The sequence below is a fragment of the Caballeronia eucalypticola genome, from assembly GCF_047608185.1.
Lineage (GTDB): Bacteria > Pseudomonadota > Gammaproteobacteria > Burkholderiales > Burkholderiaceae > Caballeronia.
In genome coordinates, this window is record NZ_JBLKRU010000044.1 from 1 (window position 1) to 56,498 (window position 56,498).

55 protein-coding genes (1 of these 55 running past the window's edge) are annotated in these 56,498 nt (G+C 58.9%); 24 read left to right on the plus strand and 31 right to left on the minus strand.

Annotated elements, in window-relative coordinates; translation table 11 throughout:
- Positions 1–32: 32 nt before the first annotated feature.
- Positions 33–1,055 carry an IS30 family transposase gene (locus ACMX25_RS32545; protein ID WP_414948293.1) on the plus strand — a complete coding sequence of 341 codons (1,023 nt, stop codon included), beginning with the start codon at positions 33–35 and terminating at the stop codon, positions 1,053–1,055.
- 294 nt (positions 1,056–1,349) lie between these two features.
- Here ACMX25_RS32545 and ACMX25_RS32550 read toward each other — a convergent pair whose 3' ends face one another.
- From ACMX25_RS32550 to ACMX25_RS32560, 3 genes are all read right to left on the minus strand, one after another.
- On the minus strand, positions 1,350–1,475 hold the full coding sequence (locus tag ACMX25_RS32550) for a hypothetical protein (protein ID WP_414954017.1): 126 nt from the start codon (positions 1,473–1,475) through the stop codon (positions 1,350–1,352).
- Between the two features lie 11 nt (positions 1,476–1,486).
- Positions 1,487–1,657 (minus strand): hypothetical protein, encoded by a 171-nt coding sequence (locus tag ACMX25_RS32555; protein WP_414954018.1) that lies wholly within the window; start codon positions 1,655–1,657, stop codon positions 1,487–1,489.
- Between the two features lie 156 nt (positions 1,658–1,813).
- A complete protein-coding gene (locus tag ACMX25_RS32560; protein WP_414954019.1) occupies positions 1,814–4,102 on the minus strand; it encodes an NADP-dependent malic enzyme in 2,289 nt (762 codons plus the stop codon).
- Positions 4,103–4,562: 460 nt separating this feature from the next.
- Between ACMX25_RS32560 and ACMX25_RS32565 the strand changes: the two genes are divergently transcribed.
- Positions 4,563–5,249: an orotate phosphoribosyltransferase gene (locus tag ACMX25_RS32565; RefSeq protein WP_414954020.1), complete on the plus strand. Its 687-nt coding sequence runs from the start codon at positions 4,563–4,565 to the stop codon at positions 5,247–5,249.
- Positions 5,250–5,336: 87 nt separating this feature from the next.
- Here ACMX25_RS32565 and ACMX25_RS32570 read toward each other — a convergent pair whose 3' ends face one another.
- The gene (locus tag ACMX25_RS32570; protein WP_414954021.1) at positions 5,337–6,041 is read right to left on the minus strand and encodes a response regulator; all 705 of its coding nucleotides are present in this window, start codon (positions 6,039–6,041) and stop codon (positions 5,337–5,339) included.
- A 346-nt stretch (positions 6,042–6,387) separates the two neighbouring features.
- On the opposite strand from ACMX25_RS32570, the gene ACMX25_RS32575 reads away from it, so the two are divergent.
- The 6 genes from ACMX25_RS32575 to ACMX25_RS32600 all read left to right on the plus strand — a co-directional run bounded on the left by ACMX25_RS32575 (position 6,388) and on the right by ACMX25_RS32600 (position 12,983).
- On the plus strand, positions 6,388–6,966 hold the full coding sequence (locus tag ACMX25_RS32575; protein ID WP_414954022.1) for a YbhB/YbcL family Raf kinase inhibitor-like protein: 579 nt from the start codon (positions 6,388–6,390) through the stop codon (positions 6,964–6,966).
- A gap of 160 nt (positions 6,967–7,126) precedes the next feature.
- Positions 7,127–7,693, plus strand: coding sequence for a flavodoxin family protein (locus ACMX25_RS32580; protein ID WP_414954023.1), 567 nt, complete (start codon positions 7,127–7,129; stop codon positions 7,691–7,693).
- A 148-nt stretch (positions 7,694–7,841) separates the two neighbouring features.
- Entirely contained in the window at positions 7,842–8,795 is a 954-nt protein-coding gene (gene argC / locus ACMX25_RS32585; protein WP_414954024.1) for an N-acetyl-gamma-glutamyl-phosphate reductase, read from the plus strand.
- 462 nt (positions 8,796–9,257) lie between these two features.
- Positions 9,258–10,709 carry a DUF2957 domain-containing protein gene (locus ACMX25_RS32590; protein ID WP_414954025.1) on the plus strand — a complete coding sequence of 484 codons (1,452 nt, stop codon included), beginning with the start codon at positions 9,258–9,260 and terminating at the stop codon, positions 10,707–10,709.
- A gap of 87 nt (positions 10,710–10,796) precedes the next feature.
- Positions 10,797–12,044: a DUF2957 domain-containing protein gene (locus tag ACMX25_RS32595; protein WP_414954026.1), complete on the plus strand. Its 1,248-nt coding sequence runs from the start codon at positions 10,797–10,799 to the stop codon at positions 12,042–12,044.
- Positions 12,045–12,146: 102 nt separating this feature from the next.
- Complete coding sequence (locus ACMX25_RS32600; protein ID WP_414954027.1) at positions 12,147–12,983, plus strand: OmpW/AlkL family protein; 837 nt, start codon at positions 12,147–12,149, stop codon at positions 12,981–12,983.
- Positions 12,984–13,166: 183 nt separating this feature from the next.
- Here ACMX25_RS32600 and ACMX25_RS32605 read toward each other — a convergent pair whose 3' ends face one another.
- The 3 genes from ACMX25_RS32605 to ACMX25_RS32615 form a co-directional block, all read right to left on the minus strand.
- Positions 13,167–13,532, minus strand: a complete 366-nt coding sequence (locus tag ACMX25_RS32605) for a response regulator (RefSeq protein ID WP_414954028.1) — start codon at positions 13,530–13,532, stop codon at positions 13,167–13,169.
- Positions 13,533–13,542: 10 nt separating this feature from the next.
- Positions 13,543–13,995 (minus strand): hypothetical protein, encoded by a 453-nt coding sequence (locus ACMX25_RS32610; RefSeq protein WP_414954029.1) that lies wholly within the window; start codon positions 13,993–13,995, stop codon positions 13,543–13,545.
- A 350-nt stretch (positions 13,996–14,345) separates the two neighbouring features.
- Positions 14,346–15,224, minus strand: a complete 879-nt coding sequence (locus ACMX25_RS32615; RefSeq protein WP_414954030.1) for an NAD(P)-dependent oxidoreductase — start codon at positions 15,222–15,224, stop codon at positions 14,346–14,348.
- A 158-nt stretch (positions 15,225–15,382) separates the two neighbouring features.
- Between ACMX25_RS32615 and ACMX25_RS32620 the strand changes: the two genes are divergently transcribed.
- Together ACMX25_RS32620 and ACMX25_RS32625 are read left to right on the plus strand one after the other, a co-directional pair.
- The gene (locus ACMX25_RS32620) at positions 15,383–16,162 is read left to right on the plus strand and encodes a Mut7-C RNAse domain-containing protein (protein WP_414954065.1); all 780 of its coding nucleotides are present in this window, start codon (positions 15,383–15,385) and stop codon (positions 16,160–16,162) included.
- A gap of 91 nt (positions 16,163–16,253) precedes the next feature.
- Positions 16,254–16,538, plus strand: coding sequence for a hypothetical protein (locus ACMX25_RS32625; protein ID WP_414954031.1), 285 nt, complete (start codon positions 16,254–16,256; stop codon positions 16,536–16,538).
- 125 nt (positions 16,539–16,663) lie between these two features.
- Here ACMX25_RS32625 and ACMX25_RS32630 read toward each other — a convergent pair whose 3' ends face one another.
- The 4 genes from ACMX25_RS32630 to ACMX25_RS32645 all read right to left on the minus strand — a co-directional run bounded on the left by ACMX25_RS32630 (position 16,664) and on the right by ACMX25_RS32645 (position 19,890).
- Entirely contained in the window at positions 16,664–16,975 is a 312-nt protein-coding gene (locus ACMX25_RS32630; RefSeq protein ID WP_414954032.1) for a cupin domain-containing protein, read from the minus strand.
- Positions 16,976–17,152: 177 nt separating this feature from the next.
- The gene (locus tag ACMX25_RS32635) at positions 17,153–17,464 is read right to left on the minus strand and encodes a high-potential iron-sulfur protein (protein WP_414954033.1); all 312 of its coding nucleotides are present in this window, start codon (positions 17,462–17,464) and stop codon (positions 17,153–17,155) included.
- Between the two features lie 147 nt (positions 17,465–17,611).
- Positions 17,612–18,712: an NAD(P)/FAD-dependent oxidoreductase gene (locus tag ACMX25_RS32640; RefSeq protein WP_414954034.1), complete on the minus strand. Its 1,101-nt coding sequence runs from the start codon at positions 18,710–18,712 to the stop codon at positions 17,612–17,614.
- 200 nt (positions 18,713–18,912) lie between these two features.
- Positions 18,913–19,890 (minus strand): AAA family ATPase, encoded by a 978-nt coding sequence (locus tag ACMX25_RS32645; RefSeq protein ID WP_414954035.1) that lies wholly within the window; start codon positions 19,888–19,890, stop codon positions 18,913–18,915.
- 361 nt (positions 19,891–20,251) lie between these two features.
- On the opposite strand from ACMX25_RS32645, the gene ACMX25_RS32650 reads away from it, so the two are divergent.
- Complete coding sequence (locus ACMX25_RS32650; RefSeq protein ID WP_414954036.1) at positions 20,252–20,755, plus strand: hypothetical protein; 504 nt, start codon at positions 20,252–20,254, stop codon at positions 20,753–20,755.
- A gap of 55 nt (positions 20,756–20,810) precedes the next feature.
- Positions 20,811–21,617 carry an endonuclease/exonuclease/phosphatase family protein gene (locus ACMX25_RS32655; protein ID WP_158937667.1) on the plus strand — a complete coding sequence of 269 codons (807 nt, stop codon included), beginning with the start codon at positions 20,811–20,813 and terminating at the stop codon, positions 21,615–21,617.
- Positions 21,618–21,626: 9 nt separating this feature from the next.
- Here ACMX25_RS32655 and ACMX25_RS32660 read toward each other — a convergent pair whose 3' ends face one another.
- From ACMX25_RS32660 to ACMX25_RS32670, 3 genes are all read right to left on the minus strand, one after another.
- Complete coding sequence (locus ACMX25_RS32660; protein ID WP_414954037.1) at positions 21,627–22,040, minus strand: response regulator; 414 nt, start codon at positions 22,038–22,040, stop codon at positions 21,627–21,629.
- Positions 22,041–22,143: 103 nt separating this feature from the next.
- A complete protein-coding gene (locus ACMX25_RS32665) occupies positions 22,144–23,079 on the minus strand; it encodes an aldose 1-epimerase (protein WP_414954066.1) in 936 nt (311 codons plus the stop codon).
- Between the two features lie 98 nt (positions 23,080–23,177).
- Positions 23,178–23,981: a phytanoyl-CoA dioxygenase family protein gene (locus ACMX25_RS32670; RefSeq protein ID WP_414954038.1), complete on the minus strand. Its 804-nt coding sequence runs from the start codon at positions 23,979–23,981 to the stop codon at positions 23,178–23,180.
- Positions 23,982–24,294: 313 nt separating this feature from the next.
- Between ACMX25_RS32670 and ACMX25_RS32675 the strand changes: the two genes are divergently transcribed.
- The 6 genes from ACMX25_RS32675 to ACMX25_RS32700 all read left to right on the plus strand — a co-directional run bounded on the left by ACMX25_RS32675 (position 24,295) and on the right by ACMX25_RS32700 (position 30,878).
- On the plus strand, positions 24,295–25,353 hold the full coding sequence (locus ACMX25_RS32675) for a LacI family DNA-binding transcriptional regulator (protein ID WP_414954067.1): 1,059 nt from the start codon (positions 24,295–24,297) through the stop codon (positions 25,351–25,353).
- A 123-nt stretch (positions 25,354–25,476) separates the two neighbouring features.
- Positions 25,477–26,490 (plus strand): ABC transporter substrate-binding protein, encoded by a 1,014-nt coding sequence (locus ACMX25_RS32680; protein WP_299718975.1) that lies wholly within the window; start codon positions 25,477–25,479, stop codon positions 26,488–26,490.
- Between the two features lie 167 nt (positions 26,491–26,657).
- On the plus strand, positions 26,658–28,241 hold the full coding sequence (locus tag ACMX25_RS32685) for a sugar ABC transporter ATP-binding protein (protein ID WP_414954039.1): 1,584 nt from the start codon (positions 26,658–26,660) through the stop codon (positions 28,239–28,241).
- On the plus strand, positions 28,238–29,224 hold the full coding sequence (locus ACMX25_RS32690) for an ABC transporter permease (protein ID WP_414954040.1): 987 nt from the start codon (positions 28,238–28,240) through the stop codon (positions 29,222–29,224). Before ACMX25_RS32685 ends, ACMX25_RS32690 begins: the two co-directional genes overlap by 4 nt.
- A 12-nt stretch (positions 29,225–29,236) precedes the next feature.
- Positions 29,237–30,193: an ABC transporter permease gene (locus ACMX25_RS32695; RefSeq protein ID WP_414954041.1), complete on the plus strand. Its 957-nt coding sequence runs from the start codon at positions 29,237–29,239 to the stop codon at positions 30,191–30,193.
- A 79-nt stretch (positions 30,194–30,272) separates the two neighbouring features.
- Entirely contained in the window at positions 30,273–30,878 is a 606-nt protein-coding gene (locus ACMX25_RS32700) for an alpha-ketoglutarate-dependent dioxygenase AlkB family protein (RefSeq protein ID WP_414954042.1), read from the plus strand.
- A 6-nt stretch (positions 30,879–30,884) separates the two neighbouring features.
- On the opposite strand, the gene ACMX25_RS32705 is transcribed toward ACMX25_RS32700, so the two are convergent.
- Positions 30,885–31,256 (minus strand): RidA family protein, encoded by a 372-nt coding sequence (locus ACMX25_RS32705; protein WP_414954068.1) that lies wholly within the window; start codon positions 31,254–31,256, stop codon positions 30,885–30,887.
- A 213-nt stretch (positions 31,257–31,469) separates the two neighbouring features.
- On the opposite strand from ACMX25_RS32705, the gene ACMX25_RS32710 reads away from it, so the two are divergent.
- Entirely contained in the window at positions 31,470–32,702 is a 1,233-nt protein-coding gene (locus ACMX25_RS32710) for a DUF2252 domain-containing protein (protein WP_414954043.1), read from the plus strand.
- 180 nt (positions 32,703–32,882) lie between these two features.
- Here ACMX25_RS32710 and ACMX25_RS32715 read toward each other — a convergent pair whose 3' ends face one another.
- The 7 genes from ACMX25_RS32715 to ACMX25_RS32745 form a co-directional block, all read right to left on the minus strand.
- Complete coding sequence (locus ACMX25_RS32715) at positions 32,883–33,098, minus strand: hypothetical protein (RefSeq protein ID WP_414954044.1); 216 nt, start codon at positions 33,096–33,098, stop codon at positions 32,883–32,885.
- Positions 33,099–33,214: 116 nt separating this feature from the next.
- A complete protein-coding gene (gene ggt / locus ACMX25_RS32720) occupies positions 33,215–34,852 on the minus strand; it encodes a gamma-glutamyltransferase (protein ID WP_414954045.1) in 1,638 nt (545 codons plus the stop codon).
- Between the two features lie 43 nt (positions 34,853–34,895).
- Positions 34,896–35,771 carry an ABC transporter permease gene (locus ACMX25_RS32725; protein ID WP_414954046.1) on the minus strand — a complete coding sequence of 292 codons (876 nt, stop codon included), beginning with the start codon at positions 35,769–35,771 and terminating at the stop codon, positions 34,896–34,898.
- Positions 35,771–36,715, minus strand: coding sequence for an ABC transporter permease (locus ACMX25_RS32730; RefSeq protein WP_414954047.1), 945 nt, complete (start codon positions 36,713–36,715; stop codon positions 35,771–35,773). Before ACMX25_RS32730 ends, ACMX25_RS32725 begins: the two co-directional genes overlap by 1 nt.
- Positions 36,716–36,721: 6 nt before the next feature.
- Positions 36,722–38,233 (minus strand): ABC transporter substrate-binding protein, encoded by a 1,512-nt coding sequence (locus ACMX25_RS32735; RefSeq protein ID WP_414954048.1) that lies wholly within the window; start codon positions 38,231–38,233, stop codon positions 36,722–36,724.
- Between the two features lie 20 nt (positions 38,234–38,253).
- The gene (locus tag ACMX25_RS32740; RefSeq protein WP_414954049.1) at positions 38,254–39,351 is read right to left on the minus strand and encodes an ABC transporter ATP-binding protein; all 1,098 of its coding nucleotides are present in this window, start codon (positions 39,349–39,351) and stop codon (positions 38,254–38,256) included.
- Positions 39,348–40,397 carry an ABC transporter ATP-binding protein gene (locus tag ACMX25_RS32745; protein ID WP_414954069.1) on the minus strand — a complete coding sequence of 350 codons (1,050 nt, stop codon included), beginning with the start codon at positions 40,395–40,397 and terminating at the stop codon, positions 39,348–39,350. The genes ACMX25_RS32740 and ACMX25_RS32745 overlap by 4 nt, the downstream gene beginning before the upstream one ends.
- A gap of 171 nt (positions 40,398–40,568) precedes the next feature.
- Between ACMX25_RS32745 and ACMX25_RS32750 the strand changes: the two genes are divergently transcribed.
- Positions 40,569–41,432, plus strand: a complete 864-nt coding sequence (locus tag ACMX25_RS32750; RefSeq protein WP_414954050.1) for a LysR substrate-binding domain-containing protein — start codon at positions 40,569–40,571, stop codon at positions 41,430–41,432.
- Between the two features lie 181 nt (positions 41,433–41,613).
- Positions 41,614–41,889: a hypothetical protein gene (locus ACMX25_RS32755; RefSeq protein WP_414954051.1), complete on the plus strand. Its 276-nt coding sequence runs from the start codon at positions 41,614–41,616 to the stop codon at positions 41,887–41,889.
- A 374-nt stretch (positions 41,890–42,263) separates the two neighbouring features.
- Here the strand turns inward: ACMX25_RS32755 and ACMX25_RS32760 are convergent, their stop codons facing one another.
- The 6 genes from ACMX25_RS32760 to ACMX25_RS32785 all read right to left on the minus strand — a co-directional run bounded on the left by ACMX25_RS32760 (position 42,264) and on the right by ACMX25_RS32785 (position 48,949).
- Positions 42,264–42,623 carry an L-rhamnose mutarotase gene (locus tag ACMX25_RS32760; protein WP_414954052.1) on the minus strand — a complete coding sequence of 120 codons (360 nt, stop codon included), beginning with the start codon at positions 42,621–42,623 and terminating at the stop codon, positions 42,264–42,266.
- 3 nt (positions 42,624–42,626) lie between these two features.
- Positions 42,627–43,745, minus strand: a complete 1,119-nt coding sequence (locus ACMX25_RS32765) for a mandelate racemase/muconate lactonizing enzyme family protein (protein ID WP_414954053.1) — start codon at positions 43,743–43,745, stop codon at positions 42,627–42,629.
- 917 nt (positions 43,746–44,662) lie between these two features.
- Positions 44,663–45,514, minus strand: a complete 852-nt coding sequence (locus ACMX25_RS32770) for a carbohydrate ABC transporter permease (protein ID WP_414954070.1) — start codon at positions 45,512–45,514, stop codon at positions 44,663–44,665.
- Positions 45,515–45,527: 13 nt separating this feature from the next.
- Positions 45,528–46,382, minus strand: a complete 855-nt coding sequence (locus ACMX25_RS32775; RefSeq protein WP_366144590.1) for a carbohydrate ABC transporter permease — start codon at positions 46,380–46,382, stop codon at positions 45,528–45,530.
- Between the two features lie 99 nt (positions 46,383–46,481).
- Complete coding sequence (locus tag ACMX25_RS32780) at positions 46,482–47,816, minus strand: ABC transporter substrate-binding protein (RefSeq protein ID WP_414954054.1); 1,335 nt, start codon at positions 47,814–47,816, stop codon at positions 46,482–46,484.
- Between the two features lie 68 nt (positions 47,817–47,884).
- The gene (locus tag ACMX25_RS32785; protein ID WP_414954055.1) at positions 47,885–48,949 is read right to left on the minus strand and encodes an ABC transporter ATP-binding protein; all 1,065 of its coding nucleotides are present in this window, start codon (positions 48,947–48,949) and stop codon (positions 47,885–47,887) included.
- A gap of 303 nt (positions 48,950–49,252) precedes the next feature.
- Here ACMX25_RS32785 and ACMX25_RS32790 point away from each other — a divergent pair, with 303 nt between their 5' ends.
- Entirely contained in the window at positions 49,253–50,044 is a 792-nt protein-coding gene (locus ACMX25_RS32790; protein ID WP_414954056.1) for an IclR family transcriptional regulator, read from the plus strand.
- Positions 50,045–50,536: 492 nt separating this feature from the next.
- On the opposite strand, the gene ACMX25_RS32795 is transcribed toward ACMX25_RS32790, so the two are convergent.
- From ACMX25_RS32795 to ACMX25_RS32805, 3 genes are all read right to left on the minus strand, one after another.
- Positions 50,537–51,538: a VTT domain-containing protein gene (locus ACMX25_RS32795; RefSeq protein ID WP_414954057.1), complete on the minus strand. Its 1,002-nt coding sequence runs from the start codon at positions 51,536–51,538 to the stop codon at positions 50,537–50,539.
- A 59-nt stretch (positions 51,539–51,597) separates the two neighbouring features.
- Positions 51,598–53,607, minus strand: a complete 2,010-nt coding sequence (locus tag ACMX25_RS32800; RefSeq protein ID WP_414954058.1) for a bifunctional DedA family/phosphatase PAP2 family protein — start codon at positions 53,605–53,607, stop codon at positions 51,598–51,600.
- Positions 53,608–53,898: 291 nt separating this feature from the next.
- The gene (locus tag ACMX25_RS32805) at positions 53,899–54,510 is read right to left on the minus strand and encodes a J domain-containing protein (RefSeq protein WP_414954059.1); all 612 of its coding nucleotides are present in this window, start codon (positions 54,508–54,510) and stop codon (positions 53,899–53,901) included.
- 110 nt (positions 54,511–54,620) lie between these two features.
- On the opposite strand from ACMX25_RS32805, the gene ACMX25_RS32810 reads away from it, so the two are divergent.
- A complete protein-coding gene (locus ACMX25_RS32810; RefSeq protein WP_414954060.1) occupies positions 54,621–55,148 on the plus strand; it encodes a DUF2934 domain-containing protein in 528 nt (175 codons plus the stop codon).
- 749 nt (positions 55,149–55,897) lie between these two features.
- Positions 55,898–56,498: the 5' portion of an H-NS histone family protein gene (locus tag ACMX25_RS32815; protein ID WP_414954061.1), read on the plus strand. The gene runs 53 nt beyond the window's last position; 601 of the gene's 654 nt are visible here — the first part of the coding sequence; the start codon lies at positions 55,898–55,900; its stop codon lies off the right edge, out of view.

Below are 56,498 nucleotides of genomic sequence, written 5' to 3' on the forward strand. Positions count from 1 at the left end.
AAGCGCAACACCAAAGCGTATAAGGTGTTGTAATGCATAAAGCAAATCAGTACGAGCAGTTGCAAGCTGAGGAACGTTTGGAGATTGCGAGCCTACGTCAACGGGGTTCTAGTATTCGGGCCATGGCCCGAATACTCGGGCGCTCGGCCTCTACCCTTAGCCGCGAACTCAGGCGCAATAGTTCTGTGCTTGGTTATGTCCCAGCAGCGGCGCACGCACTCAGTTCGGCCCGACGATCCAACAGTGCGGTCGCGCCCAAACTCGGGCCTCACAGCGCTTGCTGGAGGGTCGTCCTCACGCTGCTGGAGTGGCGTTGGTCGCCTCAGCAAATCTCTGGAGTCCTCAAGCGTATGTTCCCAAACGATCCGACTTTGCAGGTCTCGCACGAAACGATTTACACCACTATCTACGCCCACCCAGGCGGCGAACTACGGCGTCAACTCATTGCTTGTTTGCGTCGTGCTCATCGCGCCCGTATGTCGCGGACACGGGGTAGTGATCGCCGCTGGCAAATTCCAAATATGGTCAGCATTCACGTGCGCCCACCTGAAATAGAGGATCGCGTGATGCCCGGGCACTGGGAGGGCGACTTCATTAAAGGCGAAGGCAATCGCTCTTCAGTGGGCGTGTTGGTGGAGAGAACCAGCCGTCTAGTGCTGCTGGCTAAGATGGACGATGCCACAGCCGAATCTGCACTGGCTGGCTTCTCCGCCAAGCTCAACTCGATCCCCGAGCACTTGCGTCACAGCTTCACTTACGACCAGGGGCGTGAACTCTCACGGCATCAAGAACTTGCCGCTCAAACAGGCGTGAATGTCTATTTTTGCGATCCACACAGCCCGTGGCAGCGAGGAACTTGTGAAAATACCAACGGCCTGTTGCGCGAGTACTTGCCCAAAGGCACCGACCTTTCCGTCCATAGTCAGGCCGACCTCGACGTCATTGCAGACAGCTTGAACAACCGCCCTCGTGCTACGCATGCGTTTCATTCACCCTTCGAGGTATTTGCCGCGACACTAAAAGCAGCGGATCTCGCAACGTCATCTAAACATTAGACCAGTTGTTGCACTTCGACTTGAGACCGCCCAGAAAGGCTTTATTGATGACGCCGTGAATATGAAAGATCAACGTCTGGGCGGACAATCGTCGGCACCTCGAAACGCGCCAGCAGGAATGACGAGAAAAGGAGAGACATCGGCGTGGCGTACATGCGAACGTTCGCCTAACGTACCCGTGGTGAATTAGCGCGCTGAGCAGCCATTGATTGTTGGTGAAACGGTTTGCACAAGTAAAAAAGGCGATCCGAACATCCGGATCGCCTTTCCTTGTTGATTGCAACCTGCTCAAACTCAGAACGCGTAGCCCGCCTGAGCGCGCGCGCCCGTATCGCCATGCGGCGTCAACGACAACGCGCCATCACGCGACCTATACGTTGCGCCCGCACCGACAGCGCCATAGCCCTTGTAGTTCGCCATGCCGACAGCCACTAAGGTCTTGCCGGTTGGCCCGGCGAGAGGCTTGGCATGGCCATTGCCGATGCAACCCCGCCGAACGCGTTTCGTTGCGACGCCGACATGCTCTGGCCCACTTCGTTATGCAAATCGTTGACCTGATTCAGGTTGGCTGCGTCCGTGCCGCTCGTCCATCTCTTTAACATTCAGTCAGCGCTAACACCATATTTGCGCTAGATAACGCGCGAGCACACGTAACGCGCACTCCCAAAAGAAAGCGGCAACCGCTGCCCCCGGTCGCCGCTTCACCGCTTCTCAATCAGCCGGCTCTAATAGTAAGGACGACCGATAAACCCATTTCATCACACGTTGTTGCTGGCCGCCTTCACCCGCGCATTCGCTGACGCCACCGCCGTCATATTGATGATCCGTCGCACGGTCGCGGCCGGCGTGAGAATGTGCACAGGCTTGTCCGCGCCGAGCAGGAACGGCCCGACCGTCACGCCTTCGCCGCTCACCATCTTGAGCAAGTTATACGTGATGTTCGCCGCTTCCACGTTCGGCATGATCAGCAGATTGGCCTCGCCCGTCAGCGTCGACGCCGGCATCGCGGCCTTGCGAACAACTTCCGACAGCGCCGCGTCGCCGTGCATCTCCCCATCGACTTCCAGATCCGGCGCACGCTCGGCGATCAGCTTTCGCGCTCCCGCCATGCGCTTCGATGAAGCCGTCGGCACGCTGCCGAAGTTCGAGTTCGACAGCAACGCGACCTTCGGTGCAATCCCGAACTTCTCGATTTCACGCGCCGCCAGAATCGTCATATCGGCGAGTTGCGTGGGCGTTGGAACCTCGTTGACGTAGGTATCGCTGATGAAGAGATTGCGCCCCTGCAGCATCAGCAAATTCATCGCAGCGAAATTCTCCACCCCTTCCGCCTTGCCCAAAACCTGCTCGATAAATTTGAGATGGTCGTGATACGTGTCGATCATGCCGCAGATCATGCCGTCGGCATCGCCGAGACGGACCAGGATTGCGCCAATCAACGTGTTGAACTTGCGCAGCGCGGCCTTCGCGTTGTCCGGCGTCACGCCTTCGCGTGCAGCGATGTTGTGATACTCCTGCCAGCACTTCTGGTAACGAGGATCGTCTTCCGGATTCACTATCTCGAAATCGATCCCGGGCTTGAGCTTCGAGCCCATCTTCTGCAGACGCATTTCCACCACCGCTGGCCGCCCGATGATGATCGGCTTCGCGATCTTCTCCAGCAGCACGAATTGCGCGGCACGCAGCACACGTTCGTCTTCACCTTCGGCGAACACAATGCGCGCCGGTGCCGACTTGGCCGCCGCGAACACCGGCCGCATCACCATGCCCGTGCGATAAACCGTTGTGCCCAGCTCTTCGCGGTACGCGTCCATGTCGTGAATCGGCCGTGTCGCCACGCCTGAATCCATCGCGGCTTGAGCAACGGCCGGCGCGATCTTGATGATCAGCCGCGGATCAAACGGCTTCGGAATCAAGTAGTCCGGGCCGAATTCAAGCGAATGGCCTTCGTAGGCTTTCGCGACTTCATCGCCTTGATCGGTCTCTTCGGCCAGCTCCGCGATTGCGCGAACGCACGCGAGTTTCATCTCTTCGGTGATCGTAGTCGCACCCACATCCAGCGCGCCGCGGAAGATGAACGGGAAGCACAGCACATTGTTGACCTGGTTCGGATAGTCCGAACGGCCAGTGGCAATGATCGCATCCGGGCGCACCTTCTTCGCTTCTTCCGGGCGGATTTCCGGTTCCGGATTGGCGAGCGCAAGGATCAGCGGCTGCGTGCCCATGACCTTGACCATTTCCGGCTTGAGCACACCGGCGCTCGAGCAGCCGAGGAAAACGTCGGCTTTGTCGATGGCATCCGCGAGTGTGCGGTCGCTCGTATTCGCGGCGTACCGTTCCTTCGATGGATCCAGATTGCCGCGTCCTTCGTAGATCACGCCTTTCGAATCGCAGACCAGGATGTTGGATTTGTTAAGCCCGAGGTGGACGAGCAAATCGAGACACGCGATAGCCGCCGCGCCCGCGCCCGAACACACGAGCTTCACTTCGTCGAGCTTCTTGCCGACCACTTTCAGGCCGTTGAGAATCGCCGCTGATGCAATGATCGCCGTGCCGTGCTGATCGTCGTGGAAGACAGGAATCTTCATGCGCTCACGCAGCTTCTTCTCGATGTAGAAGCATTCCGGCGCCTTGATGTCTTCGAGATTAATGCCGCCAAGCGTGGGTTCGAGCATGGCGATGGCATCGACGAGCTTGTCCGGATCGGTCTCCGCGAGCTCGATATCGAATACGTCGATACCCGCAAACTTCTTGAAGAGGCAGCCCTTGCCTTCCATCACGGGCTTGGCGGCCAGTGGCCCAATATTGCCGAGCCCAAGCACGGCCGTTCCGTTCGTCACCACGCCGACCAGATTGCCGCGCGAGGTGTACTTCTGGGCGTCGAGCGGGTCGTCGAAGATCGCCATGCAGGCTGCGGCCACGCCGGGCGAGTAAGCCAACGACAAATCCAGCTGGTTGGACAAGGGCTTGGTCGGCGTGACCGAGATCTTGCCGGGCTTCGGGTACTGGTGATATGCGAGGGCGCTGAGCTTCAGTTGTTCGTCCATGATTAGCCTGAGACGTTTAGGGAAAGAGTTGAAAAATGGGCAAAAAATGGGCGAAGCGCAGGGCCTGGGACACTGCGCGGTGGCGAGGCGCATTGAGACCAAGCGCGTGTGCACCGACAGCGAAACACCTGGCCGTGGCATTTTTCGGGGATAAATAGTGTACACCGCGCGTTAAAATTGACGCACAGCACCATTTGCGACAGAAACAGCGCGTAAGCGGCCAAAGTGGATGCACGGATTGTTCGGTAAATCCTGAATTCACAAGACGGGGTTTGTCGGGTGTAGTGTTTCTTCCGTGTCTTATGGGTCGAGTAAAATTCTGGCCTACGCGTGCATCGAACACAGTCCATCTTTGCCCGACCGGACGCTTCCGCTGCGCCAGGCGCCTTTGGCCGCCGCCGCTTGATCGCCTGCTAAAAACGGGCGTCGAGCGTCAACTCGTCAATCCAAGGATTCGCCCATGACAGGCTTCGACCGCCAGACGATCTCCGACACCACCGCCAAGATGCTGCTCGAAGTCCAGGCCGTGCATTTCAACGCGGACAAACCGTACATTTTCACGTCGGGATGGGCGAGCCCGGTTTATATCGACTGCCGCAAGCTGATCTCGTATCCACGCGTTCGCCGCGGCCTGATGGAGATGGCCGAGACGACGATCCTGCGCGACATCGGCTATGAGCAGATTGATGCAATCGCAGGCGGCGAGACGGCCGGCATCCCGTTCGCCGCGTGGCTGTCCGACCGGCTGATGGTGCCCATGCAATATGTGCGCAAGAAGCCAAAGGGTTTCGGCCGGAACGCGCAAATTGAAGGGTTGCTGACTGAAGGCCAGCGCGTACTGCTGGTGGAAGACCTGACCACCGACAGCCGCAGCAAGATCAATTTCATCAACGCGCTGCGCACGGCTGGCGCGAAGGTGAATCACTGCTTTGTGCTGTTTCACTACAACATCTTCAAGGAAAGCGTCTCGGTGCTGAAAGATATCGACGTGGAACTGCACGCGCTCGCCACATGGTGGGACGTGTTGCGCGTCGCGAAGGAAGCGGGCTATTTTGAGACGAAGACGCTGGATGAAGTCGAGAAATTCCTGCATGCGCCGGCGCAATGGTCGGCAGCGCACGGCGGCGTAACGGCGTCACCGCAATAATCGCCCGATTGTGAATATCCGTGCATTAAAAAAAGCCGCGCGTCTTTATTAACGAGCGGCTTCCTTATGAAACGTAATTAACGACTATTACGTATTAATTGGAATGACATCATCCAAATTTCCATCGCCTACATAAGCCGACAGATTCAATAATACATTACTTTGAGCATATTGAAACAATTCAGAATCACGCTCAATTCCCAGCTTGCGCATCGCGGTATTCTTTTGCGTACTGATCGTTTTAATACTGCGCTTCAACTGCGCGGCAATTTCAGTAATTGTCATGCCGGACACAAATAAACGGACAATTTCCAGTTCCCGTTTCGACAACACCACGTCACGCTGCTGGCCACTGGCCGACAAGCCCATGCTGTCCAGCGCGAGGCGCACCGACGGGCCAATGTAGTCTTGTCCACGCATCACATGAACGATGGCCAGTCCGATGTGGCTCAAATCGTCTGACTTATTGATGACCGCCGTCGCACCTACCTCACGCAAGCGTTTCAGGAGCGCGGGATTTTCCAGCATGGTCAGCACGACAATGCGCACGGTCGGAAACTGACGCCCGATATAACCCAGCAACGGCATTCCGTCACCATATTGGCCGCCCGGCATGGCAAGGTCCGACACGACCACGTCGCAAGGTGATTTTTGCAGAAGCTGAATCAATTCCGTCGATTGGCGCGCTTGCCCGATCACTTCGATCTCGGGAAACTTCAATAGCGCCTGAGCGGCGCCAAACAGAATGACAGGATGGTCATCGGCAATAATGACTTTTATGCGTTGACCCATTATTTACCCCTCGCTCGTAAATGAACAAATCCATCACGCATTATAAGAAATTTACCCCCCACTCATTACATTTGGCCCTTCAACCGGGAGAGCGAAACTTCGGCAAACCCGAAGTCATGGTGTTGACCCTTGCTGAGTCTTGTTTTTAACATTTGAAAAATTTTGTCCATTCCCGGGATGTTAAACTTGAATCCAGCTCTAAGCCAATATCTGAGACAAAATACATCGTTACAGTGGGTGAAACGCCAGATCTGGCCGCGCCCGTGACCGGAGAATTTGCACCATGCGCTTGGGGATCGGGCTTGTGGTTTGTGCTATGTGCCGCGCTGTTGATTGGCGTGTCGTCATGTTGGGAATATCTTGCCGCGCGCTGCTTCTCCCGGTTTTCTGCGCCGCGATAGTATCAAATGCGCCGCGTGCAGTCGCTGAAGTTAACGGTGCAGCCCCTTTCACGTTGACAAGTACCGACTTCCGTCCGAACCAGCAAGTCCCGCTTGCGCTCGTCTTCGACCAGAGCGACTGCAAAGGCGGCAACCGTTCCCCGCAGTTGTCGTGGCACGGTGCGCCTGCAGCCACGCAAAGTTTCGCGATCACCGTCTTCGACCCGGACGCGCCCGGCCGCGGCTGGTGGCACTGGGCCGTCGCGGGCATTCCCGCGAACGTCTCGCAGTTGCCGTCTAATGCGAGCGCTTCGGGCGTCTTGCGCAAAATGGGCGCGGTGGAATCCCGCAATGACTTCGATATCGACGGATATGCAGGTCCTTGCCCGCCGCCGGGCAAACCACATCGCTACATCATCACGGTCTACGCGCTCAACAGCAGCGACTTGCGCCTGCGCCAGAGCAGCCCCTCGCTCATGTTCGAGCACGAAATCCGCACGACGACCATCGCCAGCGCACAACTCATCGTCACCTACGGGCGATGAACGGCGTTGATGGTGCGTCGGCAGGTCCAATTTGGCTTTGCTAGACTGGCCGCTGAACGAACACCGGCGTCGTTTTTCAGCTGGCTAAATTAGCTCGAAGACGCCTGGTTCTGGTTGTTCCTGCGCAACCCGCGGCTTTGTGTCGCAAACGGGGAATGAAATGCCAAAAATCGTTATCGTTTATCACAGCGGCTACGGCCATACGAAAAAGGCCGCCGAAGCCGTGCTGGCCGGCACGATCGACGCCGGCGCGGACGCGAAACTGCTTGCCGTCGGCGATCTGGACGACGCCGGCTGGGCCGAACTCGACGCCGCGGACGCCATCATCTTCGGTGCGCCCACGTACATGGGCGGTCCGTCAGCCGACTTCAAGAAATTCGCCGATGCCAGCTCCAAACCGTGGTTCGCGCAATCGTGGAAGGACAAGATCGCGGCCGGATTCACCAACTCGGCGACCATGAATGGCGACAAGCACTCGACCATTGCCTACTTGATCACCCTCGCGATGCAGCACAGCATGATCTGGGCTGGCACGGGCATGATGCCGTCGAATACGAAGGCGGCCACGCGCAACGACCTGAACTTTATTGGTGGTTTTTCGGGCTTGCTGACGCAATCTCCGGCGGACGCGTCGCCTGACGAAGCCCCGCCGCCCGGCGATCTGGAGACGGCGAAGGTGTTCGGTGCAAGGATCGCGGCCGTGACAGCGCGCTGGAACGCGAAGTAATTTTTTGGCGGCATTGCAACGTTTTTCAGGCCGATCGGCAGATGTGCCCGGCAATGCCATCGTGTTGTCGCGGAAGCGCATTAAAATGTCGTTTTGACCGCGTTCCGGCTGTAAGACGCCGGGGCGCGACCGACCCAGCGAGATCGAGATGACCACGAAAGTATTTGTCGACGGACAGGAAGGCACCACCGGCCTGAAGATTTTTGAATATCTGTCGGAGCGCCGTGACGTCGAGGTGTTGCGTATCGAGGAAGCGCGGCGCAAGGACGTGGAGGAGCGCCGGCGGCTGATCAATGCATCGGACGTTACGTTCCTGTGCCTGCCGGACGTCGCGTCGCGCGAATCGGTTTCGTTGGTGAACGCGGACAATCACCGCACCGTGGTCATTGACGCCAGCACGGCGTTCCGCACGCATGACGACTGGGCGTACGGTCTGCCGGAACTCATGCCGGCGCAACGTGAGCGTCTGCGCACGGCGAAGCGCATTGCTGTGCCGGGTTGCCACGCATCGGCGTTCCTGCTGGCAATGAAGCCGTTGGTAGCCGGTGGTCTTGTTTCCGCCGATTTCGCCGCGCACGCGTATTCCATCACCGGTTACAGCGGTGGCGGCAAGAAGATGATCGCGGACTATGAAGCAGGCGGGAATGCGAAGCTGGACAGCCCGCGGCCTTACGCGCTGGGTCTTGCCCACAAGCATCTGCCGGAAATGGCCGTGCGCTCGGGGCTGAAGCACGCGCCGGTGTTCACGCCTATTGTGGGCAACTTTTTGAAGGGCCTCGCCGTCACCACGTACTTCTCGCCCAAGCAACTGTCGCGCGCCGCCAAGCCGCAAGACGTGCAAGCGTTGTTTGCCGAGTACTACGCGAACGAACCGTTCGTGCGCGTGCTGCCGTTCAATGCAGACAGCAATCTCGACGACGGTTTTTTCGACGTCCAGGCTTGCAACGACACCAACCGCGTCGAGTTGTTCGTGTTCGGCAATGAAGAGCGATTCGTCACCGTTGCCCGACTGGATAACCTGGGCAAAGGGGCGTCCGGCGCAGCGATCCAGTGCATGAACCTTGCGATCGGTGCCGATGAAGAAGCCGGGCTCGCGCGCTAAGCAGCGTATCGATTGCAGCAAGAGTTGAGCGCGCCGAGCGCTCAACCTAACTAAAAGCCGGTTTCCGCCGCTGCGCGAAACCGGCTTTTTCACGTCTGCATTTTCCCCTTCCGATTCAGCGCCCCGGCCTGATTTTCACCCCCCAAATCCCCGCGCAGGTCAAACAGAACTTCCGTCGCGTTTTCCATAGGGATTATCCTAATTTATTTACGAACGTTCGTTCGTAGATGATTACGCGTTTTCGCGCTTAAACCTTCTTCGTTTTGCATCGTATCGAAATAAATTTTCTCCAATTCACTTTACGGTAAAAATTTTGTTTCAATGCGCCGCCATCGCCTTGTCAGTCAAGGCTTGGCCGAAAGCACGCTGTTTGAATCGACAATTTAGATGTTTCAGTCGGTTGACACACGAAAAGGCGGACGCGAAATTACACGCGCAAAACTAGATAAGGGAGACAGCGGTATGTCGTATGCCATTTCGAAAGGACTCGCGCTCGCTCTTGCGACCGCGCCGTTGTTTGTTGCGTGCGGTGGCGGTAACGCCGACAACCCGGGTCCGATCAACACGCCGCAATGTTCCGGCGCGAGTTGTGGCACGCAAGGCGCGCCGGGTGTGGGCGCAGGCGCCGCACCGTTGTGTCCGGCTAACGCGGATATTGTCTCAAGCACATATCTGGGCGGCGCGGGCAGCGGCGAGATCGTGAGCCTGAACATCGACGCCGTGAACATGAAGTACACGCTGAAGTGGCTCGAATCGCCCATTCCGCTCGTCACCGGTACCGTTAATCCGACTCGGAAAGGCACGACGATCGCAGGCGCCGTGGTGCATCCGCCCGCAGGCACGCTGCCCACGGCTGAGCAAACGCGATGCGCGTTCGTGCTGACACCGGGCGGCGGTCAGGCGTCCGATGGATCGATCTACACCACGGCCGCTGCATTCAACCAGGCGAATCCGCCGACGATTTTTATCGGCCAGGGTGTGGCAGGCGGTGGCATTCCGGGCGCGACCGTCCAATACAACGGCGCGACGCTGACCGCCGACGGCGTCCATGCGATCCCCGGTTTCCCACAGTTGTTCCCGGTGCCGAACCGTCACTTCGACTTCTATCCGTTCATCGGTTTTTCGACGGTGAGCACGAACGTCGCGGATCTGAAGGGCACGTATAACGCGCTGCTGTACCACACGGTTCCATCGAATAACTACTCGACCACGACCACGCAAGCGCAAGAATCCTTCGATGCCGCCGGCAACTGCACGGTGCCCGTGCCGGCATCGAATACGTCTTGCCAGACGACCGGCGGTGCGTGGACGGCGAACGCGGGCGGCGCGTACTTCAGCAGCGCGCTCGCCCCGCAAGTGCAGGGCAAACGTTCGACGCCCGTGTTGCCGCTCGTCGGCACGCTCACGTTCCCGGCCGTGGCGAACGCAAACATGGTGATCGGCAAGATCAACGGCGCGATCGTGCCGGTCGTCGTGCGCTCGGGTCAGGTCTTCGTACCCTCGCCGCTCACGCCGCTGAATACATCGGCGGCACAAGTCGACGATGAATCCGGCATCGCTATGCTCGCTCCGAATACGGCGCTCACGTCGGGCGCGTTCGATGGCGGTTATGTCGGCGCGGATTCGAACTTCAAGTACACGGCGACGCTGCTGCAAGGTCCGGTCGGCTCGTTTATCAATCCATCGACACAAGCGACCGAGACCGGTTTCGGCATGAGCTACGCGCAGCAATTGCCCGGCTTGATCGGCGTGCAGGACCAGAACGGCGGCCAGGGTGCGCTGATCTCCGCAGGCGGGTTGTACGGCGTCTTCATTGCCGGCAGCACGGTGAACGGCGGCCTGACTTCCACGTCCGCTAATGCCGATACGCCGGCGAGCCCGTACTTCGGTATCGGTGCGTTGCTCAGCAAATAAGCACTGCCGGGTACAAGCACGCAAGACCAGGGTAGCCGGCATGCGCCGGCTACCAACGAACGAACAAATGTCGATGGAGACAGCAGTATGAAATGGAGAACTTTTGCGTTGGGTGCGATGGGTGCGGCAGTCGCCGGCGTCACGCCGTTGCTTGGCGGTTGCGGCGGCGGCAGCGATGCGCCTCAGGCGCCGGTCGTCCGGTTGTGCCCGGCATCGCTTGACTACATGACCACCTTCACGGGCGGCGGCGGCAGCGGCGAACTCATCAAGCTGCAACTCGACACGACGAAACTCACGTGGCAAGTGACCTACGTGGAATCTCCGATACCCGCCGTCACCGGCACGGTCTCCCCGACTCGCGCCGGCACGTCTCAAAACGGCACGCTGACGATGGAAACCGGCCTGCCCACGCAAAAGCTCAATCAATGCGCGTACCAGTTGAACGGCGCGACGCTCGATCCAACGCGTCCCGCGCGCATCTTCGTGGGCGAAGGCGTCGCGGGCGGCACAATTCCGGGCAAGGAACTGCAGTTCGGCGGCATTCTAGGTCAAGGCGTGGTGCCTGACCGGACATTCCCGTATTACCCGTTCATTGGCTTCTCGACGCTCGAGACGAATCTCGCCAATGTCGCCGGGACCTACAACCAACTCGGCTATCACGAGATTCCGTCGCAAAACTACGCGCGCCTTTCCGTCGATTCAAAGATCACGATCAATGCCGACGGCACCTGGCAAGAGTGCGACAACACGGGCGTGAATACCGGCAAATGCCAGCAGGCCGGATCGAACTTCGCGCCATCGCCGGATGGCAGCGGTGCGTTCGTCACCAGCAACTTCCTTGGGCAAGGCAAGCCGACACTCGCCGCCGGTCCGCTTGGCAAGGGCTACATGATCGTGGGCAAGCTGCGTGGCCAGAACGTGCCGATCCTCGTGCGCACCGGTACGGCGAACGCGACGATCACCACGGGCATTCCGCCGTTCGCCGACGACGAGTCGGGCATCTCGATGATGTCGCCGCAAACCAGCGTGGCGTCGGGATCGGTGAATGGCGAATACGTCGGCGTGGATAACGCCTTCGATTACCGCACGACCGCGCTTGCTGGCGCACAAGCCACCTTGATCGATCCGTTCCAGCCATCGCAGGTCGCTTTGTCGCGTGCGCTGAACCTGGATTACACGGAAGCCGTTCAGGGATTGGTGACATCGACGGTAGTGGGTGCATCGACTGGCACGACACCGACCGGCAAGTTCATCTTCTCCGGCGGCGTGTTCGGCTACCTCGACCAGAGCGACCCGACGACACCGTATTTCACCATCGGCTCATTTGTGCAGTAACCGTCCTGCAGCCCATCAAGAACGGCTGCATGCGAACAACGCGCGATTTTTCACGAAGACGCGCCGCGTTCGCATGACGGCCTGTAACCGAAGAGAGACGAAATGAAAAAGCTTTTGGCTGCGGGAAAACCGTTGGCGGTTGCAATAGCGGCGTGTGTATCGATGTCGGCCCATGCGCAAAGCGCCGGCGATAACGTCGTGGGACTCGGCTGGTTCCACGTCATGCCGCAGGATTCGAGCGACGAGCTGACCACGCATGTGGCGCCCACGCCGATCAATACGCCGCTGCGCTTGCCGTCGCAATTCACGTCGGCGGGGACGAGTTTATCGACGAAAAGCGCCGATACGTTCGGCCTCGTCTTCACGCACTTTTTCACCGATCACATTGCGACCACGTTCGTGGGCGGCGTGCCGCCCGAGTTCGAACTCGATGGTCACGGCACGATTCAACCGCCCGGGCCCGCGGGCGCGCTTGGCAACCAGAATCTCGATGAGACCAATCCGATCGTGAAAAGCGTGCGGCAATGGAGCCCGGCGCTGATTTTCCAGTACTACTTCAATTCGCCGACTTCCGCGTTCCGGCCGTTCGCGGGCCTGGGCGTGTCGTATAACTTCTTCACGAACATCAAGCTCACCAATGGTTTCGTGAACTCGACGCAGAATAATCTTGGCGCGGTGCTGGCGGCGGGCGCGGGCAAGCCGGGACCGACCTCGGTGTCGGCGAAGGCATCGTCGTCGTGGCAGCCGGTGTTCAATCTTGGCGCGACCTATAACTTCGACAAACACTGGGGTTTGATCGCTTCGCTGACCTACATTCCGTTGAAGACGACGTCGTCGCTGATTATCAAGGCGGCCGATGGGACCGAACTGGCTACGACGAAGTCAAAGCTCAACGCCAATCCGCTGATTACGTTCCTGGCGGTGTCGTATCGGTTTTGAAGGCGCGCAGGGCTGAAAAGGGCTAAAAAAGGATAAAAAAAAGCCCGCCTAAGATGGGCGGGCTGAATCCATATCAGTGGAGACATGGAGGAGACAACCCCACTGTACCAAAACTATTGGTGCAGCGCAACATCCTCTTGCCGATCCACGTCAATTTGTTGCGGATGTACAACGTCTACGAAGCTACGGCTGCGTCATCGAAAGAATGAAACCCAATTGGTCGATGGAGACCGGCTTGACCAGATGGATATCGAAACCGGCTTCCTGCGTCATGGCGTGATGCTGCGGCTGGCCCCAGCCGGTCAGCGCAACCAGCAACATGGCCGGGCCTTCGGGTAACGCCCGCAAGGCACGCGCGGCGGAAAGACCATCCATTGGCGACATGCCCAGATCCAAAATCACGACATCCGGTGCGAACTGCCGCGCCACATCGAGTGCCTGAGTGCCGCATGAAGCCTGCGCCACTTGATGCCCCAACCCCGTCAGCAGATTGGCCAGACAGCTCAGGGCGTCATCGTCGTCATCGGCTATGAGAACACGCTTGGTCACGACTGCCCCCTCATTTGCCCGACACCGCGAGCGTCAACTTTCCTGCACCAGCCGTTTTTGCAGTGATCTGCGTGCGCTGCCCCCGCGCCCCGATATAAAAATGCTGCCGGCCCAGCGAGTTTTGATCGTGCGTCGCGTCCGGCAAGCACGCAGCTATATCCGCGGCGACACCCTGTAAAGCGTCGGCCGCCGATCCGGCGTTCGCGCCTTTCGTCCACGAGCATGAATATGCGCCGGCTTTCACCGCGCACTGCGCGTCCTGGCCGTAAGGCAATGCAACTGCTTTGCCGTCGTCGGGTCGCAAGGAAGTGAAACCATCGGGCGCAGCCGCCACGATGCGCTTGAGTGCATCGCAGGGATTGGGGGTGTCGTCGGCGAGAGCGATCCCGGGCGTACTCAAGCAAGCCAAGCCAAGGCCCGCCGATGCCGCCACGTACATGAGACCCCGAAGAGTGCTTTTCATAGTGGGCGCTGTCCTGTCTCCGCTTCGTCTTTTTATAAGCTGGCCGGGAAATCGGGAAATGGACGCGAAAGCCCGCGCCCAGGTCGTTTCAACATCGTTTCCTAAGCCGCTTCCAAGCCGGTTTCATCGCCGATGAGGCCTTTGCAAAGCCTGCACCGCCGGCGTGTGTCCGTCTGTGCGCCACCGAATGCTGTCTGATTCGAAACAATCATGAATCTGAGGCAAACGGCGCGACAAGTATAGGGAACGTTCCCTTCCATTGCCGCTATTTATTGTCGATACAACACCGGCGCATCCGGGCTTCACACGGGCTTTACATTTACCCATGAGCAAAAATCAAACCGGATTGATCACACTTTCTTTCCCGCACGCCGCGCGGCAACCTTTCCGAGCACGGCCAGGTCCTTGTCGCCATCGCCTTGGGCGAGGACATCGATCAGGTTGTCGCGCACCAGGCTTGCCACGGGCAGCGCGACGTTCACGGCATCGCCGGCAGCCAGTGCCAACCGCACGTCCTTCAGGCCAAGCCGAGCCTTGAACAACGCGGGTTCATAGCGGTTGTCGGCAATCATCCGGCCATATCCCTGGTACACCGGCCCCGGAAAAAGCGTGTTCGTGATCACATCGAGGAATGCGTGTTGATCGATGCCATGTCCCGCCATCAGCGATGCGGCCTCAGCCGTTGTTTCGATCGCCGATGCCAGCATGAAGTTCGCCGCCAGTTTGAGCACGTTCGCGTGTTGCGGTGCGGTACCGACGCGCCATGTCTTCTGGCCGATGACATCGAAGATAGGCTGCACGCGGGCGATGGCGTCATCGGCGCCTGCCGCCACGATATTCAGCTTGCCCGCGGCCGCCACGTCCGGTCGGCCGAGCACGGGCGCCGCGACGTACGCCACGCCGTGCTGCTCGTGCAGGCTTGCCAACTCTTCGCAGAACGCGACCGATATCGTGGCCATGTTCACGTGCACCAAGCCCTTCAGTGCACGTTCGAGCAAGCCGCTGTCGAGCAGCACGGCGCGTAACGCGGAGTCGTCGGCGAGCATGGAGAACACGGCGTCGCCTGAAAACGCTTCATCCGCCGAAGCAACCACGCGCGCGCCTTGTTCAGCGAGTACTTTCGTGGCGTCGGGAGAACGGTTCCAGACGCGCACTGTGTGGCCCGCTTTCAACGCATTCAGCGCCATCGCGCCGCCCATATTGCCGAGTCCAATAAATCCAATGTCCATGCTCTTCTCCTGTGGACCGGAGTTCCCGCTTTAGCGGGTTACTCTGGTCCCATGCTGTTGCAATTGACGATTACATGTCGAATACCATCGCTCCACGACGAACCTCGCCCCCATACGCCGCGAAGCAGACGCGTCAAACCGATGCGATACTCGAATCCATGACGACTGCCACGTTCCGTTTTCATCGGGAGTTGAATGAGTTCCTGGCGCGGCCGCAGCGCGAACAGGCGTTTGCGTGCGTGTGTCCGGTGGCGTCGACGACCAAGCATATGATCGAAGCACTCGGCGTGCCGCACACGGAAGTGGCGCTGATTCTACGCAACGGCCTGCCCGACGGCTTCGATACCCTCGTCGCAGACGCCGATTTTATCGATATTTACCCGCCCGGCATCATGCCGCGCGCGCTTGAAATCGTGCATCCCTTGCGCGCGCCATTGCGGCTGGAGTCGCTGCGTTTTATCGCCGATGCGCATCTTGGCGGCCTGGCTCAACTGCTGCGGCTAGCCGGTTTCGATACCCGCTACGACAACCATTTTCCCGACGATGAAATCGAGCAACTCGCGCTCGCCGAACATCGCGTGGTGCTCACGCGCGATCGTGAATTACTGAAGCGCCGCTCGCTCGTCCACGGCTGTTATGTGCGCACGCTGCAACCCGATGCGCAGTGGCGCGAAGTCGCTGCGCGGCTCGGGCTTGCGCAACATGTCCGCCCGTTCCGGCTCTGCCTGATGTGCAACGCGCCGCTGCGTCGTGCGAGCGCGGACGAGGTAAGTGATCGCGTGCCAGAAGGTGTGCTTGAACGGCACGCACGATTTGTCACATGCGATGTGTGCAGGCGAGTATTTTGGGAAGGATCGCACTGGAAGCGGATGCGGGCGCGAATCGAAGAATTGATGGATGGCGCGCCCGGGAATCCGCCCGTTCCGGCGTCTGGCTAGTGGCAATAGAGAGGCACAAGCGAGGCGCGGGCGCGGAGGTGCGTACAATACGCGCCTCGGCACTGTGCCTTTATAGCTTTTGGAGCTTCGCGTGAAAAAATTCGATCTGGAAAAAAACAAGGCGCTCAAGCTGGCCAACGGCCTGAAGCAAAACAGCGCGTCGAGCTTTGGCCCGCAAGCCGGGCAGCCGAAACTGGACAAGCGCGAACAGCGCCGTCTGGATCAGGAAAAAGGCCTCGTGCCCTTCGCCTGCAAGCTGGACAGCGATCTCGTGAAGCAATTGCAGGAACATGCCGCCAAGCACGAAGGCGGAATGACGGAAGCGCTGGCGGAATTGTTGATCAAGGCAGGACTGAAAGCCAAGGCAGCGGTTTAAGCGAATTCGGTGAGTCTGCCGGCCAAATGAGGTTGGGCTAAGCCAAAGCGCCGCTTGCGTATATTGTCTGCTAAATAGAGAAGCCGTTCCGGCGTGTCAGGGACGGTTTTTTTACGTGCGTCTTTTCAGACGCTCCCCTCTTTCTCGATCACCAGGATTCGCGCAATGCCGACCGGCTCCGCAATATGTTCATCGCCGGATTGAGCATGAAAGATATCACCGGCATCGAGCAGAAATTCTTCCTCAACGCCCTCTCGCCGCACGCGCATTCTCACCTGGCCTTGCATGACCGCGAAGACTTCCTCGCCGTCGTTCACGTGCCATTTATAGGGAGCGTCAGTCCAGTGAAGGCGGCATGAGACGCCGTTCATCGTGGTGATATCGAGTGCACCCCATGCACGCTCGGCGGTAAATTCGCGGCTTTTAACAACTTTCATGGGTCTTCCGGCAAGAGGTCAAAAGATCAACGTATCAAGACAAGGCGCGTGCACGGCCGGTCAAGTGCTGGCGAGTGTAAAGAGCGCCGTGATCGTTTTCAAGCGGCGACGCAAAAACGCGCCCGGCCTGTGTGGCGGGGCGCGTTTCGATCATGACCTGGCTACGGTGCGTGTAGCTCAGGCTTTCTTGTTATAAGCGTTGCACCAGCCTTTCGATGCAACCTGCTTGCCGGCGAACATTGGGCAGGCCGCGTACGCATCGGTGGCCTTGCCTTGATAGAACGAGCAGTTGCCGCAATCCTGGCCGGCGGCGTAGCGCGGGAATTTGGCTTTATCGACGGTTGCTGCGTCGAGCTTGTAGCCGAGGCTTTGCGCCATGGGATCCGATTCCGCCAGTTTGACGGGGTCGGCGAACGCGGTACGCGATACCGCGAGTGCCGATGCCACGCCAATGCTCGAAATCAAAAACGTGCGTCGTGAGGACTTCATGAGAATGTGCTCCGTTGTATTGGGGGTGTGCGCCGTTCTTATCGACGACGATCTCCAAAGCATATCAACGCGAAGCACAGCAAACTCAGTCAAATCTTATAGATAACCGATGACGAAAGGTCGCAACGGGTTTGCACTCACGTCACCTCAGCCCAGCATTTTCGCGACCTTCTCCGCAATCGCCAGCGACGCCGTCAACCCGGGCGATTCAATCCCAAACAAGTTCACCAACCCCGCCTTGCCGTGCGCCGCCCGCCCCTGAATCATGAAGTCGGCCGCCGGCTGACCCGGTCCGGATAGTTTCGGACGAATTCCTGCGTAAGCGGGTTGCAGTGCATCGTCGGGAAGATTGGGCCAATACGCTCGAATGGCGGCGTAAAAGCTGGCCGCGCGCTGCGGATCAACGGTGTAATCGATCTTCTGGATCCATTCGACGTCAGGACCGAACTTGGCCTGACCGCCCATATCGATGGTGAGATGCACGCCGAGCCCGGCTTCATTGGGCATTGGGTAGATCAGGCGATCAAACGGCGTCCGGCCGCTCACGGTGAAGTAATTGCCCTTCGCGAAATACAGCGGCGGCACATGGCGCGCATCGAGTCCGCGGATAGTGCGCGCAATCTGGTTCGCCGAGAGCCCCGCGCTGTTGACCACACAGCCGGCCTGAAAGGCCATGGGCGCCTCGCCTCCCGTTTCCACGATAAACCCACCGTCGCGGGCATCGATATCCGTCACCGGCGTATGAAACGCCACGGTCGCGCCGTCGCGTTCCGCGTCGCCTTGCAACGCGAGCATGAATTGATGACTATCGATAATGCCCGTTTGCGGCGATAACGCCGCCTCCACGCACTGAAGTTGCGGCTCCATCTCCGCAGCTTCGGCGCTGCTTATGCGCACCAGGTCCGTAACGCCGTTTTCGAGCGCTTTTTGCTGAATTGCGGCGAGTTGTGGCAATTGGTTGCGCGCCGTGGCGACGAGCAATTTGCCGCAGCGGTTGTACGGGACGCCGTGGGCGTCGCAATACTCGTAGAGCATCGCCCGGCCGCGCACGCACAAATCCGCCTTCAGCGAGCCCCGTGGGTAATACAGCCCCGCGTGGATCACCTCGCTGTTGCGCGAACTCGTGCCCGTGCCGACCGCTTCGCCCGCTTCGAGCACGATCACCTCGCGGCCACGCGCGGCCAGCGCTCGCGCAATGGCGAGTCCGACCACGCCCGCGCCAATCACTACACATTCGATTCTGTCCATCTCACTATTCTAGGCCAGCCCGTGGAGCCGTTTCGGGCACTTTATTGCGGTTTTTGTGCCCTTGGCAATATTGGCTTCAGGAAGGCCTCATTTTCCGAAATAATCCGGGCCAAAACAGGAAATATGGCCTTTTTGCCCGGGAAAAGTCAGTTTCAGGCCATATTTTGAGGGGTTTTTGCAGAATTCTCCAAAACGCACCTTCAGAACCCGATCGACTTCTTCCTCGCACCATTGCCTAATTCGATGTCCCGAGCCTGCACTTCATGCCGGTTATCGATGCGTGCATTGCCAAAAGCATTGAGCATTGCGCGCCGCATGGCCCGCGGGGAAGCCTTGGTCAACGCGTCGAGCGGCGCGTCGCCGAGTGTCTCCGGAAAGCGTGCGCCCCACGCGTGTGCGCTGCGGATCTCGTGATAAATCGATTGCGCGATCCGGCGCGCACCGTCGCGATCCGGCGGCGCGATCTCATACACGTTCATCCGGTTCAACAACGGCTCGGGAATCGTGTTTGCCTGATTCGCCGTCGCGATCCAGACCACATTGCCCGCGTTGATCGGTATTTCAGCGAATTCATCGATAAAACTCTGCGCCGTATCGTGTTCCAGCAACGCGTACAGCGCACCGAGCGGGTCGTATTGGGCGTCGCCGGTGGCTTTGTCGATTTCATCGACTGTCATCACCGGATTGGCGTAACTGCCGTTCACGAGCGCATCGAACACCTTGCCCGGCTTCGCGTTGCGCCATTGCGACGACGCGCCCGACAAGATCCACCCGGCCGTCAGCGAACTCATGGCGAGGTAGTGGCAGGACGTGCCGAGCAAACGCGCCAGTTGTTTCGCGAAATGCGTCTTGCCGATACCCGGATCGCCGAGCAACAGCATGGGCATCAATTCGAGGCGATCCTCGGTTTCAAGGCACAGCGCGATCTGCTTGCGGATATCGTTGAGCGGCTCCTGGAAATTGGGCAGATCGGCCACCAGATCGTCTATGGACGGCATCCGGTTAGGTTTAACGCAAAAGCGCAAATTACCCGCTTTGAGCATCTTTTCGTACGTCGCGCGCAGCGCCTCGCTGCCCCCTTCGCTCAGGTCGTTCAACGCAGTTTCCACCTCGTCCAGGTCGTAGACCTTGCTGAACGAAGCCACGGCGAGTTCTTGTTTGACTACGGCGGTGCTCATGGCTTACCCCGGTTTTTGTTGATCGGCAAATTCAGTTTATCGGCCATAAAGATGCACGCAAGCGAGCAGTCCCGGGCGTCTGCTGCTAATCGCATAAAAATACGATGGCTTCGGCAGGCGAGCCCAAGCGCTTGTATGATCGTCAGGCTGCGCTTGTGGAAAAGCGGTGCCGTGTCGAGTGCAAGCGGGGTGCAAGCGGGTGCGAAAAGTGCGGTAGGAAATGCGCCTCGGGTAGCTTTTGGAAACATTTCCACGCTGAACGCCCGCAGCGGATCACGGTCAGAAATCAGTCTCAGAGCAAGCTACCCGGATCGAACAGGCCACGGCCCAGACGCAATAAGGGATCAGGAGAAAAGCACTTATGTTGAAACATCACACGGCAGCGTTGCTGTTTTGCGCCGCGATCGCCGCGCCTTTCAGCGCCCTTGCGCAAAGCACGCCGCCGCAGCCGGTCAAATGGGAACTGCAGGTTTTGCAGGACGGTCAGCAGATTGACAGTTTCACCGGCACGACGAGCGTCGGCCAGGCCCGCACCGATACCCATCATCACGTGATAAAAAACAACGTAGGTTGTGCCGATAAGCCCGCCGGCGACATCGACCTGCAGCGCACGCTCACCATTTCCCCGATCCACGCCAACGGCGACGACATCACGTTGCAGATCGACGCGCAGGAAACCTTGCAAAGCAATGACGCACCGGTGACGGTGGCGGGTTGCAAGCTGCCGCCGCAACCGCGTCAGGTCAGCGCCACGCATCCCGGGCTTGTGCTGAAGCCGGGCGAATGGTCGACGTGGCAAATCGTCGATAAAAACCCGTCGATCACCTATAAGGTTCGTGCGACGCTGGCAACGGCTGCGCAATAGCGCGCCGCGCGTCGATCACACTCGACGCAGCCGCGTCCCACATCTCATTCATCGCATGCGAAATCCAGAACATTTCACCTCCGGCATTCCCTCCGTTCGCGACACACCTGATTTCGTGGCTGTGAGCTGGAACCTGCACAAGGGGCGCTCACCGCTTGGTCTCCAGGCGTGGAGCGCAATGCAGCGCTGGGTGCAGTCGACCAAAGCCGATGCCTATTTCCTGCAGGAAGCCATGGCGCGCCGGATGCCCCAGCCGGTGCTGGCGGCGAGTTTCGGCAATCCGCTCGATGCGCCCGTCGATGACATCTGGCATTGCCAGGCGACGGAAATCGCGACATCGCTTGATCTGCAGATCGCGCTTGGGCAGAACGTGTTCAAGCCATCGTGGCGGCATGGCAACGCGATTCTTTCACCGCATCCGCTGGATCTGGGCGGACGTTGGGATATCTCGGCGCATCGATTCGAGCGGCGTGGCTTGCTGGTCGCGCGCGCCACGTTTGCCGGGCGCTCGGTCACGTTACTGTGCGCGCATCTCGCGTTGACGCGGGCGGCGCGGTTGCGGCAAATGAACTGGATCGCGTTGTGGATTTCGAAAGAAGCGCCTGAAGGGCCGCTCGTTTTGGCAGGCGATTTCAACGACTGGCGCAATGACTCCGTGGGTGTCTTCGGCGAGCTGGGGATGAGCGAAGTGGCGACCATGCTCGGTGAATCGGGGCGGACTTATCCGGCGTTTTCACCCGCGCTCGCGCTCGACAAGATGTTCGTGCGCGGAATGAAGCCAGTCGAATGGATCACGCCGACGCAGGACACCGCATGGCTGTCCGACCATCTGCCGTATATGGCGAAGCTGCGGGTGGAATAAAGCCGCTTTTTATTTTGCGTCGCCGGCGAATGACGCGGCGATCACGGTTTCTATCGCGGTGAAAGAGACGGGCTTGACCAAGTGGTGGTCGAAGCCGGCATCGCGTGCTTTCTGCTTGTCGCTTTCCGCGCCGTAGCCTGTCAGCGCTATCAGCAATGCGGTTTTGGTCACCGCCCGCGTGCGCATCTGCCGCGCGACCTCGAAGCCGTCCATGCCCGGCAAACCAATATCCAGGATCACGACATCGGGCGCGAAGTCATCGACCATGGCAAGCGCGCTCGGGCCATCGTGCATCACGCGCACTTCGTGGCCGAGCGTTTCGAGCAGCATCGACATGGCTTCGGCGGCATCGACGCTGTCATCGACGAGCAAGACCCGGCGCGGTTGGGTCAATTCGCCCGGCGTGCTGTCGATCATCGTCATGGTACTTTCCTGAATTTTGAGAGTGCTGAAGGTGCTCGCACGCCGAGCGCAACAAGCGTGCGGATAATTTCAAGATGATACCGGGAAAGTGGATTCGCTCCGTTCAGCCGATGGCACGGGTGCGCGGAATCCAGCCAAAGCGCGCTTCGATTATTTCTCCCGGCATTAACACTCCACCGCCGATGTCCTCGCGGGGCGCGTCGAGATTCAGGAAATCTACCGTGTTCGTGACCGGTTCCACGCACAACTGGTCCGGATGCGACGAGGGCGCGAACAGGACCATGTGGTCGAACGGCGCATCGGCGGTTAGCGTCACGCTGCGATTTTCGTCAGGCCAGTCGATGGTCGCCGACCTCGACCAGCCGGCAAAATTGTTATCGAGATCGAAGGCATCGGCGGACAACCCTTCCGGCGACGCCAACGCATCAACGCACGGATGCGCGCCGAGAAACGTCGGCAGGAGATCCGGCGTGGCGTGCCACATCGCGCGAACGTTGGTGTGAATGCGCGTGGCCGGCGTGCGAGGGTAATAAGGATGATGACCCATGCCGAACGGCATAGGCTGATCGTCAAGATTGCGTATCGACAGGGTGACGAACAAGCCTGTGTCATCGAGTTCAATACGCTGGGTCGCTTCGTATCGATACGGCCAGTGGTGCGCCGGTTCGTCACTGGGTTCGTGATTCAGATGCAATTCCACCGCGGTGGGTGAAACCAATCCCACGCGCCAGGGCCGTCGCCACGCGTGACCATGCAGCGCGTGATCGAACGCGTTGCCATCGGCGGATAGATCGACTTCACGGCCATCGAACGCAAAACGCGCATCGCGCAGCCGGTTGCAGTAAGGCAGCAACGGAAAGCTCGCCATGCCGAGCGGGTTGCGCGCAGCGAGCGCATCGGCCGATGCAGGGCGTAACCAATGCAGCATGTTGCTGCTGTCCTGCAAATCGTAAAACGCCGCGATCGCGCCGCCGACGTGCGGCGCCAGCAACGCGCGCCGATTCTCAAAGCGCAGCTCAATCAGCGCGGCGTCATTCAACGCGACGCGAAACGCGCCGTCGGCGGCCGGCGCGGGCTGAGCAAATTCAGTAGTTTGATCGGCGGCGCTTTCATCGGCGCGGGTCCGTTGATCGGTGTTCAATATGCGAACCGCTGATAACTTTCGTCGAAGGTCCGCGCTGTCTTGTCGACTTGCGGGCTATAGCGCAGCAACCGTTTTGCGCGGGCGGGCAGCGCGGCGAACACATCGCGCGGCACTTGCACCTGCACTTCCGGCCGGAAATACCACGAACGGCTGTAACCGATCACGACCATCGGACGCGGGGTATCGGTGAGATTCGGCGTTCCGCGATGCAACCCGCGCACATCGCGGATCATCACGTCGCCGAGTTGCATGGGAACGCGTTCCGCCGGATATCGTCCATCGGCCAAACCAGCGAGCGCTTCCTCACGCGATATCCGGTGCGTTCCGCGCGTCGTTTCCAGCGAGCCGTTTTCGTCATTCACATCGATAAGCGGAAAATTCACCGCCAGCTGGAACGATGGCGTTTCAGGGAAGTTATCGAATAAAGGCGGCGTGTCGCGATGCCAGTCCTGAAAGTCGGAACCGCGCACAGGGGTATCGGTGGCGAGCTGGCACATCACGGGGTCTGGTCCGGCGATGCGCTCGACGATCCCCAATACATCGTCATCGCAGAAAATGGCGGGATCGGCGAACTCGCACTCGAACGGCAACGTGACGTAATAGCGCCCCGGCCCGCGATTGCCACTGCCACCCTGCTTGCGCGCCGCCGTTTCGTGCGGCTCGAAAAGCGGCGCGAAAGCCGCGCGCCAGGCCTCAAGCGTTGCGCGCGGAAAATGGTTGGGCAACAGGACAAAGCTGTCACGCTCGAAATCCTTTGCAAGCGCATCGCGAGCGCGCTCGTCGTAGCGGGCCATCATCGTCTCCTTGGTTGCGCCACGCGAGTCGGGCGCGGTCGGCGCGCTTGGCTTTCACTCATCCGACAGCCCGGCGCGCGCCCCGAGAATCGCACGATCACCATGAAGTAGTCAATATTATTAGTAATAACACTTAGGGCCGCTTTATTCGCCGTAAAAGTAGTGCGGACAATGGTTTGCGAGCGTTGTCGACTGGAAATATTAGTGTTACCGTCGGCGGCATCCGTAGAACGCTTTAGCGCCACGCAACGACGACACCGCCGCCGCCTTTTCGCGGCCTGAGACAATGAAAAAATCCACGCAACGCCGTCCAACGATGACCGACATCGCGAAACTGACCGGCGTTTCGCAATCCACCGTGTCCTTGGTGCTGAACAACGCGACCAGCGCAAAATTCTCCGACTCTACGCGCAATAAGGTACTGAAGGCAGCGCAGGATCTGGGCTATCGGATGACGGCTCGCGAGCCGCTGGCCGCAGCAATCGCGCCGAACGAGAAGAACCTGATTGTGTATCTCGCCGATGAAATTTCGACGAGTCCGCATCCCGTTGTGAACATCGACGGCGCCCGTGATGCAGCGTTCGCAAATGGCCGGATGCTGGCGGTTTACTCGACGCACGGCAACGCGGAAATCGAGCAGCAAGTACTCGACGCCACACTGACAAATCCCAACGTGCTCGGCGTGATTTACGCGACGGTTTATACGCGCAAGGTGACGTTGCCCTCGGCGCTTTCAAAGGTCCCAACAGTCCTCCTGAACTGCTACACAAGCGATTCCGAGCTTTCTTCGGTGGTGCCGGCCGAAGTTGCTGGAGGACATGCCGCAACGGAATATCTGCTGAACGCGGGGCATCGAAGGATCGGATATGTGAACGGTGAACCTTGGCAAGACGCGGCGCGCGATCGCCTGAAAGGGTATCGAACTGCGCTGTCAACTGCGGACCTCCCGTTCGCCGCTGAGCTGGTGCGTGAAGGCGACTGGAGCTCGGGTTCGGGCTTCGAACAAACGCTCTCACTGATGCGCGAGACCAATCCGCCCACGGCCATTTTCTGCGCGAACGATTTGATGGCGCTCGGCGCGATCGAAGCTTTGAAGCAGCTTGGATTACGCGTGCCCGAAGACGTCTCCGTACTCGGTTACGACGACCAGGAAATCGCCCGCCACACGCATCCGCCGCTCTCCACCGTCGTCCTTCCGAACTACGAATTGGGCCGATGGGCGGTCGAAACGCTGCTCCAGGAAGAACACAACCGCGCCGCCGGTGCACCCGTGCGCCGACGTACGGTGAAGCTCGATGGGCCGCTCGTCGAACGCGCGTCGGTAAGGGTAATCACCGTGGCAAAACAACTCGCAATTAATAATATTAGCGATTGACCAATAATAAAATACGGTGGAATAATCATCGCACGCCGACTTATTGAGATAGAGCAAAAAGACGGAAAACTCAGCTGGACCGACGTACTTAAAAAAGCAGGACCATCCATACCGGAGGAAGACATGCTGTCGCTTGAAAACTTCAACAAACGCAAATTCCCGTTGCGCGTGCTGGCTTCATCAGTGCTCGCGCTGTCGATGGTGGCAGGCGTCAGCATTGCCCACGCCGACGACTCTCCGCTGCCCAAGCTCGCGACCAAGAAACCCTTGCGCGTCGGCTTCGCCCAGACCGAAAGCAACAACCCGTGGCGTCTCGCCGAAACCAAGAGCTTCAAGGACGTCGCGGCGAAATGCGGCTGGCAGATGGTCATGACCGACGCGAACAGCTCGGCATCGAAACAAGTCGCCGACATCCAAAGCATGATCGCGCAGCACGTCGACCTGATCGTGTTCCCGCCGCGTGAAGAAAAGCCGCTCGCGCCTATCGTGTTGCAAGCGAAGAAAGCCGGCATTCCGGTGATCCTGGTCGACCGCGACGTCGATCAATCGGTGGCGAAAGCGGGTAAGGACTACATCACGTTCATCGGCTCGGACTTTATCAACCAGGGACAACGTGCGGCTGACTGGCTGGTTAAATCGACCGGCGGCAAGGCCAAGATCATCGAATTGGAAGGCTCCACGGGCGCGTCCGCTGCGAACGATCGCAAGAAGGGTTTTGACGATGTGATCGCAAAGAATCCGGGCATGCAGATCATCGCGTCGCAAAGCGGTGACTTTGCGCGTGACAAGGGTCGCCAGGTCATGGAAACGCTGCTTCAGGCGCATCCCGACGTGACCGCCGTTTATGCACACAATGACGAAATGGCGCTCGGCGCAATTGCCGCTATCAAGGCAGCCGGGAAGCAGCCAGGCAAGGACATCACCCTTGTGACGATCGACGGGACGAAGGGCGGCATGGACGCCATCGCTGCCGGCGAACTCGGCGCGAGCGTGCAGTCGAGCCCGTTCTTCGGGCCGCTCGCTTGCGACGTGGCGCAGAAGTTCGCGAAGGGTGAAACCGTTCCGCCGTGGGTGAAAGTCTCCGACCGCTTCTACGATAAGAGCAACGTTAAAGAGAGCATGCAGTACGGTTATTGAGCGGATGCGTTCATTGAACGTTGAAGCGAACGTACCAAGCTTGAGCTAATGAGCAACGAAGGTGTTCGAAGCGGCGCGCCCCGTCTTTCGCGGGCCGTCGCTTCTTTTGTATCCGGCGGACGGAACGCATTCAGTGCGTAACACCAGCCGCCAGGGAGAAGCACTAGATGAACACGCTAAATTCCGGAACGCCCCTGCTAGAGATGCAGGACATCGACATCAGCTTTGGCGGTGTCGCCGCGTTGCGGCACGCGCGGCTCTCGGTGTCGGCGGGAGAAGTGCATGCGCTGATTGGGCAGAACGGCGCGGGTAAATCGACACTGATCAAGATCCTGACGGGCGCATACCGGCGCACGTCGGGCACGATTCGTTTCGATGGCCGCGAAGCCGATTTCCGCAGCCCGAAAGAAGCACGTGAAGCGGGTATCAGCACGATCTATCAGGAGATCAATCTCGTCCCGTTCCGCTCGATTGCCGAGAACATTTTTCTCGGCCGCGAGCCGCGCCGGTTTGGGATGATCGACTGGAAGACGATTCATCGGCGCGCGCAGGAACTACTCGATTCGTTCGGATTACAGATCGATGTCAGCAAGCCCGTGCGCGAGTTTTCAACCGCGATTCAGCAGATGGTGGCGTTGGCGCGGGCGGTATCGTCGGACGCGAAGATGGTCATCATGGACGAGTCCACCTCGTCGCTCGATGAACGCGAAGTGGAGTTGCTGTTCACCGTCGTGCGTCGCTTGAGAGACGATGGCCGCGCGGTGATTTTCGTTTCGCATCGGCTGGATGAACTGTACGCGCTGTGCGATCGCGTCACGGTCATGCGCGACGGGCAGACGGTCACGGAAAGCCCGATGGCCTCGCTCGACAAGCTGCAGCTCGTCACCACCATGCTCGGCCGCACGCTTGCCGCCGTCGTGCAGGAGGACAGCGCGGTCAAGGAAGCGAACCTCGCCAAGCGCGGGTCGACGGCGATCAGTGCGACGAACCTTGGCGCGGGGTTGAAGGTGTCGGACGTATCGCTCGATGTCCACTCTGGCGAAGCCGTCGGTCTTGCCGGGCTGCTCGGCTCGGGCCGCACGGAAACCATGCGGTTGATGTTCGGCGCGGATTCGACCGAGCGTGGGTCGCTTTCCATCGATGGCAAGACGGTCACGCTGAAGTCGCCGCAAGACGCCATTGCGCGCGGCATTGCGTATCTCACCGAGGACCGCAAGGGCGAAGGCATTGTGCCGGAGCTTTCCGTGCGCGATAACCTCACGCTCGTGTGCCTGCGTACGCTGACCAAACGCGGCGTGGTCGATGTCGCGAAGCAACGCGAGATCGTGGACCGGTTTGTCGAATCGTTGGGGATCAAGCTGCGTTCGCCCGACCAGCCGATACGCGAACTCTCGGGCGGTAATCAGCAGAAGGTTTTGCTCGCGCGCTGGCTGGCGACGAGCCCGACGTTGTTGCTTCTCGATGAACCCACAAGAGGGATCGATGTCGGCGCTAAAGCCGATGTCGCCAAGATCATCCGCGAACTCCGCGACTCGGGATTAGCCGTGTTGCTGTCGGCGTCCGAACTGGAAGAACTCACCGCGGTGGCCGATCGCGCTGTCGTGATCCGCGACGGCAAGACCGTCGCCGAACTCGACGGTGCGCGCATGAGCGAAGCATCGATCATGGATGCGATTGCGTACGGCTCGGGTGAAGAATCCTCGCTGGCGGAAGCGGTCGATTCGGTCGATGCCAAAGAAGGTCAGTCATGAATCAGAAAACTCAACCGGCGACCGCTGCGCCAATCGCACAGGCGGCGCAGAAGAAAAAACATCGAATCACGATTCAGCGCGAAATCGCCGTGCTGCTCGCGATGATCGTCTTCAACCTCCTGTTCACCCAGCACTTCTGGTCGTTGCAGACGTTCAACGTCAACCTGACGCAAGTGGTGACGATCGTGATCGTCGGCATTGGGATGACGCTGGTCGTGGCGACGGGCGGTATCGATTTATCGGTGGGCGCGTCGATGGCGATTGCCGGTTCGCTCGCGCCGATGATCTTCATGAACGTGGCCGGACCCTTCGGCATTGCGCTGGCGTTTGTGTTGCCCGTGCTGGCCGCCGCGCTCTGCGGTGTGTTCAACGGCTTCCTCGTTACAAGGCTTGCTGTGCAACCGATTGTCGCGACGCTGGTGCTGTTCATCGCGGGGCGCGGCATTGCGCAAGTGTTCACCGACGGCAGCCTGCAAGCTTTCGATAACCCCGCGTTCCAGTGGATCGCATTGGGCCGCGTAGCGGGCGTGCCGGCGCAAGTGTTCCTGATGCTCGCGCTCGTGGCGTTGTTCGCCTGGATCGTGCGCAAGACCTTGTTCGGGCAGTACTTGCTCGTGACGGGCGGCAACGAACAGGCTGCGTATCTGAGCGGCATTCCGACGGCGCGCGTGAAGATGATCGCGTACACCTTGTGCGCGGCGCTGGCAGGATTGGCGGGGTTGATTTCGATCTCGGTTAATTCGTCGTCGGACGCCAACGTGATCGGCCTCGGCTCCGAGCTCGATGCCATTGCCGCGGTCGCCGTGGGCGGCACGGCATTGACGGGCGGCAGGGCGTACATCGTGGGCACGCTGATAGGCGCGCTCATTATCCAGTTGCTGCGATACACGTTGCTCGCACACGGCATTCCCGATGCCGCCGCGCTCGTGGTCAAGGCCGGCATCATCATTGTCGCGGTGTATGTCCAGCGGCGTCAGCGATAGGAAGACATCGACATGAGAAAGAACCTTCCCATTCTGTTGGCGTTAGCGGCGCTACTGCTGCTCGGTGTGCTTCGATACGACCACTTTGCATCGGCCTACAACATCAATTCTTTCTGGCGATACAACTCGATGTTCGCGTTGATATCGGTGGGCATGGCGTTTGTGATCATCACGGGAGGGATAGACCTGTCCGTGGGAACGGTGGCGGCGCTGGCGAGCGTGGTGGCCGCGCTGGCGAGCCCGCATGGCGGTCTGGTCGCGGTACTCGCGGGCGCGGGCGCGGGGCTCGCTATCGGCGTGTTGAACGGCCTCGTCATCACGCATATGCGGATCTTGCCGTTTATCGTCACGTTGGCGACGAGCCTGGGGGCGCATGGCTTGGCGTTGTTGTTGGGACATAACGATGCTGTATCGATTGCACCCACCTCCAGTTTCGGCAACTTTGGACAAGGCGATGTTTTGGGTCTGCCGATCCCGGGAATCGTGGCGGCGGTGGCGGCCGTTTTGGGCTGGCTGGCATTGCGAAGCACACGCTTCGGGCGACATGCGCTGGCTATCGGCGGCAGTGAAGAGGCATCGCGTTTGATGGGCTTGAACGTGGACCGGACGCTGGTCATGGTCTATGCGTTGAGCGGTTTGCTGGCCGGCATAGCGGGCGCGATTTTGGCGGCGCAGTTTGGTGCAGGGCAGCCGAATGAAGGCGTGGGCTGGGAGTTGTTCGCGATATCGGCGGTGGTGCTGGGCGGGACGTTATTGACGGGCGGACAAGGATCGATCGCGATGACGATTGCTGGCGTCGCGCTGCTGGGTTTGGTGTTCAACCTCTTGAACTTCGAGAATGGATTGGGATTTATCAGCCTCTCGGCGTACTGGCAATCGGTGATTCGCGGCGTGTTCCTGCTGCTGGTGATCGTGCTGCAAGCGCGCGTGCTGAAGAAGCGGGTGACGGTGACGAAGCTGGCGCGTTGAAAGAGTGCGCAAGTTTCGGGAAAAGGAATCTGCTAAGTTGTAGATATCGACAGATACCCGCTTAGCAGACCCACCCGCCATGTTCGACCTCTTCGACGACATCCCCAAGCCTGACATCGACTGGCTGCCTGATTGGCTGGACGCAGCCACTGCGTCCGACACGCTAGCCACCTTGCTCGATGAAATCACCTGGCAGCAGGACTCGATGAACACGCCCGCGGGCAAGATCCCCTTCCCGCGTTTGACGGGGTGGCAGGGTGATCCCGGCGCGGTGTATGTGTACTCCGGCATCCGCAACGTCCCGAAACCGTGGACGCCAACGGTTTTATTGTTGAAAACGAAAGCCGAAGCCGCCGCTCAAACTGCGTTCAACAGTGTGTTGATCAACCGCTACCGCACAGGCATGGACAGCATGGGCTGGCACGCCGACAAGGAGCGCGAACTTGGGCCGCAACCGGTCATTGCGTCGGTGAGTCTGGGCACGACGCGGACCTTTGACTTCCGGCATACGAAGACCCGGCAAACACATACGCTTCAACTCACGCACGGCAGCCTGCTCATCATGCGGGGGCGCACTCAACTCGACTGGACGCACAGGGTGCCGAAAGAACCCGGGGCGCGCGGTGAGCGCATCAACCTGACGTTCCGATACGTCGACTCATCGGCAGCGCCCAAGCGCCCGTAGATCGACTCAACGCTTGGCGACGAAATCAATCTCGACGAGCGCATCGCGCGCCAATCCCGTCACGCCGATACACGTCCTCGCCGGCAACGGCTTAGGCAGAAAGTAGGCCTTATAAACATCGTTCATCGCGGCGTAATCGCGTTTGAATTCGGTCAGGAAAATCCTCACGCTGACCACGTTATCGAGCGATAGTCCAATCCCCTCCAGCACGAGAATCAGGTTATCCATCACGCGCCGCGTTTGCGCCTTAACGCCTTCGGGCAAGGGCTTAGCGTCATCGGCGGGATCGGTCGGCATTTGGCCGGTGAGGAACACCCAGCCGTCCGCTTCGGCCGCGTGAGAGAAAGGACCGACCGGGGTGGGCGCAGTATCGACCATGGAAAATATGGGCAACGTCATTGTGTCTCCTTCGAAAGATCAGGCCGATACCGTACCGGATCAAAAATCCAGCCGCCGCGCCCGATGATCACAACGCTCCATCAGATTGCGGCACTATCAGCACCAGCGACAAGCGTCGCCTAATAAACCTTCAATTGCATTACATTGCGACGGCATGCGCTTTGCTCCAGTTGAGCACCACAGGACGATCCCATGCCCAAGAAAAAGAAATTCAAGCTTCCCCGCCCCAATGATCGTCAAGCGCTCCTGTTCGAGCGCCGCAACATGAAAATGGCCGAATCCGCGCATGCCTACGTGCGTGGAAGTACAACCAAGTTCTATGAATGGCTCGACGGCATTGAAGGTCACACGCTCCCCGAAGGCCCGGCTATCTGGATCTGCGGAGATTGCCACACCGGCAATCTCGGACCTATCGCCAACGCCGACGGCCGCGTGGAAATCCAGATCCGCGATCTCGACCAGACCGTAATCGGCAATCCGGCGCACGACATCATCCGGCTGGGGTTATCGCTGGCGACGGCCGCGCGCGGCTCGGACCTGCCCGGCGTGACGACAGCACGCATGATGGAAGCTGTCGTGCAAGGCTACGAGCATGCGTTCGATCGTTCCAGTCACCGCTCCGTCAGAGATACGAAACCCGAAGAGGTGCGGGTGATGATGAAAGAAGCGGTCCGACGCACGTGGCAGCAACTGGCGATCGAACGCATTGAAGACATTGAGCCGAGCATTCCTCTCGGCAAGCGTTTCTGGCCGCTAGATAAAACCGAGCGCATTGCAATAGACACGTTGTTCCGGCGGCGCGAGATTGCGGATATAGCAACCGCTTTGCGCAAGGATGCCGACGAAGAAAACGTCACCGTGATCGATGCTGCGTACTGGGTGAAGGGCTGCAGCTCGCTCGGCCGCTTGCGATATGCGGTGTTGCTGGATATCGACGGCGGCGCGGTAGAAGGCGACGATCTTTGCCTGATCGATATCAAGGAAGGCGTGAAGGCCGCGGCCCCGCGTTACACGGCTGCAGATGTGACCAAGCGCATGCCGCGCGATAACGCCGAACGCATCGTGGAAGGCGCGCGGCATCTGACGCCGTGGCTGGGTGAACGGATGCGCTCGGCGCGGTTGAACGACCGGTCGGTGGTGATCCGCGAGTTGTTGCCGCAGGACATGAAACTGACGGTCGAGCAATTAACGCAGGAAGAAGCGATCAAGGCGGCGAGCTATCTCGCGATGGTTGTTGGCAAAGCGCACGCGCGGCAGATGGATGCGGCGCAGCGGCGCGCGTGGTTATCGGAGTTGCGTCGCGCGAAATCGAAATCGCTGGATGCGCCGTCGTGGTTGTGGAAAAGCATCGTGGAGTTGGTTAGCAGTCACGAGGCGGGCTATCTCGAACATTGCCGTCGATATGCGCTGGGGTCGGCGTCGTAACGGAACCTGCGTTCATCGACCAACTAAAAAGAAGGCCCGTTCCAACCAACGTTGGAACGGGCCTTCTTCGTACAGACTGACTTGATGCCTGGTTTGGCGATCTCCTGAACAGCCCGTCAACACTCAATAACCATAGCCGCGGCGTTCACGCCAATGATTCTCGCGCCATTGCTCATGGCGCTATTCGCGGCGATGCCATTCGCGTTCGCGCCATCCTTCGTCGCGATAACCGCCGTATCCGTACCCTACGACAACAGGCGGCGCAACATACACCGGCTGGGGCGCGTAATAACCCGGTACACCGATCCCCACGTCGACATTAACGTGAGCGGACGCTGCCGCCGACACCATCAATACACTCAAGCCCAGTACCGCACCCAGGATCTTCTTGTTCATTGCGTCTCTCCGCGCACTCGATGTGCAAACGTGTGGTTTACGTAATCGAGTGTAGGGAGAACAGTCAGATACAAGTGCTACCGGAATACGATAAAGGTAACTGGACGTATCTCGGTTTAAAACCCCGCCGCCAGCCCATCCCTACGGCTATCGCTAGCCGCCACATACCCGCGCTCGGGATCGTTACGATCCAGCTTCCAGATGTACTGCCCCGACCCGAAGTCCATATACGGATCATCGACGGATTTAATCGTGTGGCCCATCGCCTCAAGCGCCTTGACCGTTTCGCGATCCAACGTCGATTCCACATCGATGGTGAAATCGCGATTCACTTTCCAGCGTGGTGCGTCGCAAGCAGCTTGCGGTTGTTGCCCGTAATCAAGCAAACGCACGATGGATTGCAGATGGCCTTGCGGTTGCATGTCGCCGCCCATCACGCCGAAGCTCATCACCGCTTCCTGTGTGCCGTTCACGTCCTGCGTGAGGAACGCCGGAATGATGGTATGGAACGGCCGCTTGCCGCCTTCCACCACGTTCGCCGACTTGGGATCCATCGAGAAACCGAACCCGCGGTTCTGCATCGCGATACCCGTATCCGGCACAACCACGCCTGAGCCAAATCCCATGTAGTTCGACTGGATGAAACTCACCATCATGCCGCGCTCGTCCGCCACGGACATATAGATCGTCCCGCCCGCCGGCGGCATGCCAAAGTCGAAGTGCTTCGCCTTGTTCGGATCAATCAGCTTGGCGCGTTCGGTGAGATACGCATCGTCGAGCATCTGCTCCGGGGTGACGTCCATGGAACGGGGATCGGCGACGTACTGATAGACATCGGCGAAAGCGAGCTTCATGGCTTCGATCTGCAAATGCTGCGACTCGATCTTGTCGATGGTCAGCGACTTCACATCGAATTTATCGAGGATGCCAAGTGCGATCAGCGCGGCAATGCCCTGCCCGTTCGGCGGAATCTCATGGACCGTATGACCGCGATAATCCTTCGATATCGGTTCGACCCAGTCAGCCTTGTAGTTACGCAGATCAGCAGCGGTCATCGCGCCGCCACCCTGCTTTGAAAACGCCGCGATCTTCTCCGCGATCTCGCCTTCGTAGTACGCACGCGGTCCGTGCTCGGCAAGTATGCGCAAGGTCTTTGCATGACCGGGATAACGCATCAACTCACTGATCTCCGGCGCGCGGCCGCGTGGCATGAAGGTATCGGCGAAACCGGGCTGGTCTTTCAATTCGGGAATGGCCGCAGCCCATTTATACGCAACGATGCTCGCCACCGCGTGACCGCGCTCGGCAATTTCAATGGCCGGTTCCATCAGGTCGCCGAACGGCAACGAGCCGAACTTCGCGTGCAACGCTTCCCATCCCGCGATGACGCCGGGCACGGTGACCGCATCCCAGCCGCGCTTGGGCTGGTTCGCCAAGCCGTTTTGCTCGCCGTATTTGTTCTTGAAGTAATCGACATTCCACGCCGCCGGCGATACCCCCGACGCGTTCAAACCATGCAACTTCGCGCCGTCCCACACGAGTGCGAACGCATCGCCGCCAAGGCCGCACGAGACGGGCTCGACCAGCGTGATGGCTGCTGCCGCCGCGATAGCTGCATCGACGGCGTTGCCGCCCTTCCACAACATCCGCAAGCCGGCTTGCGCGGCGAGCGGATGCGATGTGGAAACAATATTGCGCGCAAACACGGGCAAGCGCGGCGTGGGATAGGGGTTCTGCCAGTTGAAGCGGGTCATGAGAAACTCGTCTCTTATGTGATGAAAGTTGTTGGGGCACAAATCAAAGCTCGCGCGGATCGAGCGCGTCGCGCAGTCCATCGCCGAGGAGATTGAAGCCGAGCACAGCCAGGAAGATGGCAATGCCCGGGAAGATCGACATCCACGGCGCCTGACTGACGAAATCCTTCGCAGTATTTAGCATCGATCCCCACGATGGCGCGGGCGGCAATTGCCCAAGGCCGAGGAACGACAAGCTGGCTTCCGCGATGATCGCCATCGCAACCGTGAGGCTCGCCTGCACGATGATCGGCGGCAGCACGTTGGGAAAAATATAACGGACGATAATGCGAAAGTGCCCAAGCCCGATAGCGCGTGCACCTTCCACATAATCCTCGGCTTTGACGCTGATCGCCTGACCGCGCGTGAGACGCACGAAGCGCGGCATGGCTGAGACGCCGATAGCGATCATCGCGTTGGTGAGGCTCGGACCGAGGAACGCAGCAAGTGCAATGGCGAGGATCAGGAACGGGATGGACAGCAACGCGTCGGTGAAGCGCGAGATCACGCCATCGACGAGCTTGCCGAAGTAGCCCGCGAGCAAACCAAGCGGAACGCCAATCACCACCGCGATTCCCACCGAGACAACGCCCGCCAGCAGCGAAGCGCGTGCGCCCCACAGCAAGCGCGTGAGCACATCGCGGCCGAGTTCATCGGTTCCAAACCAATGACTCGCCGATGGCGCTTGCCGCACCGTCATGAAGCTCGCCTGAATGGGATCGTAGGGCGAGAGCCACGGCGCGAATAGGGCGACCAGGATCACCAGCAGCACGATCACCGCGCCCGCCACCGCCGCGCGGTTGCGCATGAAGCGACCCAATGCGCGATTGCGTTTGTGCGGTAGCGCTGCTGTTTCCAAAGTTTCAACAATAGTCGCCATCAGCTTTTCCTCAGGCGCGGATTGAGCAGGACGTATAAGACATCGGCGAAAAGATTCACCACGATAAACCCTACCGCCGTGACCAGCACGACACCTTGAACGACGGCGTAATCGCGATTAAAAACCGCGTCGACGACCAGCTTGCCAAAGCCTGGAATAGTGAACACTTGCTCGGTCAGCACCGCGCCCGCAAGCAATTCGCCGAACAACAAAGCGAGCACCGTGACGATCGGAATCAGCGCGTTGCGAAAGCCATGTTTGACCACGACCGTGCCGCGTAGCAACCCTTTAGCGCGCGCCGTTCGAATGTAGTCGCTGCGCAGAACGCTCAGCATCGCGCTACGCGTATGCCGCATCAACTGCGCGCCGAGCGCCGCGCCAAGCACAAACGCGGGCATCAACATGGTCTTGATGCTCAGCCAGAAGTCCTCGGTCGGCGACACGTACCCGGACGATGGCAACAACTGCCATTTCACCGACACCAAAAAGATGAGGATGATCCCGAGCCAGAAATTGGGTATCGACATGCCGGTGAGCGCGAGGATATTCGCGCCATAGTCCAGCGCTTTGCCCTTGTTCGCCGCCGATAAAACCCCCAGCGGCACGCCAATGCCAATCGCGAAGATCATCGCCATCACGGCCAGTTGCAACGTCACCGGCAACTTCTGCGCGATGAGTTTGGTCACCGGCACATCGGTTCTGAGCGATGCGCCCAAATCGCCGTGCAGAATGTCCTTCACCCACAGCGCGTACTGCACGGGCACGGGTTCATCGAGGTGATACTTCAGCCGTAGCGTTGCTATGACTTGCGGGTTCTGGTCTTCACCGGCCATCGCCAGAACCGGATCGCCGGGCAGCATTTTTTGCAGGCCGAAGATCATCATCGACACGAGGATGAGTGTCGGGATGGCGACAAGCGCGCGGTTGGCGATGATTCGCAACATGAACGGTTATCCCTTGATGCTCACGCCACGCAGACGGATCAGCCCGTCAGGATAGGGCGTGAAACCCTGCACTTTCTTCGACAACGCATAAGGCCAAGGTTGCGCGTAGAGATAGATGATCGGGTCTTCGTCGGCGAGCAACTTCTGCGCGGCATCGTAGATAGGCTTGCGCTCGGCGACGGTCGGTTTAACGCGTGCGTCGTCGAGGAGTTTGTCCACGTCCGGATTGCAATAGCGCCCGTAGTTCAGGTTGCCCTTGCAGGTCACGAACTGATGCAGGTTGCCGTCCGGATCCGTGCGGCCCGACCAGCCGAGATACAGCAATTCGAAGTCGCCTTTCGTCGATGCATTCAGCGCGGCGGCATAGTCAGTCGGACGCAGCTTCAGGTTGATGCCGGCTTCCGACAGCATGGCTTGCAGCATCTGCGCCATCTGGTTCGAAACCGTGTTGTTGCCGAAGGTCAGCTCCACATTCAGCTGCTCGAAACCCGCCGCCTTGAGCAACGCTTTTGCCTTCGGAATATCGCGCTTGGTCGTCTTGATCGATGCGTCGAAGTACGGGCTGTTCGATGGTATCGCCTGGTTGATCGGCGAGAAAATCCCGCCGCCGATCACCTGGTTGATCGCGTCGCGATCGATGGCAAGTTCGAACGCCTGGCGCACGCGTTTGTCCTTGAACGCCTTCGGCGCACGCGCTCCATTCGAGACGTTGAACGTGAGGTCATAGAAGCCCAAACCGCTCATCGAAATGAAGTTGAGATTCTTGTCGCTTTTCACCGAAGCCACATCGGAAGGCGCGAGGCGTTCCAGCATGTCGAGCGAACCCGAGCGCAGGTTCGCGAGGCGCACCGTGCTGTCAGGAATCGGCTGGAAAATCACTTTCTGGATCGGGTATTTATCGGCGTCCCAGTAACCCGCGAATTTCTGCAGCACCACGCGGTCGTTCTGCACGCGCTCGACAAACTTGTACGGACCCGAGCACACAGGATGCGTGGAAACGCCCGCGTCATCGGTGAGCGTTTTCGGCGCGAGCATCATGCCGGCGCGATCGGTAAGCGTGGCGAGCAACGCGGCATCGGGCGCTTTCAACACGATCGCGACGGTGAACTCATCGACTACATCCACGTGATCGATGGAAGCCAGCTCGCTCTTGCGATTGCTCGCCGGCATGGAACGCGCGCGGTCGAGATTTGCCTTCACGGCGGCGGCGTTGAACGGCTCGTCGTCGTGGAATTTCACGCCGTGGCGCAGCTTGAATGTGAGCGTTTTGTTGTCTGCGCTCATGCTCCACGAGGTCGCGAGCATGGGCACGATCTTCAGGTCCGGGCCAATATCGACCAGCGAATTGCAGAGCGAACTGAACACGATGCGATCGACCACCTGACTGCTGCGCGCCGGATCAAGCGTGCCAATGTCGTCTTGCAAACCGATGCGGATCGTAGAGTTCGACTGAGCCATCACAACGCTAGTGCCTGAAAAACCCGCGGCGAGCGCCGCGGCCAACAAAATCTTTCGCATCTGGACTTCCCCGTGTACGTTTAGTTCGATTGTTCTTGCGCAGCGCCGTCGACCGTAGCCTGACGTTGTCGATACACCGCCAGACGCTCGGTAAGCTTCGGGCTGACGATGGAAACAAGAGGCGCGCCGCCACCCGCGTTTTGGATCTCACGCCAGAAATGACACGCAACCCGGTGGCCGTTTGCGAGCGTTTCGCTGACCGGTTGTTCGTCGGCGCAACGTGAGCGCGCATGCGGACATCGCGGATGAAAACGGCATCCTGAAGGCGGTGCGGTGGGGCTCGGAAGATCGCCGGTCAATGAAGGTTTGCTGCGGCGCTGACGCGGACTGCTCGCCGGGATCGCTTGCAATAACGCTTGCGTATAGGGGTGAAGCGGTTGATCGAACAGATCGTTCACATCCGCCATTTCCACGATCTCGCCGAGATACATCACCGCCACGCGATCGCTCATATGGCGGATCACCGCGAGGTCGTGCGCGATCATGATCAGCGTCAGGCCAAGCTTCTGCTTCAGCGACTCAAGCAAGTTGATGACTTGAGCTTGAACGGAGACATCGAGTGCGGAGACGGGTTCATCGCCGACGATCAGCTTGGGTTCACCCGCCAGCGCTCGCGCAATGCCAATGCGCTGCCGCTGCCCGCCCGAAAACTCGTGCGGATAACGTTCGGCGTAACCGGGTTGCAATCCAACCGTATGCAGCAAGTCCGACACGCGTTGCCGAAGTTCCGCGCCTTTCGCGAGACCATGTAGCGCGATCGGTTCACCAATGATCTGCCCGACCGTCATGCCCGGATTCAACGACGCGAACGGATCCTGGAAGATGATCTGCATCTCGCGACGCAGACGGCGCATGGGCTCGGTGCCCAGATGCGTGATGTCCTTACCTTCGTAGATCACCCGGCCTTCGGTGCTATCGATAAGACGCAGCAACAGGCGTCCGAGCGTCGACTTGCCGCAACCCGATTCCCCGACGATCGCAAACGTCTCGCCCTTCTGCACGGAAAACGAAACGCCGTTCACTGCGTAGACCGTCGGCGTACGCGTGAACAAATTGTGGGTCCCGCCGAAGTGCTTGGTCAGGTCCCTGGCTTCAATAATGGGAGCGTTGAAGTTCATGCCACGGCCCCGCTAAGCGCGTGCTCGACCGGCGCGACCCAGCACGCGACTCGATGCGTTCCATCCAGCTGTTTATCGGGAGGCACCGCATCAATGCACCGTTGCTCCACGAACGGACAACGCGGCGCAAACCTGCAACCTTTAGGCATGTGTTCCGGCGACGGCACGGAACCGCGAATGGTCGCGAGCGCGCCTTCGCGTTTTCCCACCGATGGAATCGCGCCCATCAAGCCGATGGTGTACGGGTGCTGCGGGTCGTCGAAGATTTCATCTACCGAGCCATATTCCACGATCCGTCCCGCATACATCACCGCGACGTAATCGGCGACTTCAGCCACTACGCCGAGGTCGTGCGTGATCAACACCATCGCCGTGCCGGTTTCGGCCTGCAGGCTGCGCACCAGCAATAAAACCTGCGCCTGGATGGTGACATCGAGTGCGGTCGTGGGTTCATCGGCGATCACCAGCTGCGGGCGATTCGCCAGCGCCATCGCGATCATCACGCGCTGGCGCATGCCGCCGGACAGCTCGTGCGGATACGCGTCAAGCCGCGTTTCCGGCGCGGGAATGCGCACGAGGCGCAGCATGTCCAGCGCTTCCTTGCGCGCCGCCGCGCCGCTCAAACCGCGATGCCGCTGCACGCATTCCGCTATTTGATGCCCGACGGTGAACGCGGGATTCAGCGAGGTCATCGGCTCCTGGAAGATCATCGACATCCGGTTGCCGCGGATATCAGCGAGTTCGCGTTCGCTCAGCTTCAAGAGATCGCGGCCGTCGAACATCGCTTTCCCCGCGACAATATTCGCCGGCGGACTGGGCAGCAAACCCATCATCGCCAGCGATGTCACGCTTTTTCCGCACCCCGATTCCCCGACGATGCACAGCGTCTCGCCCGCGTTCACGGAGAACGAGACGTCCTCGACGAGATTCGGAACATGTGCGGCGCGCGAGAATTTCAGCGAGAAACCGCTGACTTCGAGTACGGGATGCCGGGCAGGCGGATTGACCTGAGCGGGGAGATCAGGCTGGTGATCGGGCTGGTTCAGTGGCAGCTTGCTTAACGTCGACAAATTCAATACTCCGCTGCGGGGCATTACACATTACATGCGGCCAACATTTTCGATGAAGTAATTATGTCGGCCCAAATGCATCAGGAAATATTAAACTTTCTTTTCGATACTTAATTTTTTCTTGAATGAGTTTCACTCGAATAAGCCATGGCGACAATCCGAATGCTGAAGACATTCCGCGCGGTTGCGCGGACGGGCTCGTTTGCCGCTGCCGCCGATAAGGTCGCGCTGACGCAAGCCGCGGTCAGCTTGCAGATGCGTGGGCTGGAGCAAGCGCTGGGGCGGCAACTGTTTGACCGCAGCGCGCGGCAGATCACGCTGAACCGGCAGGGGCACGAGATCCGTCCGAAGGTCGAGCAGATATTGGATCTGCTTGATGAGCTGGAAGCTACGCCTGCTGGATCCATGCAGGGGCCGGTCGCGATTGGAGCCGTTGTGTCTGTGATTCAGGCGCTGTCGCTAGGGGTTGCGCAGCTGAAAACTGCCCACCCTGGGCTCGACGTGAGGTTGTTGTCCGCGCGTTCGGACGAGCTCACGGCCATGGTGGAGCAAGGCGAGGTGGACATTGCGGCCGTCGTGGCGCGTCCCGACCAGACCTTGCCGGACACCTTGAAGTGGACGCCGCTCTACACGGAGCCGTTGATGTTGATCGTAAGCCGCGAGATCACCGATACCGACCCGCGCCGGATTCTGGCATCGCATGGATTCTTGCGTTTCGACCGCCGCGTGCGCACCGGCGTGGTCGTCGATCAGGCACTGACCACGCTCGGACTGGAGGTGATCGAGTATCTGGAGCTGAATTCCATCGAAACGATTTTGGCGCTGGTGAGGAAGAACGTTGGCGTAACCGTGCTGCCGCAACTGCATAGGGCCGGATGGCAGACGGACCCGTCGTTGCGTCTGATTTCGATCGCGCAGCCGCCCATTCTGCGCACGGTGGGGATGGTCGAGAGGGCTTCCTACGGGCGCAGCGCCATCACGGCGGCGATTATCGAGACACTCCACGACTAGATTTATGCGCGCTCGGCGGCCCGCAGATCCCCATCTCATTATTGGCAAATTGCGAAAAGTCTATTGCATACTATCGATACAATAAATTGATAGTAAGGGTATACACTGAATTTCATCGACGCAGTGAGCAGAAAAACTAAGCCACTGCGCCCCTTAAAACTCATGCAAATCGGAGCACATCATGAACAAGAATCTTATCGCCGCATTGTTGGTCGCCACTTCCGCAGCCTTGGCTGCCCCCGCATTTGCGAGCAGCGGCTACGGCCCGGCACCGTCGTACAACCCGAGCGTTGGCGCACCGGCATCGCAACGCGGCCAAAGCGCACAAACGGTTGCAGCTGAACAAGCGCAAGCTAACGCGAATGCAACGTCGTACGGTGGCGTGCAAGACACGCAATCGCAATCAGGCAGCCGCGTTAACCTGAGCCAGGAAAAGTCGCTGTACTCGCATAACTGATTTGATAGCAAAGCTGTACGGAAAACCCTCACGAGGGGTTGACGTGCCAAAGCTGTAGCCCGGAAGAACGCAAGTTTTTCCGGGCTTCAGCTTTTTTCGATCTGCAAGAGGGAGACGATCAAGTCTCGATCAGGATGCGCTCAGCGCGGCTTAATCTTCTCTTAAGTCTGGGTCTTTAACATGCATCTCATTGATCCCCCTGTAGTACCCCTCTTCAGGCCGCTTTGCGGCCTTCTTTTTTAGGTACGACCGATGAAGACCCTTTGGCGTTTGTGCGCGGTAGCGGTATGCCTGGTCGGCGGTGTCGGTATTGCGGTATGGCTGTTTTCCTTGATCGTTCGAATTGTCTGACCTGCATCACGCGGCAGACCTTTTCATCCGCCCTTCATTTGCGTCCGCATGTTGAATGCAAGTTTCATCGGTTGCCACTCAACGCTCGTTGCACCCGGCAGCGGACGCTGAAAGCTTGCCATCAACGCATTCCACTCCGTCACGCGCGGATGAGCGTCAACTCCAGCGACGAGTTTATCGAAGCTGAAATCAGGCTCCGTTTCAATCAGCATCACCAGGCGCGTTTCGCGCCGCCAGATCGTCATGTCGATGATGCCTGACGCTCGCAGCGCATCCAGCACTTCAGGCCACACCGCCTCGTGATAACGATCGTATTGAGCGATGACCGCAGGGTCATCGCGGAGATCGAGCGACAGGCAATGGCGCATCACATTCGTGCTCATGGCTTAAGCCGCCGCGCGGGCGTTGATAGAACCATGCGTGCGCTGCGTCGCATTAATCGCATCCCAATCCCAGTCGATACCGATCCCCGGTTCCATCGGCGCAACTGCGTAACCCTGCTCGATCTGAACCTGCTTGCCGGTCAACGCGTCCAGTTGCGGAATGTATTCGAGCCATGTTGCGTTCGGGACGGCCGCGCACAAACTCACGTGCAGTTCCATCAAAAAGTGCGGACAGATGGACACATTCATGGTTTCAGCCAGATGCGCCACTTTCAACCACGGCGTGATTCCGCCTACGCGCGCGACATCGGCTTGCACGATCGAGCAGGCATCTGCCTTCAGATACTCGGCGAATTGCGCCGGGTGATACATCGACTCTCCCACCGCGATGGGCACCGGCGTCGCTGCGCAAAGCCGCTTATGCGCCGCGATATTTTCAGCGGGCATCGGCTCTTCGAGCCACGCGAGTTGCAACGGTTCGAACGCATGCGCGCGGCGGATGGCTTCGGATAACGTGAAGCCCTGATTCGCGTCGACCATGATCTCGAAGTCATCGCCCATGGCGTTGCGAACAGCGGTGAGTCGACGCGTGTCTTCGGCCAGATGCGGGCGGCCGACCTTGATCTTTGCGCCGTGAAAACCGGCATTGCGCGCTTGCAAGGTTTGATCGACGAGTTCTGCCTCCGATAGATGCAACCAGCCGCCTTCGGTGGAATACGTGCGTGTGCGCGGTTTCGATCCGCCGGCCGCTATCCACAACGGCAGATTCGCTACGCGCGTGTTGCGGTCCCATAGGGCGGTATCGATTGCAGCGAGCGCGAGGCTCGTTATTGCGCCGACGGCGGTTGCGTGCGTGTGGAAAAACAGGTCGCGCCAAATGGCCTCGTACTCGGCGGGATCACGGCCGATCAGCAGCGGCGCCAGGTGATCGTGGAGCAATGCGACGATGGACGAACCGCCGGTGCCGATGGTGTAGGTGTAGCCAGTGCCCGCGCTACCGTCGCTGCATTTGAGCGTGACCAGGATGGTCTCCTGCACTACGAAGGATTGGATCGCGTCAGTGCGTTTGACTTTGGGTTGGAGGTCGACTTGGCGGATGTCGACGGTCTCGATTGTGGTCATTGGGGTTCCTTTTTTGATGCTGTTGCGGAATTTTTTTTGGTTGTACGGTGGTCGAGGGGGCGGTTGGGCTGTTAGGTTTTGGGGTTAGCGGTCTGAGTCAATGCCGGGTTGCACGGGTTCTGCGTTAGCGGTCGGAGTCAATGCCGGGTTGCTGCTTTCCAGGTCTTCGCGGGTTTAGTGTTAGCTGATTTCTTTTGCACTATTAGCCACTGCGCGTGGCGGCGCGTCATTTCCCGGTCCTTAGCGACAAAGAAACGAAGCAAAGAAAGCGCTTTCACCGCTCTACCCTAAGTGTCCGCAGCGTGCAGTTTTCATTCATTGGTACCCCAAAAGCACGGTGCTCGCCAGAGCCACGGATGTGTGAACCCCTCTTTCTCCGAACACGGATACCCCACGCTTCGCCACCAGTGAGTGAACCTGCCCGAAGAGCACCCCGCGCTACCCGCGGAGAACCGATCACCAAATTAGTATGCATACCGAACAATACTACCAACGCTCCTCCAAACGAGACCACCGAAACGCGTGAGGCCGTGCGGGTTGCATGGCAATGGTGCTTGCCCGAGAGCGTACGGGGCGAAGCGTGTTAATGTCAGGATTCGCGAGAAAGAGGGGTTCAAACATTCTTCGCTCTTGCGAGCACCGTGCTTTTGGGGCACCCATGAATAGAAACTGCACGCTGTGGACACTTAGGGTAGAGCGGTGAAAGCGTTTTCTTTGCTTCGTTTCTTTGTCGCTTTGGACAAAGAAATGACGCGCTGCCACGCGCAGTGGCTAATAGTGATAAAGAGAACATCCAACACTAAACGCGCGAAGACCCTGGAAAGCAGCAACCCGGCATTGACCCCAAACCACTAACCTACGACCTACGAACCAACCGCCCAAAAACCTTGAACAGAGTGCGAACGAAAACCCCTCATTCATCCCTTCACCCCACCCAACGTCAACCCTGCGATCAAATGCTTCTGCACAATAAACGTCAGCACGATCGCGGGAATAATAATAATCACGGCCATCGCGCACATCCCGGCCCAGTCGACTGAAAACTGCGCAGTAAAATCCATCAACCCCACCGGCAATGTCTTTGTATCGGGGCTCCTGCACAACTGCGTCGCAAGCGCGAACTCATTCCAGCTAGTAAGAAACGCAAAGATCCCTGCCGACGCAATCCCACTTTTTGCCAACGGCAATTCAATACGCCAAAACGCTTGCCAGCGATTACACCCATCAATCTGCGCCGCTTGCGACAACTCGATAGGCACCTCGCGAAAAAAACCATCGATAAGCCACACAGTGAACGGCACATTCATTGCGAGATAAACGAGGATCACGCCAATGCGCGTATCAAGCAGCCCAGTCCACGCCCACAACATAAAGATAGGTAACGACAAAGCAATGCCAGGAATTGCACGCGTCAACATCAGCGCCACGAACATGACCTTCTTGTGCCTGAACTCGAAGCGCGCGAACGCATAACCGCCAAGCACACCAACAGCCAACGCGGCAACCGTGCTCACACAAGAAATAATCAGCGAGTTCAAAAAATACTGACTGATCGGCAACGACGCCATTTGCCCATAACCAAACATGCTCTTGAAGTTATCGAGCGTGTAACTCGCACCAACAAGCGGCGATTGATTCGACAAAATCGCCACGTTCGATCGAAACGCATTAAGAACGACCCACAGACCCGGCAAGCAGATGATTGCCATCACGATGAACACGCCAAACCACATCGCCGACTTGCGCACGAATGCGCCCTTGATTGCCATATCGCTCATGATCTCAGGCTGGCCCCATGTGTTTGCGCGCGCCGCTTAATTTGCGGAAGAAATAGAGCGTGAAGAGAATCGACACCAGCACCGAGACATACGCAATCGCGTTGGCGTAACCCATGCGCGAGTCGTCGTAGGCAATGCGTCCGACCATCGTCCAAAGCAATTCCGTACGTCCGCCCGGACCGCCGTTCGTCATGATGCGCACGATGTCGTAGGCGCGGCCAACATCGAGCGAACGGATCGTCATGGAGATATAAATGAACGGCATCAGGTACGGCAGCGTCACATAGCGGAACGTCTGCCAGGAAGTACAGCCATCCACCTTCGATGCTTCTATCGGATCCTTCGGCAACGCCATCAAACCCGCCAGCAGGATCACCGCGAAGATGGGCGTCGAGTTCCATACCTCGGCCGCAATCAGCGATGCAAGCGCGGATTTCGCATCGACAAGAAACGGAAACGCCGACTTCGCACCGAACAGCGTCTGCATCAGGTTGTTCACAATGCCCGTGCTGTCGTTGAGCATGAACTTGAACTGGAAGCCGACGAGCACGGGCGAAAACATCATGGGGAACATCATCACCGTGCGTAACGCGCGCTGGCCTTTCGTCACCTGATTGAGCAACAGCGCCACGCCAAGGCCCAGCAACAGTTCGAGGTTCAGCGCAATGGTGAGGAACAAAATCGTGCGGCCGAACGCGGCCCAGAAGTCGCCATTCGCAAATGCGCGCTCGTAGTTGCGCCAGCCGATCCAGTGCGAAAGCGTGTCGGGATCGGTCAGGCGATACGCCGTGAAGCTCGTATAAAACGAGAACAACAGCGGCAGGATCACCACGATCCCGACCGCCAGGAACGCCGGCATCAGCAGTTTGACCGGCAGTGGGATGCGCTTGGCGCGTGTGGCAAGAACAGGCTCGCCGCCGATCGAGTAAGGCGTATTGGATTCCATGTTGATCGGTGGTTACTGGTCATCCGCCGCGTCTTGCATGATGTCCGCGACCTTCTTCGCCGCGTTGTCGAGCGCTTGCTGCGAGGTCTCGTCGCCGATGATCGCCTTCTGCAATTCCGGCCACAACGCATTGGAAATCTCATTCCATTGCGCGACGCGCGGCGGGGTGAACGAGTCTTCCTTCGCGGCCTGGCTGAAGGTTGCTACCGCGTCCGCCATGAAGTGATCGTCCTTCGTCTTGAACTCCTGGACGATAGCCTGCTGTGCATCGATACGCGAGGGAATCGAGCCAAGGCGCGCTTCAACCATTTGCGAATCCTTGCTCGTCAGGAACTGGATGAAACTCGCGGCCACTTCCGGACGCGCACATACTTTCGTGATCGAGAAGCTATGCGACCCCGACCAGCCCGGCCGCTTGTTGGCCGCGCCCAGCGGCGCACGAACCACCCCCACATTACCGGCCAGCTTCGACGTTTTCGGGTCGTTATAGAACGATGCAAAACCTGGCCAATCGAGATCGAGCGCGACCTTACCCGACGCGAAGTTATTGCCGAGATCGTCCCAGACGTAGCTTGGAACACCCTTCGGCACCACGCCTGCTTTGTACAGGTTCACAAACCAGTCGAGCGTCTTCACGCCCACTGGCGAATTGAACTTCGGCTGCATCTTGGCATCGAGTAACTGACCGCCGTTCGCCACCAACAGCGAGTAGAACGTGCCCGTCAGCGCTTCATCCTTGCCCGGGAATTGCGTGCCGTAGAAGTTCGGCGCCTTCGTAAAGAACGTCGCCTGCTGCGTGAACTCCGCGAAGTTTTTCGGCGGCGTCAGGTCGGTGCCAAACTTCTTCTTGTATGCATCGCGATTCGCCGGATCGGCGTAAGCGACCTTGTTGTAATACAGGGCTTCAATATCCGTTGATCGTGGGATCTGCACCAACTGTCCCTTTACCTCGGACTGCTTCAGCAACGCAGGCGCGAACGCCGCAAGATAACTTGCGGGGAACAGACCCTTGAGGTCACGGAAAATAGGATATTGCGCCGAGAAATTCGTATGATTCGACGACACGCAATAGTCGATATGCTGCGAAGCAATGTCCTGCTTCAACTCACGATCCAGTTCGAAGTGACTCTTGCGCGAGACAATCTCAACCTTTGCGCCGGTCTCTTTTTCCCACAGCGGAATGCGCGTGTAGAGTGCTTCATATTGCACCCCGCCGATCAGCTTGACGCGCAGCGTATAGCCTTTGTATTCGTTGTCGGCGCGCGCAGCGGTGGTGGCGACCAGACCCGCTAAAGCCAGTACCGACACAGCGATCTTGAGGCCGGTTTTCATCGAATCCCTAACCATGATTCATCTCCTTTGTTATGTGCCGTGACGTCGAGCGGTACGGCTTGCGTGTGGTTTTCTCTAGCTTTTTAGCGCAACCGGCGGCCGGTGCCGGTGTCGAAGACGCGGGTGTTATGCAGATCGGCATCAAGCCGGATGCCCTGGTCCGGGCGCAACGACAAACGTCCGTTCACGATCACGCAACAGCGCTGTCCCGCGACCGTGCCGAATAACTCAGTGGATGCGCCGGTTGGTTCGACTACATCCACGTTGAATGGAATGCCGCCCGTCTCCGCCACCACCAGATGCTCGGGCCGCACGCCCACCGTTACATCCTGGCCATCGCGAGCGTTGACCACGGGCACTTGGATCGAGAAATCGCCAATGCGTACCCGCGCGCCATCGTTTAGCGACTCGTAGCGGCCCGTAAAAAGATTCATGGAAGGCGAGCCGATAAAACTCGCGACAAACAGGTTGTCGGGGTCATCGTAGAGTTCGAGCGGTGCGCCAATCTGCTCGATCGCCCCGGCATTCAACACGACGATGCGGTCCGCCATCGTCATCGCTTCAATCTGGTCGTGCGTCACGTAGACCGTCGTTGCGCGCAAGCGCTGATGCAGCGCCTTGATCTCCGCGCGCATTTGAACGCGTAGCTTCGCGTCGAGGTTCGACAGCGGTTCGTCGAAGAGGAACACCTTAGGATCACGTACGATTGCACGTCCCATTGCGACGCGTTGACGCTGGCCGCCAGACAAGTGGCGCGGATATCGGCCGAGCAAATCCTGAAGGCCAAGAATAGTTGCCGCCTGATTTGCGCGGGCCGTGATTTCCTCAGGCTTCAAATCGCGCAGCTTTAGCGCGAACGTGAGGTTCTCGAGCACGCTCATATGCGGATACAAGGCATAGTTCTGGAACACCATCGCGATGTCCCGGTCTTTCGGCGGCAGGTCGTTGACCACGCGGCCATCGATCAGGATGCGTCCGTGCGTCACGCCTTCCAGTCCCGCCAGCGCGCGCAGCAATGTCGACTTGCCGCAGCCGCTGGGACCCACGAGCACAAGGAACTCGCCGTCCGCAACAGTCAGGTCGATCTGCTTCAACACCTGTACGGCGCCGAACGATTTCTGCACCTGTTTGAATGCCACTTCAGCCATCTACGTTCCCTTCTCTGGTCCCATGCTGTGTGTTGCGGCGAATCACTCCGCGTTGCGGATCGCGTGTCTCGCACGTCCTGCGGACCACTTTTCCACCGATGCAAATCATTTTAAAGATAAAACGCCATTTCATACGTGAATTTTTATCGGTGTTTTCCCGATGTCCACATTCACGCGTTTTTCATCGACGATCGCGTCGAACGCAAGGGGTTGGCGAGTCTACAATCACGCCATGCAACAGCCGGATCTCACTACGCTGAGACCGGTTGAGAGTGGACATGTGGCTTTGGGCAAGGAGAAATTTTGGACAACACGCGATACTCAGCGCCGGCGCTCGAGAAGGGGCTGGACATCATCGAACTGCTGGCGAGTCATCCAGAGGGCTTGTCACTCGCTGACCTGGGGAAGACGCTTGGTCGTACGACAGCAGAGATCTTTCGCATGGTCGTTACGCTGGAGACGCGCGGATATCTGCTCGCAATAGGCGACCGTTATGTGTTGTCGTTGTTGTTGTTCCAGCTTGCGCATCGACATCAACCGGTGCGCTCGCTGGTGACCACCGCGCTGCCGTTGATGACGCAACTGGCCAACGATGTCAGGCAATCGTTCCACCTATGCGTGTATCAAGACGGCCGCGTGCTGATCGTGGCGGGCGTGGAAAGTCCGGAGCGTTGGGGCTTTTCGTTGAAGGTGGGCACGTTGATCGGCATGACCGACACCGCGTCGGGACAAGTGCTGATGGCATTCCAGGAAGAGCTGGAACGCAAGCGGATGCTGAAGCTTCACGTCCCCGTTGATGGCGAACTTCCGGTCGATGCAAAACAGCTTGCCGCGGATCTCGCACGGATCAAGGAACGCGGACACGCGCGCATGCCTAGCCGTCAGGTCAAGGGCGTCAAGAATCTTGCTTATCCCGTGTTTGGACGAAACGGACATGCCATTGCTTCGCTGACCACACCGTTCATAGAACGCATCGATCAGGCACCTGTGCCTGCGATGAACGAGGTGGGAGAAAGGATGAAAACGGCGGCGCAGACCCTGACCGAGTTGATGGGGTTAAATGTTTACTGGGAACCAGGTCCGGACGGGAATTGAATTGAATGGAATTGATAAGCTGATTGATAAACAAGCATCCCGGCTCAAGTGTCTTGGCTGAACCGGAACTAAAACATGCAGCGAGTCCGGCGACCGGGCGTCTCGCCACGCCCAGCCGCCGGCACGCTACCTCTCCCCTCGTTAACTATTTAATTCGCTTCGTTTTCACTGACTGCTTTTTTACTTACCGGTTGAACGCCGTTTTTATTCCATCCCCGTTGCGTTGTCGCCGGTAGCCTCTCGCTGAACTTCAATGCCAGCTTGTCCCCCGTCTGGGTCTTTTTGAATTCTCGTATACGCCGCGCAAACGTTAGTGTTCGACACCGTCCGTTGCTTTATTTGTTTCGGTTAGCTTAGGACTTTTTCGTTCGAATCGTTAGGCTCATTTAGCCACGAGATTGCGCGGGGCGCATCCCTACTAAAGCAGGCATACAAATGTGCGTATGGGTGATCGAGGAAGTGAGGTACGAATCAAGGCAATCGAGTGTCGCACTATAAACGTGCCATTGATGCAGTGAATACATTTAGCTCCGGTGGTAGCGGTTCCACCGCATAACCATGGCGCACCCACTCGTCCAGGCCGCCATATAAGATACGAACATTCACAACGTGCTTGCCGAGCAACTGCTTGCGAACCTTCCTCACGGCCGCATCGTTTGAATACATGCCGTACACCACAATGTTGCTCGCCGACAGACTCGCGTCCGTGGACTCCAGCGATTCAATATCAAGCAGCACCGCCCCCGGGATTCGATACGACTCGTCACGCCGAACCGACATTGGACGCGCATCGAGAATCAAGGGCGGCGTGCTGGAACGCATCATCCGGTCGAGCCGTTCGGGCGATACGATCCTGCGGCTCAGCCACTTCCTGAAACGCCAGCGCAGCAGGTATCGATACGTCATGTAGAGAACGGCGGCGGCGAACAGCACGTCGAGTATCGATGCTCCGTGTGGCCGAAGCACGCTCAGCAGCAACCCAAGTTGCCGCTCGAACAGCGCGCCGCCGAGCAACCAGAACGAAGCCCAAGCCACCGTACCGAGCGCGTCCCACGCAACGAATGCGGCCGGCGCGATAAGCGTGGTGCCCATCAGCGGCGGCGTGATGAGCGCAAGCCCTGGAACGAACTTCGACACTGCCACGATCGCCACGCCAAACCTTTCGAATAATGCGCGTGTGGTGCGCATGCTTGCATCAAGTGATAGCGACAGGCGCCCGAACATATCGGTCAGCCGGCGACCGTAGATACGTCCTGCGGAAAACCACACGCCATCGCCGATCAACGCGGCGACCACCGCGGCGCACAGCACGTGAGAAAAAACGAGGTTCCCGCCGGCGATCGCGGAGCCCGCGAAGACAAGCACGGGGATTGCCGGCAGCGGCACGCCCAGCCGCGTGAGCAGCACGTTGCCGAAGACTGCGGCACTTCCCCAGTTCTCGATTGCCGAGGGTGGAATCTGTATCAAGTACTCGCCTCCTGAAGCGTTCGGCATTGCGTAGCCGTTGCTTCAATTCATAGTGCGTTTCACCGCTCGTTTGCAGACTAGCCGACTCATTGCTCCCCAGATACCACGAGCGTCACTGGAATACCCCCGCAGCCCGCGCTGTTCGCTACTTCCAGGCCGCGCCAAGGCGATGCGTCGCCGTGGGTTTCGATCATCGGCTCGAGCCGCTTGTCCGGACGCAACACGTTGAACGGCCACGACGGCCGCAGCAACCGTTCGTGAACGAGCGAGCCGAGCCAGATCGGAGTGGGCGGCTGTCCGCCGCGACGCGTCACTGCATATTGCGTCGGCCAGAATCGCAAGACGTCGCGCTCGTCCGCACTCATGTGAGCGCGCGTAAATACGAACGCCGATGGTTCGCCATTGTTCAACCTTGGCAACACCGGAAGCGCCGTAGCCGCCACATCCGGGGAAACGAGCGACAAGATGCTATGCGCCGATAAATGCGATCCTTCCGTCCACCCTCGGCTCTCTAATTGAGTCCTGATCTCCGCTGCCGTCGCGGTCCACTGAATGGTGATGGGTTCAAGGCGGTCACCGTCCATGCTCGACCGATAGCAAGAAAAGGTCCGCCACACAGTGTCCATCCATTGCATTGGCGAGATCATGACAAGCGGTCGCGTGGGCTCGACCGCCATCGCGTCAAGACTCGTCTTGAACTGCAACACGACACTCGCGCAAATCACCACCAGGACGGTGAGCGGCATCATGACGCGAGGTACCGGTTTCGCGGGGTATCGCCACACGGCGGTGAGCGCCACGAGAAAGACCCAGGTGGCGGCAAGTGCCGCGCCGCCGATAGCATCGGAGAAAGTGAAGTGGCCGAAATACAGCCCCGAGAACGCGACCGACACCAAGATGGCGATGGTCGCCATCGCGACGAATACCCTCGCCACCGGCCCCACGCGGCGCGCCAGCAAGAACGAGAGAAAGCCGTAGATCACCACGCTGGCCGCGACGTGATTGCTCGGGAACGCGCGCAAGCTGGACGCTACCGCGCCCGGTAGCGGACGCTGGATCGTGATCTGGATTGCGAGGATCAACAGCTGGGAAAACGCGACCGCGGTCAGCCAGTACGCGACGGTGCGCCAACGGCGTTCAAACATCATCCATACGACGACCAGCAACGTCACCGTGGCGAGTGTCTGCACGCTGCCCAGCGTGCCGAGCACAGCCAGGACCGAGTCGCCCCATGAGGATCGGAACGATTGCAGGAAGCGATAAACCGACACATCGACTTGAACCAGCGGATCGCCGTGCGAGACGCCGTGCAGCGTCGAAAAGAACACGGTAGCCGATGCCAGCAGCAACACAGAGATCACGGCGATAAGCGCGGCGGCCTGATGCTTGGGGTCCAGGATACCGAGCACTACTCGTCCAGCTGGGCCAGGATGATGACGCGCCCAAAGCAGCAGGCTTCGGCGCGAGGAATCCGTCCACGCCCGCGCGTGGGACACGAGGAGGCTCGTCAGCTTGAACGTCAGCCAGGTCACGACAACCAGGATGGCAATCACCGCAACGAGCCGGAAGGACACGGCGCCCGCCAGTTCGATCGATGCGCCGAAGACTACGCCAGGAAGAATATGCACGGGCGCCCAGACGAGCGCCGAGACGATGTTGATGACGAGGAAGCGCAAGGGCTGCATGCCCATCATCCCGGCGACAACGGGAACAACCGCGCGCAGCGGCGCGATGAAACGCGCAAAGATCACGCTTTTTGCGCCGTGCGCTTCGAAGTAGCGCTTGCCCGCCGTCAGCATGCCGGGGTGCGAGCGGAAGGGCCACAACTTCGCGATGGTGTCCTTGTGGCTGCAGCCGAACCAGTAGCTTGCGGCATCGCCGGCTACGGCGCCCACGAGGGCGCAGACGAACACCCAGCCGAGATTAAGCGTACCGGTACCGACCAGCGCGCCAGCCACGAACATGGCGGTGCTGCCGGGAACGAATGTACCGATAAAAGCGATGGATTCAAAAAACGCGGCAAGTAATACGACTGTGAGCGCCCATCCGGGATGCCCCGACAGCAGATGCAGCAATTTGAAATAGGAATGCTCCATCGATGTCTCCGGACCGCTCTGTCCTTTCAGCAGATTTTAATTCTGTCCTCGCGAGGCTTGAAGCCGCGTGGCTTTTGTTGGGTTTATTGCCCTTTTTAGCTCGTTGAATCTCGCTTATTGCCTGCTTGGTGCTGGTTTGAACGGCCAGTATGTTCCTGCAACGCTGTTATTGCGGCGACCAGCGCCAGACATATGCCGGCGCATGTCGCTTGAACTCAAGACAAAGTCTGACAGCCGCGAGGGCTCGGATTCAGAGAGAGTAGCAAGACTGCGACCTGCCATGGCGCGCGGTCACGAGCGCAGCACGTTCCAGAAGGGCATCCAGAGATCGGAAAACGACCGGACGCGGTCCGCGGGCGCCGGGTCCTCTTCTTGCTTCGCGTTGGGCGTATCGTGCGCGTCTTGCTTGGGAGAAGCGGCCGCTTCAGGTTCCATCGATGCAACCTCGGACTGCCTTGATGCGTGCAGTGCAAGGACGCTATCGGCGATGCGGCACGCAAGTTCGTCGTCGCAATCGTGGGCCAGCAACACGCCGCGGACGACGTCGCGGTTATAACCCTGCGTCGCGAAGCGCATGGCCAACCCGACGCGGCTGGCATATTCCGCTTCCTGCGCGGCACGCAACTCGGCTTCGCGTTCTGCCTGCTCCTGTTCCTTACGCAGTCGCTGCGCTTCCTGCCGTTTCATTTCCTCAGCAAATACGGAGTCGTAGACTTGTCTTTGCGCGGGATCGGAGAGAATGGCGTAAGCATTTCGAATGTCGAGAAATGCGGCTCGTGCGACCTGCTCCTGACCGACATTGCGATCTGGATGCCAACGCATAACTGCTTTCCGATAAGCACGTTTTATTTCTTCGGCCGTCGCATTTTCCGGGACGGACAAGGTGTCATACAAGGTTGTCATCGCAATACCTCAAGCTTATCCGCGAGACATCCTAGCATGGGAAAAAAGACATTTTTATAGCGCGACAAGAACTAACCGCGCGTTCACAAGCGGAGCGACGCTCCTGTAACATGAACCCTCAAACACGCAAAATGGCTAATGGAATGCACAACAAATCTTTGGAAGAAAAGCTTCGTTTGCAGGCATACCATCTATGGGAAGCAGACGGTCGTCCAGAAGGACGCTCCACGGAGTATTGGGAAAAAGCACGCGCCTTGCTGGAACAGGAGCTCGCTTCCTTGATACCGCCCCAGGAAGGACACGAAGCGGACGCAGTTGCCGCGGCAGCCGTAAAGAAGCCGGTCAAGACGAAATCAAAAGCAACGCCTACGGGCGACGACAACGTCGAAGCACCGAAGGCCAAGCCTAAAGCTGAAGGGAAAACCACCGCCAAGGCTGACGCAAAAACTGAAGGCAAAGTCGCGCGCAAGACGGCTGCCAAACCCAAAGCTGCCGACAACGACATAGCGCCGAAAAAGCAAAAGGCCGCGGTTAAGTCCGCTGCCAAGCCTAAGGTACTCGCTGAGGCCGGAGAGAAACCTGCTAAGAAAACAGCCGTCAAAGCTACAGCAAAGGTTTCCAAGACCTCGAAGAAGTAGTTCGTTTTGCTCTTGAGGAAACTCGCCTCAGGGTGAAAATCGCGCGCTAGTTTTTAGCGCCGGATGATGCATTGGCGAGTCTCTATTCTGTTCAGATTTTGTGGAGCACCTATGCGAAGATTTCTCGCGGTCATCTTGTTGACCGCTGCAGCGGGCGCCGCCATTCCCACGGTAGCCGAGGCTCGGCCCCGGCAGGAATGCAGGCGCGTCTGGGTTCATGGTCATTATGTGCGGCGCTGCCGTCCGTTGCCGCCGCCGAGACACCATCATCATCGCCCGCCGCCACGGCATCGGCCGCCGCCTCACCGGTATTAGAGATCGCTAGCGGGCGTCTTCACGATCCTAGTGCATGACACAGCAGCATCAGCGGCTTGCCGGTCGAACAGATCGGGGCCGCTCACCCGCACCTCTACATTTCTCTCTTCGAGTCGGCGTCATCCCAGCGTTTCGCAAAACTGCATCGATATCCTGCGCATTTACTTCCAGATCCGAACGATGCAAAAATCGTGCGGCTGAATAACGCAGCGCGAGTGGCGAAGATCTGCGCTTCGCCCCTTTTAATAGTCCACAAGCAAGCCGGATCTAACGCTTGTCGTTCAACGCGCGCTGCCTAAAGCTGAGTCTTTTTGTCATAGATTGAAACAAACTGTATTAAGAGGTGCGTACCTTTAATACAGGGCGCTACTGGCCGCTTCCGAAATCAGAGAACGCATGGCATAGTGCCGGCAAACACTCTTAAGGAAACCATAATGCCTACTCTGGAACAGATTCAAGCCAAGCTGAAAAAGCTGCAGGCTCAAGCGGAAGCAATGATCGCAAAGCGCGCGCAATCCGTGCTCGACGACATCCGCAAGCTAATGGAAAAGCATGGCCTGACCACGGCTGATATTGAAGCGCATTCATCCACGAAGAAGCGACGCGGCCGGCCTGCAGGAAAATCAACCAAGTCTGACGTCAAGGCAAAAGCAGCGGCTAAGCCAAAGCTGCCTGCCAAGTATCGCAATCCCAAGACGGGTGAAACGTGGAGCGGCTGGGCCCGTCCGCCGCTTTGGATCAAGGACGTCAAGGACCGCACGAAATTCCTGATCGATGGCCACGACGATAGTCATGCCGTTGCAGCTAGCAGTACAAAACCTGCGAGCAAGAAGGCAGCAAAGAAAACGACGGCTAAAAAATCGACGGCGAAAGCGCTAAGCGCAAAGGCGCCGGCAAAAAAAGCTGCTGCTAAAAAAGCGTCGATCAAAAACGCGACTGTAGCGAATGTTCCCGCGAAGAAAGCAGCAGTCAGGAAACCGGCTGTGAAACGTGTGTCGGCCAAGAAATCTGCAACCGCGGCTAGCAAGACAACGC

Bases quoted from the DNA above. Each gene is read 5' to 3' on its own strand.
- ACMX25_RS32545 (WP_414948293.1), top strand. From the start codon at position 33: ATGCATAAAGCAAATCAGTACGAGCAGTTGCAAGCTGAGGAACGTTTG.
- ACMX25_RS32550 (WP_414954017.1), bottom strand. From the start codon at position 1,475: ATGGCGAACTACAAGGGCTATGGCGCTGTCGGTGCGGGCGCAACGTAT.
- ACMX25_RS32555 (WP_414954018.1), bottom strand. From the start codon at position 1,657: ATGTTAAAGAGATGGACGAGCGGCACGGACGCAGCCAACCTGAATCAG.
- ACMX25_RS32560 (WP_414954019.1), bottom strand. From the start codon at position 4,102: ATGGACGAACAACTGAAGCTCAGCGCCCTCGCATATCACCAGTACCCG.
- ACMX25_RS32565 (WP_414954020.1), top strand. From the start codon at position 4,563: ATGACAGGCTTCGACCGCCAGACGATCTCCGACACCACCGCCAAGATG.
- ACMX25_RS32570 (WP_414954021.1), bottom strand. From the start codon at position 6,041: ATGGGTCAACGCATAAAAGTCATTATTGCCGATGACCATCCTGTCATT.
- ACMX25_RS32575 (WP_414954022.1), top strand. From the start codon at position 6,388: ATGTTGGGAATATCTTGCCGCGCGCTGCTTCTCCCGGTTTTCTGCGCC.
- ACMX25_RS32580 (WP_414954023.1), top strand. From the start codon at position 7,127: ATGCCAAAAATCGTTATCGTTTATCACAGCGGCTACGGCCATACGAAA.
- argC (WP_414954024.1), top strand. From the start codon at position 7,842: ATGACCACGAAAGTATTTGTCGACGGACAGGAAGGCACCACCGGCCTG.
- ACMX25_RS32590 (WP_414954025.1), top strand. From the start codon at position 9,258: ATGTCGTATGCCATTTCGAAAGGACTCGCGCTCGCTCTTGCGACCGCG.
- ACMX25_RS32595 (WP_414954026.1), top strand. From the start codon at position 10,797: ATGAAATGGAGAACTTTTGCGTTGGGTGCGATGGGTGCGGCAGTCGCC.
- ACMX25_RS32600 (WP_414954027.1), top strand. From the start codon at position 12,147: ATGAAAAAGCTTTTGGCTGCGGGAAAACCGTTGGCGGTTGCAATAGCG.
- ACMX25_RS32610 (WP_414954029.1), bottom strand. From the start codon at position 13,995: ATGAAAAGCACTCTTCGGGGTCTCATGTACGTGGCGGCATCGGCGGGC.
- ACMX25_RS32615 (WP_414954030.1), bottom strand. From the start codon at position 15,224: ATGGACATTGGATTTATTGGACTCGGCAATATGGGCGGCGCGATGGCG.
- ACMX25_RS32620 (WP_414954065.1), top strand. From the start codon at position 15,383: ATGACGACTGCCACGTTCCGTTTTCATCGGGAGTTGAATGAGTTCCTG.
- ACMX25_RS32630 (WP_414954032.1), bottom strand. From the start codon at position 16,975: ATGAAAGTTGTTAAAAGCCGCGAATTTACCGCCGAGCGTGCATGGGGT.
- ACMX25_RS32635 (WP_414954033.1), bottom strand. From the start codon at position 17,464: ATGAAGTCCTCACGACGCACGTTTTTGATTTCGAGCATTGGCGTGGCA.
- ACMX25_RS32640 (WP_414954034.1), bottom strand. From the start codon at position 18,712: ATGGACAGAATCGAATGTGTAGTGATTGGCGCGGGCGTGGTCGGACTC.
- ACMX25_RS32645 (WP_414954035.1), bottom strand. From the start codon at position 19,890: ATGAGCACCGCCGTAGTCAAACAAGAACTCGCCGTGGCTTCGTTCAGC.
- ACMX25_RS32650 (WP_414954036.1), top strand. From the start codon at position 20,252: ATGTTGAAACATCACACGGCAGCGTTGCTGTTTTGCGCCGCGATCGCC.
- ACMX25_RS32655 (WP_158937667.1), top strand. From the start codon at position 20,811: ATGCGAAATCCAGAACATTTCACCTCCGGCATTCCCTCCGTTCGCGAC.
- ACMX25_RS32660 (WP_414954037.1), bottom strand. From the start codon at position 22,040: ATGACGATGATCGACAGCACGCCGGGCGAATTGACCCAACCGCGCCGG.
- ACMX25_RS32670 (WP_414954038.1), bottom strand. From the start codon at position 23,981: ATGATGGCCCGCTACGACGAGCGCGCTCGCGATGCGCTTGCAAAGGAT.
- ACMX25_RS32675 (WP_414954067.1), top strand. From the start codon at position 24,295: ATGACCGACATCGCGAAACTGACCGGCGTTTCGCAATCCACCGTGTCC.
- ACMX25_RS32680 (WP_299718975.1), top strand. From the start codon at position 25,477: ATGCTGTCGCTTGAAAACTTCAACAAACGCAAATTCCCGTTGCGCGTG.
- ACMX25_RS32685 (WP_414954039.1), top strand. From the start codon at position 26,658: ATGAACACGCTAAATTCCGGAACGCCCCTGCTAGAGATGCAGGACATC.
- ACMX25_RS32690 (WP_414954040.1), top strand. From the start codon at position 28,238: ATGAATCAGAAAACTCAACCGGCGACCGCTGCGCCAATCGCACAGGCG.
- ACMX25_RS32695 (WP_414954041.1), top strand. From the start codon at position 29,237: ATGAGAAAGAACCTTCCCATTCTGTTGGCGTTAGCGGCGCTACTGCTG.
- ACMX25_RS32700 (WP_414954042.1), top strand. From the start codon at position 30,273: ATGTTCGACCTCTTCGACGACATCCCCAAGCCTGACATCGACTGGCTG.
- ACMX25_RS32705 (WP_414954068.1), bottom strand. From the start codon at position 31,256: ATGGTCGATACTGCGCCCACCCCGGTCGGTCCTTTCTCTCACGCGGCC.
- ACMX25_RS32710 (WP_414954043.1), top strand. From the start codon at position 31,470: ATGCCCAAGAAAAAGAAATTCAAGCTTCCCCGCCCCAATGATCGTCAA.
- ACMX25_RS32715 (WP_414954044.1), bottom strand. From the start codon at position 33,098: ATGAACAAGAAGATCCTGGGTGCGGTACTGGGCTTGAGTGTATTGATG.
- ggt (WP_414954045.1), bottom strand. From the start codon at position 34,852: ATGACCCGCTTCAACTGGCAGAACCCCTATCCCACGCCGCGCTTGCCC.
- ACMX25_RS32725 (WP_414954046.1), bottom strand. From the start codon at position 35,771: ATGGCGACTATTGTTGAAACTTTGGAAACAGCAGCGCTACCGCACAAA.
- ACMX25_RS32730 (WP_414954047.1), bottom strand. From the start codon at position 36,715: ATGTTGCGAATCATCGCCAACCGCGCGCTTGTCGCCATCCCGACACTC.
- ACMX25_RS32735 (WP_414954048.1), bottom strand. From the start codon at position 38,233: ATGCGAAAGATTTTGTTGGCCGCGGCGCTCGCCGCGGGTTTTTCAGGC.
- ACMX25_RS32740 (WP_414954049.1), bottom strand. From the start codon at position 39,351: ATGAACTTCAACGCTCCCATTATTGAAGCCAGGGACCTGACCAAGCAC.
- ACMX25_RS32750 (WP_414954050.1), top strand. From the start codon at position 40,569: ATGGCGACAATCCGAATGCTGAAGACATTCCGCGCGGTTGCGCGGACG.
- ACMX25_RS32755 (WP_414954051.1), top strand. From the start codon at position 41,614: ATGAACAAGAATCTTATCGCCGCATTGTTGGTCGCCACTTCCGCAGCC.
- ACMX25_RS32760 (WP_414954052.1), bottom strand. From the start codon at position 42,623: ATGAGCACGAATGTGATGCGCCATTGCCTGTCGCTCGATCTCCGCGAT.
- ACMX25_RS32765 (WP_414954053.1), bottom strand. From the start codon at position 43,745: ATGACCACAATCGAGACCGTCGACATCCGCCAAGTCGACCTCCAACCC.
- ACMX25_RS32770 (WP_414954070.1), bottom strand. From the start codon at position 45,514: ATGGCAATCAAGGGCGCATTCGTGCGCAAGTCGGCGATGTGGTTTGGC.
- ACMX25_RS32775 (WP_366144590.1), bottom strand. From the start codon at position 46,382: ATGCCGGCGTTCCTGGCGGTCGGGATCGTGGTGATCCTGCCGCTGTTG.
- ACMX25_RS32780 (WP_414954054.1), bottom strand. From the start codon at position 47,816: ATGGTTAGGGATTCGATGAAAACCGGCCTCAAGATCGCTGTGTCGGTA.
- ACMX25_RS32785 (WP_414954055.1), bottom strand. From the start codon at position 48,949: ATGGCTGAAGTGGCATTCAAACAGGTGCAGAAATCGTTCGGCGCCGTA.
- ACMX25_RS32795 (WP_414954057.1), bottom strand. From the start codon at position 51,538: ATGCCGAACGCTTCAGGAGGCGAGTACTTGATACAGATTCCACCCTCG.
- ACMX25_RS32800 (WP_414954058.1), bottom strand. From the start codon at position 53,607: ATGGAGCATTCCTATTTCAAATTGCTGCATCTGCTGTCGGGGCATCCC.
- ACMX25_RS32805 (WP_414954059.1), bottom strand. From the start codon at position 54,510: ATGACAACCTTGTATGACACCTTGTCCGTCCCGGAAAATGCGACGGCC.
- ACMX25_RS32810 (WP_414954060.1), top strand. From the start codon at position 54,621: ATGAACCCTCAAACACGCAAAATGGCTAATGGAATGCACAACAAATCT.